The organism is Mariniflexile soesokkakense (assembly GCF_039650365.1).
Lineage (GTDB): Bacteria > Bacteroidota > Bacteroidia > Flavobacteriales > Flavobacteriaceae > Mariniflexile > Mariniflexile soesokkakense.
The window spans coordinates 57,672-115,342 of sequence record NZ_JAZHYP010000008.1; the positions used below are offsets into that span (position 1 = coordinate 57,672).

Genomic DNA, 57,671 nt, shown 5'->3' on the forward strand with positions numbered 1-57,671 from the left:
AACAAGAAGAAAGAGAAGTAATAAATATTAACAGAACAGAATTTCCAAAATTTATCGACCAAATTGATACACAAGAAATTGAAGAACTACCAGAATCTGACATTCTAACTGATAAAGCAACTTTAATCATAAAAACCATACACTTTGAGGGACACGCAAAATGGGCTTTTGTTTTTAGAGGTTATCCAATAAAAGCCTCAATAAAAGATGCCGACTTTTTTGAACGTCTCAAAAATGAAGCTTTTAGGAAAGGAGATGCTTTGAAAGTAACCCTATCTCGAAAACGAAATTATGACGAAGATTTACAGACATATATTATTGACCAAAACAGTTATGTGATTGAAAAAGTATATGAACACATATCAAAATCAGACAATCAAAATAGACTGAAATTTGAATAAAAGCCAGTGCCTAACAATGTATAACCGCAATTACGGCGGATTCGACTGCGTCCGAATCTACTCGGAACCGAAAATCATTAACTTTAATCCCGTACTAACGGTTATACGAGACCGTTGGTAGCAATTAAAAAAAACACGAGAAATGACATTAGTAATTGCCGAAAGAAAAAACAATAAAATCTCTTTTTGTTCCGACTCCAGAATATCTTTTGGCAATCAAGGACATATTGACTTTGGTATTAAAGTGTTTTCCATTCCAGTCAAAATTTATTCTCCAACTGACACTTCAACAAGAAGACAAACGTTAGATTATGATTATAAAATTGGATTGGCAGTAATAGGAAGTGCTATGAACGCATATCTAATTAAAGAATCTATTTATGAAATTCTTCAAAACTTGCAATATGCCCCGAATTGGTCAAATATTTCAATGGAGAAAATAGCTGATATAGTATTTAAAATTTATAAAAAAACAACTTCCGATTTGACACAAATTCTTTTAAAAAACGGTGTTTGCGAATTACTATTGGGAGGATATTGTCCAGAAAAAAATAAAATTAAAGTATTTCATTATAGTTTAGAAATTTTAGAAGACCGAACAATTCCTAAATTCGAAGAGATTTTAGAGAATGATAATTCTATTCTGTTTTATGGTTCAGGAAAAAAATCAGCTGAAATAGTTTACAATCAAAATAAAAACACAATTCCGTTAAAAATATTAAGAGAAATAGTAAAAGATGAAAATATAACAAGTGTAGGTGGTGGTTTGCAATATGGTGCTTTTGAAAATAGAAATTTTAACATATTTGGTATAGAAGATTATAGCCTAAACCGAAATGGCAGCTTTAAAGAGTATTTGTTGACTTTAAGAGGAATTACTCTTTACAAAGGCGAATTTGAAATTGATATGAACGATTTTCATATTTCATATAATTTTTTAAGACCTTTTGCTGATGAAATTAATCAAGCATTTGATATTAAACCTGAATAAAATAACTGCTACCGACACAGCACATAAGGCATGGCTGGGTTAGTCCTTACTTGGAAACTCCTGCGGATTTTCCAAAGCTAGTTTTATCAGGAAAGGTCTGTGCCGAGACACGCCACAGCTCATATACATAAACGTTTGCAATAATAAACCAAAAATGATAAAAATAGAAGAAATTGAAATATTAGACGAGAGTTTTATTAATAAAATAGAAAATTTTGCTAGTCCAGAAAGGTTTCAATTTTATTTCTTTTTTAATGCAGTTAATATGGTCAATTATGGACATACAAGTTTCTATGATTGCTTTATTTTAAAAAATGGTAAGACTACTAAAATAATTGGTTTATTTATAGATTTCAATTACTACTTGTATGGAAAAGATTGGACACAAGAAGAATTAAAAATTGTTAGAGATAGAATAGACTTTAAGTCGTTTCCAAATGAATTTCATTTTGTTGGAACATATGAATTAATAAATCAACTTTTTGAAAAAACTGATATTAAAACTAATGATTTTAAAAACCGCATTTTTTATAAAATTACCGACAAAATAAAACCTTCTAATACATTACTAATCCTATATCCAACTCTTACTGATTTGGATGAATTGGCGCAATTATGTATGGAAGCTCACAGAGAAGAATATAAAGAATTAAGCGTCAGACCTCTTGAAGATTTCATAAATACAGCTAGAAATCAAATTTCTAAATCAAGTATTGTAATTAATAAAAACGGGGCAGAAATAACTGGTTTCTGTACTGCAATGTATGTCGAATCAGATGAGCCTATGATTGGTACTCTATATGTTCGAGAAAAATATAGAAATAAAGGAATTGGAAAATCCCTTTTAAATTATCTAACTAGTGAATTAATGACAAAAGCTAAAGCATGTTATTTAATGACTGAAAGGGATAACAAATCTGCGAATAAAGTAATGGAATCTATTGGATTTAATAATATTTACGAACATCTTGACAAAACAATTACTGCTCCCAAAAACATGTAAAATTAATTGCCAGTTTCTCGTCTACATACGAAAAACCTTGGACAGTATTTTGGAAAAAAACACCAAGCCATCGCCTTGAGGGATACAGTCCAACAGGAATTACACTTTGGTAGATAGTTATCCATCACAAAGGATTATCACTCCAATACTGAAATAACATATTGCAAAGTTATATAAAATGAATTTATTTAGACATTAAAATTTATTTTACTGTCTTCTCAAAATCATCACATAACTGATTTACTATGTCTTCTGTTTCTTTGATAAAGAATTGACCTAATACATTCCTATTGCGTCTAATATATTTCCTGTAGAGTTTAGCAAAATCACTATATATTTCTTCTTCGTCAAATACAGAACCTTCATCTTTCATTTTAGCTATAAGATGCGTGCCATTTTCGGGTAATCGCACATATTCAAAAAAGGCTTCTATCTTATTTTGAAAATCTATTATCAAAGCTTCAATTTCCTCTTCTTCCTCATTGCGCTTTTCTATAACTGCCAAAATATCAAATTTATATTGCTTCCCTGGTTTTCCTGATGGCTCGTTATTATTTGGCTTCCCTTTAGGTTTTTCAACCTCTTCTGGTGGTGCAACTATACCTATTCTATTGTCAAAATACACATCTACATCATCAATTAACTCTGTTGTACCAGTTAAAGAATTATATAAAACACTATATCTATACCAAAACTCAGTAAAATGCTCCTCACTAAACTTATCATCTATCTCAATAACAAAAGCTATTAGATTTAAAATTTTGAAATATTTATTAATATTATTTTTAAGCTTCTTAGCATCCTCTGGCTGCTTCCTTACTAATTGTGTAACTGCACTTTCAAAATTTAAAATAGCCGTTATGTCTTTTTTATCGCTTAATTGATATGCTTTGAAAGGCTTAAAATGTGCCTTGAAAATATTCTCTAGTTGAAGGTTATCATAAATCTCTTGTAGCAACTGTTCTTGACCTAAAGGATCAAAATCACTAACAACAACATTACTAAAATGTTCAAAGGCTTGTTTTATGTTATTTACATTTACATTCTTATAAGATAAGTCTATAATTTTACAGTCCTTTTTATGCTTTCCTGCCGTTCTATTTACCCTTGAAATTGTTTGTATAGCATTTATCCCCCTTACCTCTTTATCTAAAAATAAGGTATGTAATTTAGGCTCGTCAAATCCTGTTTGAAGCTTATCTACAACTATCACTAATCCGTTCTTTTTAACGGCAAAATTCTGTAATACTTTAGATTCGGATAACCCACCGTTTAGTGTTGAAGCACTTTCATACTTCTGCCCATCTGAACTATAAACTATATAAATAGGTGCATCTTTAAAACGTTCGTACTTTTTCTCTGTAATTAGTTCGTTATAATATTGCTGAATATATTTACGATATTTAATAGCTGCTTTAATAGAAGAAGCTGCGAACATAGCCTTAGCAGTTCCCCTAATATTATGATATACTGCTGTTACCAATCTTTTAGCTACAAACTTTGAAATTGCTTCTATACGCTCTTCGTTTTCGTATATGTTTTTTTTACTAATCCTGTATTTTTTACCATTTGCATCCACGCCTGAATCTGGATTATCTGGCATTTCTCCATAACCAACATCCCCTTCAAACCCCTCTAAAGCATCTTCGGGTTTATCAAAATACATTTTAGCGGACACAGGAACTATGCCCTTAATAGGGTTTAAAATATAACCATCTTCAATAGCTTCTTTCATTGTGTAGCTATCAAATGGCACCCATATTTTTTCAGCTTCTGCATACTTGTTGTACTCTCCAAAACGTGCTAATGTTACATCACTTGGGGTTGCCGTAAAACCTATTATTAGGTTTTTCTTATTATAGGTCTTTTTATATTCTTTATTTGTATCAAAACTATTCTGTAACTCATCAAATAAAGACACCATTTCTTCGTGTTGCATCCCACTATTTGAACGATGTATTTCGTCTATTAAAAAAGCAATACGCATTGATGCCAATTTTAGTATTACTTCATCATCTAAAAATTCTTTTATAGAATTAAACTTTTGAAGGTTAACAACTACTATTCGTTTGTCTGTGTTTAATGCTTCCAAAAAAGATTTTTTATTATTGGCTTCTATGAACATACTATTTGCTATGTTCATATTGTACATTTTACTATCTAATTGGTCTCGTAACTGCACCCTATCAACAACCAACATTATCTTATCATATACAAACTCATTATTTTTACGTAAATCTTTAAGTTGCAAAGCAGTCCAACCTATAATATTACTTTTACCAAAACCTGCTGCATATTGTAAGAGTAGCGAATAAACGTTTTTATTGTTTTGATACTTCTGTCTTTTATTTATTAAATCTTCTATTTGTGAAGCTCCTAAGCCCTTTTCTGTTAGCTGCTGGCGTAGTTTGTTTATAAAGTAATCTGGTTCGTCCTCATGCTCTAAAAACTCGTCTATTTTGTTGATGATTTTATCTGCTCCAAATTTCTGTTTTGGACGTGGCGCAATTAACCTACCGTCATTATGCTTGTATTCCTTTTGTTTAACTTTATCTGCTTTAACTAATTCTCGCTCTATAAAGTTATAATAGAGAATTTCACGCTCTATCATTTTTTTACTGTACAAAGCCTTAAATACTTCTTCAAAGCGTTCCTGTTTATTAGCTGTGGCATTTAATAAAGGATAAGGTTTTAATGCGTTTTTAATGTTTGCTTTATACTTATCGAAATCAAAGGAATTATCTTCAACTTTAGATTTAATCTCTTCAAATTGGTTAGAAATGTCCCTTATTATAAAAGTATCTTGAACATCGGTAGTTGTTATATGTATAGCTTTCTCGAATATCTTTAAAAAATCCTTTCTTATGGTTTGAGACACATCGTTACCGTCTGCAATATCTAAATAGTTTGAAACCGCTTTTTGATAGTCGTTAGCTATTTTTATTTTACCGTCTTTATGTGCGCTTTGATTGTTGTAATTAGATTTTAACTCTGAATACCCTAAAAAAATACCGTTTAAGAAAAAAGTAATATCTGGACGGAAACTAAAATGGTTTTTACCTTCATAACTATAGATATAGGGTAATTCTTGAACTACTGAAAACACATTTTCTTCAAACAGTTTATCTCCATGTGTAATACTACCACTTGGATAAAACAAGTTGATTTTTATACCTTTAAACGTTACAGATTTGTTGTTATTAACAAACAAAGCCATATTCATGGATTCGCCTATACGTTTGTTTAAAAACTCTTGAAACTCCTGCAACAACTCCTTTTCATTATTATCAAAGATTTTTAATAGTTTTCGATATGCTGTTTTGTTAAGTGTAGTCTCACTAATAAAATATTTTAAATCTTCTACTACAAAATGTAATTTAGATACTGTATTTGCTTTAACTTCTTTGTACTGCAACCCATCTGCACGATTGGTAAAGAAATTTATTAGATATTTATCCTGTAGTATTAATTCATCCATAATTATGTACTTACTTTTACTTTACCCGTTACTACATCGTTAATTAATGTTTTACGTAATTCTTTTAGGGTTTTTATTTGAATCTGTATATTTTCAACAATTTTATTTATAGTACTGGTTCTTGCATCTAAATAATCTGATATTTGCTGTTGTTCTGATTTAGAACATGCGCAAATTTTAAAATATTTAACGTCTCCTTGATTAATACCGCCTTGAGCTCCACCTGTCATAAGTGTCCTAATTTTATCTCTAGCTGAGATAAGGAAATAGAAATAGTATCGATGAGAAACTTTTTTATGATTTGAATCTATCGAAACAATTGATTGATTGATAGTTGTATCAAAATTTAAGTAACCTATGTTGGAGCAAGTTGCTCCTGTTAAAGCTATCAATATAGAATCCTTTCTAGCCATTTTCGTTGAACTTTTTAATAATGCTTCTTCTGAAATGTAAGACTTAACAATGTCTTTATTTACTTCTCCATTTTGAACTGCTCCAGATGGAATCCACGGAATATCTCCAACCCAATAAGATGATTCCCCAGTTGAAGGAGTTCCTCCAGCCAGTGTGTTAAAAATATCTTTTATTCTCCTAATCTCCCAATGTTCTGGAATTTCCCCTATCCATTTAACACCGCTATCTTTTAACTTGACATTTTTATCTAAACCCTTGGTAACAACCTCATTTATTAAAGTTTTACGATAGGCTTTGAAATATTTAACTTTTTGTTGTAAAAGTTTTATTTTTTTGTCTATTGCTATAGTTTTAGAATCTAAATAATTGGCTATTTGGGATTGTTCTTTTAAAGGGGGTATTGTTAAAATAAAATTATTAATATCTTTCTGGAACAAGTGAGGAACACCCATCCCTTCTTTTTTCAATCCTATTATATTTTGAAGATAATTAGACTTTAAAAAATAAAAAAAATATTTATTATGCTGATTTTTTAACCTTAATACCCCAATAGAACTGTTTACAGTTCCTTTGCTCTTTAGGTCTTCTACAATATTTACAATCCCTAAGGTTGAACCATCTTTAACCAAAAGAATATCCCCATTATTCAACATAATTTCAGGAGATTCATAATATCTTTCTTTTGTGATATAGTTAACATTATTATAATCAATATCAACTTTTTTAATATTTGGAGTAGAAAGAAAAAAATATCCTGATTTAACATATTCTGAAGCTTTTAAAGCTTTCCAACCAACTCTTGCTTTTACACTTCCAATATTTTTTATTCTATCCAGCTTCCAATGTTCAGGTATTTTCCCCAACCATTGAATTTCAGAATCTTTAAAATTTTTATATAATTCCATTAAATTTCTAGATCATGTTCAAGGTTAAATAATTTGCTTTCTAACTCTTTTAAATCGGTAATAATATCTTGTAAAGAGCGTAACTGTTCTGGTTTATAGAATACCTTATTAAAATTTATTTCTACACCTATGGTATTTTCTATGTAACTAAACGGTTTTGTAATATACTTAGCCATAAAATCCCCAATATTTTTCTGGTTTTCGGTTTCTATTGGCGAATAAGGTATTATTTCATAGTCCTTTTCGTAATCTGGCGTTAACTCTACAGTAATAGTAATATTGGCATCTTTGGTTTTACTTGCCTTTTTAAATGTAGCTTTTATTACAATTTTACCGTTACCTAGTTCGGTTACATTTTGGTTTTTATCAGTTTTTATAATGGTTTCCTTATCCACGTCATAACTGTAACTATTTCCTTTTGTATCTAAAACCATAAAAGCAGGGTCTTTATAGTCAAACTCTGCAACAAAGCTTTTGTAGTATGTGTCGTAATAGTCTTTTAAACTTGTGTAGTCAGGTTCTGGAAAACTAATTATCTCCATAGTATTAATAGCCTTTAAACCGTCCTTTTTAAACGTATCTAAAACTGTTATGGTGTTTGCTTCCACTTTTATACTTTTCGCTCTTATCTCTTTTCCTACTGCGTTTTTTTTAACTGGCAATATGCTTTCTAAAGACTTACCATTATAATCAACATTGGTTAACATAATAGCTTGCTTATTAAAATAGAAATGCCACTTATCAAACACCTTTGCATAGTCAGTGTCTTCAAAATTGGTTAAAGCATCTAAAATAGTTTTACGGTTATGTAGAGCCATTTCTTTACGCTTTTTCCCTTTACTCTTTTTTAAAGGTTCGTAAAAATCACTTCCGTTAATTAATATAATTTTATCTCTTCTCTCTTCTGCTTTGTTCTTGTTAAACACCCATAAATAGGTATAAATGCCTGTGTTAAAAAACTCATCTGTAGGCATCTGTATTATTGCCTCAACCCAATCATTATCAAAAAAATACTTTCTAATGTTACTTTCTCCGCTACCTGCATCACCACTGAACAATGTAGAACCGTTATGAACCACTACAGACAAACCATTATCCTCTAATTGAGATAATATATGTTGTGTAAATAAAAACTGCCCATCTGAAATAGAAGGTAATGCGTGGAAGCGTTCGGTAGTATCGTTTTCAATATCTTTTTTATAGCCTTTCCAATCTACCCCGTATGGTGGATTAGCTACAATAATATCAAACTTCTTCTCTATGAAAGAAATATTAGTTAATGTGTTACCATACCTAATATCGGAATCTGTACGGAAACGACTTTCTATTTTTGCTAGGGCATACAAACTATCGCTCCAGTCCTCTCCGTAGGTTTTTGTAGGTCGGCTGTATTGGTCTTTTATTTTATCCTCTACCCCAAAAAGTAAGTTGCCACCGCCACAAGTCGGGTCATAAATGGTTAAAAACTCCCCATTATCTTCAATTTTAGATAGGATAATTTCAGAAATTAAAGCAATAATATCGTCGGGGGTATATTGCTCTCCAGCAGTTTCAGCAGATATGTCAGCCCATTTACGTTTTATATGCTCTTCTAAAGTGGTTATTTCGGAGTTATTAAAAGGCGTTAAATCTATTTCGCTCCATTTTTTAACTGTATCAAAAAGAATGTCCTTTTTACGTAACTGCCCACTAACTCCCGAAATATCTAAATACTTTTCTTCAGTGTTACCTCTATCAACCCCTAACAGTTCTTTAGTTTCTGGGTCAAATGATTTAAGGTAAGTATCAAAATCGTTATCGAATGTTTTATCATTTTTACAGATTTCCGCTAATGTTTTATGCTGCTTTATAACAACTTCGTTATAACCAATGTTATAGTCTTTAAACTCATCTAAAAAGTCGTTAACATCATCTATATCGTCAATAGAATCAGCTCCAAAATCTTTTAGAAGTTCTTTGTAATGTCTTACTAATCTACTTTCCAACATTATCATTGCAAAGTAGGGCATCATATATTTAGGGAAGTCCGATTGTTTTATTCCTGCCCCGATTAATAGGTCGGCAGTTGACCATACTTTAGATTCGTATTGTAGTATATTTTGGCTCATTTATAGACTTAGTTTCAAAAAGCATAAAAATATGTATTGGTTTGAGATTAGCCTAATCAAAAAGATGTTTATTTTCTTTCCAATGCTCCTTTAATTTTATTGCATACTCTTTGGGGGTTATTTTTATGTATTTTAAAAATTGGGATTCTGTTTTATGTCCTGTAATTTTCATAATAGTTAGTGTATCTATTTTACCATATAAATTAGATGCAAAACTCCTGCGACAAATATGGCTTGATATTAATTCAAATTTAGGGTATTTACCATCTATCTTCCTGTGTATTATTTTTTTCTTACCATCTTTTACAATCTCCTTAGGACACATCTTAGAACCTTCTACAAATTCAGTAAAGCCCACCTTTTCACAAACTATCTTAATATAATCGTTAAACTTCTGGTCGCTTATTTTACGTGGAAATTTTCCGTTCCTTTTCTTTAGAATTTCTCTAATATGTGGATGAATTGGAATAATAACTGGGAAACTTGTTTTTTTGGTAGTAAGAGTAATAAAGTCATCATCAATGTTTTTACTACTTAATTTAAGTAAGTCTGAAACTCTTAAACCTGTATATAAGCCTATTACAAACCAATCCTTTGCATTAGTTAAGCTTTCATTTTCTATGGATTTATTATAAATCTTCTTAATCTCTTCTGTAGTTAGGTAAATATCTTTAGTCTCGTAACTTGGAGAGTAAAATTCATTTAATTTATACTCATTTGAAACATTATAGCCCATTTTATCGGCAGTCCTGCAAAACAACCTTATATCGTCTATATAGCCCCCTATAGTACTATTCCGTAGATGTTGTGTATCTTTTAGATATTCAAGAAAACCAGAATGGAACTTCAAGTCAATGTCAGTTAGTTTATATCTTTTACTAACACTATTCTCGAAAGCTTGAATCTTGTTTTTAGTGGTTCTATAATGTTGTATAGTCCTTTTTAATACTAACTCCCCTTTCTTTGTTTTTCTTTTCTCGGAATCTTTTATAAAAGTTTCTATAAAATTTGTGATAAATATTTTATTATCTAGGTCTGTATTTTGAGTTTCCTTGTTAAGAAATATAGCTATCTGTTCTTTTAACCAATTGTTAGTAATAATAGCCCCATCAGCTTTAGAATCTTCATAAGCCTTTATAATAAAAGCCTTGAGTTCGTTTAGCTTAATATTAATCTTAACGCTATCAACTTCCTTAGTGCTTAAAACCTCCTGCTTTGGTTTGCTCCATCTATTTTTGGGAACACTAAAATCTGTTGCTACTTCGTAATCAAATTGACTGCCTTGCTTAAATCGTAGATAGATAGTATTCCAATCACTATTGGTTTTTAGACGATAATTTACTGAAGCCATAAAAAATATTTTTGCTAAAGATAATTATTTACCCCCATTTTTACCCCTAAATGTGATTAATTTATATTTTATTAAGTTTATTTACATTAATAAACTTGAGTAAACTTCTTTGTTAATAAGCATAAAACATAGAGTTTTTGTATAATTATAGATAAACAAAAAAATTAGGTGCGACTATTCTCGTGCGCACTTTTCTTCACTTTATATTTTAAATTTTATTTATTGAATTAATATCCTTAATTTTGTTTAACACAAAACAATTATTGATGAACAATATTAAAGTCAATTTTAGTATAAAAGATCTTGAAAATCTTACCGGTATAAAGGCGCATACTATAAGAATTTGGGAAAAACGTTATAATTTATTAAGTCCAGATAGATCGGAAACCAATATTAGAAATTATAGCTTAGCTAGTTTTCAAAAACTTCTGAACATTTCATATTTAAATAATAACGGTTTAAAAATTTCTAAAATAGCCAGTTTAAAAGAGGAAGAAATACCAATAAAAGTAAGGGAAATTGCCTCAAGAGGCAAAGTGGAAGATCATGCCATAAATGCTTTTAAATTAGCTATGGTTAATTTTGATCAGCTCCTATTCTATAATACTTACAACAATCTACTTGAAAACAAGACGTTTAAAGATATTTTTTACACTGTTTTTTTACCATTACTAAACGAAATTGGATTACTATGGCAAACAAATACCATAACTCCTGCGCATGAACATTTTATTTCAGTTCACATAAAACAAAAAATACTTCTAAACATAGAACGTCTACAAAGCTTAGAACCAAAACCTGAGACGGATACTTTTGTGCTATTTTTACCTGATAATGAAATACACGATATTGGTTTACTATTTATAAACTATGAGCTAAGATGCAAAGGCTATCATACTATTTTTTTAGGTGAAAGTGTGCCCATGAAAAGCTTAACAGATTTATTTGATTATTTTGAAAGCATCACCTTTATTTCATATTTCACAGTGTATCCTGAAGATGACGCCATAGAAAAATATATTGTAGATTTTAACAACTTATTACTTAAAAAAGAAAACAATAAATTACTATTGCTAGGTCAAAAAATCATAAATTTTAATAGCAAAACACTTCCTAAAAACATTAAAATATTTAAATCGATAGAAAGTTTAGTTAAAGAAATGTAGTTTATATTTTTTATTGTTTAACTTTTTATTATATTTGTTGAACAATATGACAAAATCAATTATAATTATAGGTTCGGGCTTTTCTTCCTTAGCAGCATCTTGTTATCTAGCCAAAGCAGGATACAATGTTACCGTAGTTGAGAAGAACAGTACTATTGGTGGTCGGGCAAGACAACTTAAAAAAGACGGTTTTGCTTTTGATATTGGTCCAACTTGGTATTGGATGCCCGATGTTTTCGAACGCTTTTTTTCAGATTTTAAAAAAAAACCATCTGATTATTATTCATTAGAAAAATTAAATCCTGCATATAGTGTTTACTATGGTAAAGAAGATTATATCACTATTGAAGACACATTAGAAAAGATAAAAATTGCCTTTGAAAAAGAAGAAATTGGTAGTTCTAAAAAGCTAAACAAGTTTATTGAAAAAGCAAAAAGCAATTATGATATCGCTATAAAAGATTTGGTATACAACCCTGGAGTTTCTCCTTTAGAATTGGTTACTCCGCAAACCATTAAAAAGCTAAATCAATTTTTTAGCACCATAAAAAGAGATGTTAGAAAAGAATTTAAAAACGATAGATTAGTAAAAATTCTGGAGTTTCCCGTTTTGTTTTTAGGAGCTAAACCAAGTGATACGCCTTCGTTTTATAGCTTTATGAATTATGCCGATTTTGGTCTTGGCACCTTTCATCCAAAAAAAGGCATGTACCAAGTTATACTAGCTATTGAAGCTCTGGCAAAAGAACTGGGAGTTACCATAAAAACGGAAATGCCTGTCGATAAAATTATAGTAGATAATGGAGAAACTCTTGGTGTTATTTCTAACGGAAAAACCTATAGAAGTGATATCGTTTTAAGCGGTGCCGATTATCATCACACTGAATCCTTATTAGCTAAACCATACAGACAATACTCTGAAACATATTGGAACAAAAAAACGTTTGCACCTTCTTCTTTACTTTTTTATGTTGGCTTCAACAAAAAATTAATCAATGTAAATCATCACACATTATTTTTTGATGTTGATTTTGATATTCATGCCGAAGCTATCTACGACAACCCAAAATGGCCAGAAAACCCGTTGTTTTATGCTAGCTTCCCTAGCAAAACAGATGATAATTCTGCTCCAAAAGGCAATGAAGCAGGTATATTTTTAATTCCACTAGCCCCGGGATTAAAAGACACTCCAGAATTACGGAAAATCTATTTCAATAAAATTTTAGATCGTTTTGAAAACTTAACATCTCAAAATGTGAGAAATCATATTCTTTTTAAAAAAAGCTTTTGCATCAACGATTTTATAAAAGATTACAATTCATACAAAGGAAACGCCTATGGAATGGCAAACACCTTGATGCAAACCGCATTTTTAAGGCCCAAATTAAAAAGTAAAAAAGTAAAAGGCCTATTTTTCACCGGGCAACTAACAGTTCCTGGTCCTGGTGTGCCTCCTGCTTTAATTTCCGGAAAACTAGTAGCTGATTTAATATTAAAACATCACACAACATGAAAGCATTATTCGACACTGTGTCTTACAATTGTAGTAAAATTGCAACAAAAACTTATAGTACATCGTTTTCATTAGCTACTAAAATGCTATATAAATCGATAAGAAATGATATTTATAATATTTATGGATTTGTAAGATTTGCAGATGAAATTGTCGATTCTTTTCATGACTACAACAAAGAAGATTTATTCAATAGATTTTCTGAAGATTTAGAACATGCTTTAAAAGATAAAATAAGCTTAAATCCTATTTTGAATTCATTTCAATACACCTATCATAAATACAACATTGATAAAAGTTTAGTTGATGCCTTTATGAAAAGCATGCAATTGGATTTACATAAGACCACTTATTTAACTGATGAAGAATACAAAAATTACATTTACGGGTCTGCAGATGTGGTTGGACTTATGTGCCTTAAAGTATTTGTTAAGGGTGATACTGATAAATACAACGAACTAACAGAAACTGCTATGGCATTAGGTTCAGCATTTCAAAAAGTGAACTTTTTAAGAGATTTAAAGGCAGATTTTGATGAATTGAACAGAAGCTATTTCCCAAATGTGGATTTGAGTAACTTAAACGAGGATTCAAAACAAAAAATCATAAACGATATTGAACAAGATTTTAAAAGAGGTTTAAGCGGTATTAAAAAGCTCCCTATTGAAGCAAAATTTGGTGTTTTCATGGCTTATAGGTATTACAGACAACTCTTAAAAAAACTTAAAAAAACACCTGCATTACAAATTAGAAATGCCAGAATACGTGTTTCAAATCCTAAAAAAGTTGAACTGTTAATGCGTAGTTATGTCAAGTATCAATTAAATATAATGTAAATTTATAACATGCAAACGGTACTTTTTATACTTATTTTTCTAGCAACATATTGCTTTATGGAATTTATGGCGTGGTTTACCCATAAATATGTGATGCATGGTTTTTTGTGGAGTTTGCATAAAGACCACCATAAAAAAGACCATGATAGTTGGTTTGAACGCAACGATGCGTTTTTTATTTTTTACGCAGTAGTTAGCATTGGTTGCTTTTTACCTTGGAAATATGATATTTTTTGGGCCGGTTTACCCATTGGTATTGGCATTTTTACTTACGGACTATCTTATTTTTTGGTTCACGATATTTTTATACACCAACGCTTTAAACTTTTTAGAAATGCCAATAATTGGTACGCTAAAGGTGTTAGGCGTGCACACAAAATGCACCATAAACATATAGGAAAAGAAGATGGTGAATGTTTTGGGATGCTATTTGTTCCATTCAAATACTTTAGAAGCAGCAAATGACCTATTTGTACCTTCTTTTAAATTTAGGCTCATTATCTGTTCCTTTTATTTTTAGTTTTTACCCAAAACTAAAATTCTATAAATACTGGAAATCGTTAGGAATTGGCATCCTTATCAGCATGCTTATTTTTATTCCTTGGGACATATTTTTTACCATACATGGTATTTGGGGTTTTAATTCAGATTACTTTTTAGGAACAAAACTATTTAACTTACCCATTGAAGAATGGCTCTTTTTTATCTGTATTCCATACGCTTGCGTGTTCACACATTATGCGCTATTGTATTATTTTCCGAATTTAAAATTATCAAGTGGCACAACAAAACTAATTGGCTACGTCTTGTTTCTTGTTTTTTTTATCATTTCTATGTACAATTATAATAAATGGTACACCTTTATAAACTTTTCGGTGGCCACCATTTTAACCTTATTAGTCGTTACAAAAAAACCAGAAATACTTCAATCTTATCTACTAACTTTTTTGGTGATGCTTGTTCCTTTCTTTATTGTGAATGGTATATTAACAGGAAGTTTTATTGAAAATGAAGTGGTTTGGTACAATAATTCAGAAAACTTAAATATTAGATTATTCACCATTCCAATTGAAGATTCAGTTTATGCCTTTACATTGATTCTTTTGAATCTTTTTATAATAAAATCTATTAAAAAAACTTAATTCAATTAAGAGTTTACTACGTTTTTAGGGTTTTCATCCAAATAAGCTTTTAAATTATCTTCAACAATATCCATTAAACGGATTCTCGATTCTTTTGGTGCCCAAGCAATATGTGGTGTAATGATACAGTTTTTTGCTTTTAATAATGGATTGTTTTCTTTTATGGGCTCCGATGAGACTACATCAACCGCTGCACCTGCTACTTTCCCGGAATTAAGCGCTTCTTTTAAATCTTCTTCAACAATTAAACCACCTCTTGATGTATTAATTATCATAACACCGTCTTTCATTTTGTTAATATTCTCTTTATTGATGATGCCTTCGGTACTTTCAAATAACGGACAATGCAAACTTATAATATCAGATTTTTCAAACAACTCTTCCAACTCAACATAACGGCAAGTATCACTTTCTAACGCATAATCTTTACTTCTATTATTAGCCAAAATATTCAAACCAAAAGCCTGCGCTATTTTTGCGGTAGCTTGCCCAATTCTGCCAAAACCTATAATTCCTAAATTTTTCCCAGCCAGTTCAATCAGAGGTGTATTCCAAAAACAAAAATCCAATGATTTTGTCCATTCACCATCATGGACTGCTTTGTTATGATCGCCAATATGATGGCACATTTCCAACAACAAACCCATTGTAAACTGTGCTACGGCTGCTGTTCCATAATTTGGAACGTTTGCAACCAAAATATTTAATTTATTGGCAGTTTCAACATCAACAACATTATAACCCGTAGCCAAAACACCTATATATTTAAGATTAGGTACTTGTTCGAGCACTTCTTGGGGAAGTGGAACTTTATTCGTAAACACCACTTCGGCATCACCAATAGTTTCTATTACCGTTTTGGGATTAAAACCGGTACGATAGTGAACTTTTAAATCGCCATATTGTTTAAGGCCTTCCCATGTTAAATCGCCAGGGTTTAAAGTATACCCGTCTAAAACTACCATTTTCATTGCATCATTTTTTTAATGTGATTAAAATTAATGAAAAATGAATTCAGACAGAAATACAATGTGTATTAGATCACTTCAATAAATCATCTATGGTGCGTCTTATTTTGTTGCTATTCCAATTAGTAGCTCCACTTTCATCAATAACAACATTCCCTTCTTTATCAATTAAAAATGTTCTTGGAATAGTTGATATATTGAAGAATTCTGGATAGTCGCTTGCTGGCCTATACACTTTAAAAGTATAGTTGTTTTTGGTTAAAAACGGATTGATCTCGCTATACCAATCGTTTGTTACAAAAAGGAATACCACCTTATCTTTATAATCATCATATAGTGCTTGCATACTGGGCATTTCGGCTATACAAGGAGGACACCATGTAGCCCAAAAATTGAGAAGTACAACCTTTCCTTTGCTGGTTTGAAAATTAATAACCGTATTTCTTTTATCTGTTAACTTCCAATTGTAGTTGGTTATTTTAGTTAGTTTTTCTTCGTTAACGCTTACGGGTTTCACAAATGCAATGGCCTTATGCAATAACACCTGAATGGGTTTTCTGGTTTGCGGAATAATTAAAACCACAATAAGAAGTAAAAAAATAATATTTTTTAATTTTGGTTTGGAAATATTCATATTATTGAATTAAAAAAGGCACAATTTCTATGTCGAAATTATGCCTTATATATAACAAAAACTAAAGAATTATTTATTCTTCCTCATCTTTTACGGTTTCTTTTTTAGATTTAGAATCTTCTTCTAAATCTAACATATTGTGCTCTAATAATAGGTTATACCATTGTATTACCTTTTTAATATCGCTAACATAAACACGGTCTTCATCGTAATCTGGCAGAACTTCAAAGAAATATTCTTCTAATCTATCTTTACTATCTTTAGCTTTTACCGAAGTTGCCCCTCCATTTTCCTTTTTCTTAATGCTTTTAAACACTTCTTTTAAAGGTACTTCTTCTGTTAAAGTATAAATAGCTATTTCACTTAAAACACTTACATTTTGTTGCACATTCACCGATAAACGTTTTTTATCAATTAATGATTCCGCTACAAAACCACCACGAGTTTGTGCAACTAATTTATACAATCCTGGTTTTCCTGTAATAGCTATAACTTTCTCTAAACTCATAAATTATTTTTTTTTAGAAGGGCAAATATCAACTGTTTAATACTGTCTTGCAAATATTATCGTTTCTTTTTTTGGTCTGGAAAACGCATACGGTAATCCACATCTATCTTTCCTTTTGATATGTTGGCTAGCCTTCCTTTTATTAACCGCTTTTTTAAACTTGAAAGCTTATCTGTAAACAACACCCCTTCAATATGGTCGTATTCATGCTGAATTACCCTGGCAATTAAGCCATCAAAAACTTCGGTATGTAACTCAAAATTTTCGTCTAGGTATTCAATGGTTATTTTTGGCTTTCTAAAAACATCTTCACGTACATCTGGAATGCTTAAACACCCTTCGTTAAACGCCCACTCATCGCCTTCTTCTTTTAAAATGGTTGCATTTATAAAAACACGTTTAAAACCATTTAAAGCTTTTTGTTCTTCATCGGTTAAATCTTCATCGTCCGAAAACGGTGTGGTATCTACTATAAATAAGCGAATGGCCAAACCTATTTGGGGCGCTGCTAAACCAACACCACTAGCATTGTACATGGTTTCGAACATGTTTACTAATAAATCGTCTAATTTTGGATACTCTTTATTTATATCGACTCCTAATTTTTTTAAAACAGGATCGCCATAGGCTACAATGGGTAAAATCATGGTTGTAATTTCTGTTATTGTTTGCAAAAATACAATACTTATAATTTATTGATTGTATTAATAAGCAATAAATTCTTTTGAAAATTCTAATTACTTAGAATACAAATAGCTTTGCAAAATAAGAGTGGCGCTAATCTCATCTACCAATGCTTTATTTTTTCGTTGGTTTTTTTTTAGCCCACTATCAATCATGGTTTGAAATGCCATTTTAGAAGTAAAGCGTTCATCAACGCGTTGAATGGGTATATTTGGAAACTGTTCTTCCAACTTCTTTAAAAACGGTGTAATTAGCACTTCACTTTCAGATGCCGTATTATCCATTTGCTTTGGTTCGCCTACAATAAACAATTCTACAGCTTCTTTACTTGTATAATCTTTTAAAAAAGGAAGCAACTCGTTGGTGTTAACCGTTGTAAGCCCTGATGCTATAATCTGCAATGCATCGGTTACCGCTAAACCTGTGCGTTTCATACCATAATCAATTGCTAAAATGCGAGCCATATCAGTTCTTTTTAGCAAAAATAAAGTAATAAAACAAAAAAGGCTCTCTTTTTAAAGAAAGCCTTTTAAATAATTTAACCTTATATAATATTTGAATATGAACTCGTGTTTTAATTAAGCTTTAATAGCTTTATTGATTTTAGGAAATAACAAGTTTAAGTTATCTACATTTCTTAAACGGTTAAAGTAAAGTTTAATATCGCTATTACTACGAGCAATAGATTCTTTAACTTCAGAAGCATCTATTAAAATTACTTCATTTTCAACAGTAGAAACAGAAACAGTATTAGTAATCTCATCATTTACAGTTTCGGTAGTGCTTTGTGCGTTACCAAATGAGAAAGCTAGTAAGAAGATTATTAATATGTAGAAATTTGTTTTCATCTGTTTGTTATTGTTTGATGAGACAAATATATACCCACACAAAGCCTCACACACAATATATTAGTTATATGCGTCGGTATTTTCGATTAGTAGTGGAGCGACATTTTTTTACCGATAAACAGATGAAAAGCATGTTTTAAAAGACTAAAAACACCAAAAATGTATTTCATCCGATTATTTTTTTCTTTGAAAGAAGAAATGCCCGAATGGTTTTCGAAAAGATGCCGATTAACGACATATATTAGGTTGTTTTAAAAGTTCATATTATAAGGGTTTCATTCCTGTTTTTTAACAGATACCTCTTATATTTGCCAAAAATTAAAATACAAAATGACCGAATTAAGACAAACCATAGAACAAGCTTGGGACAATAGAGAGCTTTTAAAAGACAAAAAAACAACTTCTGCCATCAGACAGGTTGTAGATTTATTAGATAAAGGTGAATTAAGAGTAGCTGAACCTATTGAAGGTGGATGGCAAGTGAACGAATGGGTAAAAAAAGCCGTTGTTTTATATTTTCCAATTCAGAAAATGGAAACTATTGAATGTGGTCCATTAGAATTTCATGATAAAATTCCATTAAAGAAAGGATATGCTGAAAAAGGCATTCGTGTAGTACCTCATGCTGTTGCAAGACATGGTGCTTACATTTCTGCTGGCACTATTTTAATGCCTAGTTATGTAAATATTGGTGCTTATGTAGATGAGGGTACTATGGTTGACACTTGGGCTACCGTTGGAAGTTGTGCACAAATTGGTAAAAATGTACATTTATCTGGTGGTGTTGGTATTGGTGGCGTTTTAGAACCGTTACAAGCTGCTCCAGTAATTATAGAAGACAACGTTTTTGTTGGCTCTAGATGCATTGTTGTGGAAGGTGTTCGTGTTGAAACCGAAGCTGTTTTAGGCGCTAACGTGGTATTAACGATGAGTACCAAAATAATTGATGTTACAGGTGATACACCTATTGAAATGAAAGGCATTGTACCAGCACGTTCGGTAGTAATTCCTGGTAGCTATACTAAAAAATTTGCAGCTGGTGAGTACCAAGTACCTTGTGCATTAATTATTGGAAAACGTAAAGAAAGTACCGATAAGAAAACCTCATTAAACAATGCGCTTCGTGATAACGATGTAGCTGTTTAAAAAACTATAATTTTAAACGTAATTAGCTATCTATACAACTTTGTTTAGATAGCTAATTGTTTTTTTACTAAACTTGTAATCATTATACTTTCTGAAAATTAAATATCCAATCAAATGCGTATTTGTATAACTCGTTCTGAAAAACATGCTTATTCTGAAACTTTCATTCGTGATCAAATTTCAGGATTTTCTGAACTTGCAGAAGTTTATACAATACATAGTGGTAGATTTCCTGAAAGACAAGAAAATGGAACTCTTTTAAGCCCAAAACCTTTTTGGTTACTTCATAAAATAATTAAAACCGTTGCTGGTAGAAATAACTTTTTTAGTAATTATGGTGTAAAAAAGTATCTGAAAAACAATAAAATAGATGTTGTTTTATCTAATTACGGTATATCAGCCTCTCATATGATGCCTGTTTGCAAAGCGCTAAACATTCCTTTAGTTGTTATTTTTCATGGGCATGATGCAACAAACAAGAAAACTCTAATTAAATACAAGAAAAAATATCAAAATTTATTTGAATACGCTTCTTTTATCATTGTTGTTTCTGAAGAAATGAAAAAAGGTTTGATAAAAAATGGCGCCAATTCTGAAAAAATAAGAGTTGTACCTTGTGGCGTTGATACCAATAAATTTAAACCGCAAACCTCAACAACTACCAATAAAAACTTTCTTGCTGTTGGCAGATTTACTTCCAAAAAAGGGCCACTTTTTACTATTAATGCATTTTACAAAGTTTTACAAAAATTTCCAGATGCAACACTTACTATGGTTGGTAAAAAAAATGGACTTTTTGAAGATTGTGAAAAGTTGGTTAACGAGCTTAAAATACAAAACTCCGTTATTTTTACTGGAATTTTAGAACAAAATGCTATTGCTAATTTAATGCAGAGTTCGATTGCATTTGTACAACATTCGGTAACTGCTTCAAACGGCGATATGGAAGGTACACCTGTAAGTATTATGGAAGCAAGCTCTTGTGGTTTACCTATAATAAGCACACTACATGGAGGCATAAAAGATGCAGTAATACATGGAAAAACAGGTTTTCTAGTTGCAGAAACCAATGTGGATGGTATGGCAAATTTTATGATAAAACTTTGTAAAAACCCAGAAAGAGCAAAAGAATTTGGTTTAAATGGGCGAAATCATATCGAAACAAATTATCATCAAAAAAAGCAAATAACCAAACTATATAATTTGGCTAACGATTCAATCTTGAATAAAAAATAATTATTTCTTTAATATCCCAAAGTCGGTCCATTTAGCTTTACTATTTTTTGTATTAGCTCTAATAGCTAAGTTTTTACTTATAGATTCTGGTGTTTTATAACCGCGTTTATGGTCTAAATGCACACAAATGGCACTGTATCGTATTTGTTTTGATTTTATACCATAGTTGGTTAATCGTTCACCCAGTTCACGGTCTTGCCCTCCATATTGCATGCGTTCATCAAAACCGTTTATAGCAACAATATCGGTTTTCCAACCAGAAGCATTATGCCCATTCCAACTTGGGTTTGTAGGTGTTAAACTATTTAATAATTTAGAAATAATACCTTTTGCTGTAAGCTTATTATTTTTAAAAGAACCTTTTAATCCATTGGTTTTCAACCATTTTAAACTGAAACAATTACCTAAAAGAATATCATTTTTAGTTATTTTTTGAGAAATATCCATAGGAAGCATAAAATAACCGCCTGATAAAAAATAGCCTTTTTCTTTATTGTTTTGGTGAACTTCTAAAAAATCGGTACGTGGAATACAATCGCCATCGCTCATTACAATATAGTCTGCCTTACAAGCTACAATGGCCTTATTTAAGATTCTTGATTTTTGAAAACCATCGTCTTCCTGCCAAACATGATTTATTTTTAAACTAGTAGCTTTTACAAACTCATCTATTAATGCTTTAGTTTTTGGCCCAGAACCATCATCGGCAATTACAATTTCAAAATCTTTAAAAGTCTGACTGCTATAACCCCAAAGCACGTTTTCCAACCAAGCTTCAGCATTGTATGTACTTATAATTACTGATATTTCAGGCATATTAATCTTCTTGAAATCTAATTTTTAAAAATATAGCAAATTAAGAAAAAGTACGTGTAATACTAAAATAAATGGCCTTAAAGTATTTGATATATTTATATTTGCATCTTATACCTTTATAAATGATTAAACTTTCAGCAGTTATTATAACATATAATGAAGAAGAGCACTTAGAAAAATGTTTAAGTTCTTTAGTTGAAATTGCTGATGAAATTATTGTAGTAGATTCATTTTCAACTGATAAAACCCTCGAAATTTGCAAAGCTTTCAATGTTACGTTTATTCAACATGCTTTTGAAGGTTACATTGAACAAAAAAATTATGCTGTCTCTCTTGCCAATTACGACTATATTTTATCATTAGATGGAGACGAGGCGCTTTCAGAAACTTTAAAAACCAGTGTTTTAAACACGAAAGCTAACTGGAAGTTTGATGGCTATTATTGCAATAGGTTGAATAACTATTGTGGCCAATGGATAAAACATTCCGACTGGTACCCCGATAAAAAGCTACGATTATTTAAAAAGAAAAGTGGTGAGTGGAAAGGGATTAATCCGCATGATTCCTATAAATTAAAAAAAGGACTTAAAGCAGGCAAATTAAAAGGTGATTTATTGCATTGGGTTTACCGCGATTATACAGACCACAACTTAAAAGTAGAGAGCTTTTCAACTATAGCTGCTGGTGCTTATTATAAATTAGGCAAAAAATCGTCTATCTGGAAAATAATTTACAGACCAGCTTGGGCATTTTTTAAATCGTATTTTTTAAGATTAGGTTTCTTAGATGGTTTAAACGGATTAATTATTTGTGTTCAAACCTACAATGTGACGTTTTTAAAATACGTGAAGTTATATAGACTTTGGAAAATAAATTCTTAGCTATTTCTTGATTTTTAATTTCTTTTTCAGTCTTTTTTTTCTGTGGAATTTCTCCTGAAAAACCTCAGTTTCATACCACATTAAATTGAATATTTTCTTGTAATCTTCACCCGTACATTTTGCATATTCATCGCTCATCACCTCCACCATCGATTTATGAATGGTTAAACGTGCAAAGTTTTTAATTCTGGTTTCTAAATCTAAAGGTCCAAAATTCATTCTGTTCAAATCAACCAAATAAAAATCATAATGATCACCATTCTTTTTAATTAAAGTGTTTCCTGGGGAATGGTCTAAAAAATGGATGCCTTTTTCGTGCAAGGCATAAGTAAACCTAGTAAAAGCTCTCAGTATATTATCGTAATTAGGAATAGTGAAATCTTTAGTTAGTTCTCGATACGTCATGTCGCAATCCAATTGTTCACTAACATAAAAACTTTTTTTAAAGCTAAATAGTGATTTACATTCAAAATACGCCATAGGTTTTGGGGTTCCAACACCTAACTCTAAAAGTTTTTTTGCATATTCAAACGAACGTTGCGCCTTACTTTTTCTAAAAAAATTATAAACTATTTTGTTTATCGCGTTCGGAATTTTAAAGGCTTTTATATTTAATTTAAGGCTGTCTAATTCAATAATTTTAATAACATTTCGGTCACCTACACCACCATCATATATATCAAAATCATGAATTATTTTAGTTAATTTTGTTTTAAAATCATCTTCTAAACTTTCACTAAACACCTTAATTTCTTTCATTTACTTAAAATAACCTTACTATAATTTTTACAGTGCAATCTATTCAATTTAAAACAAAACATTATAATTTTCTGTTGTAAATTTGCACCGTAGCAAATATAAGATTCATAAAATGATTGGAGAAATAAATAAAGCATTACAAACTTTAAAAGAAGGCGGACTCATTCTCTACCCAACAGACACTGTTTGGGGCATTGGTTGCGATGCTACTAACCCCGAAGCAGTAAAAAAAGTGTACGCTCTAAAACAACGCGTATATGGTAAAGTTCTAATATGTTTAGTTGCCGATGACAGAATGTTGAAAAAGTATGTAAAACAAATACCCGAAATGGCTTTAAATATTATTGATGTGACCGATAAACCAACCACCATTATTTATGATGATGCTCAAAATTTAGCTTCAAATTTAGTAGCTGAAGATGGTACCATTGCCATAAGAATTCCTGATGATGACTTTTGTTTTCAACTTTGTAGAAGGCTTAATGGTGCCATTGTTTCAACCTCGGCAAACATTAGTGGTTTTCCAACGCCAAATTCATTTAAAGAAATACAACCAGCCATTTTAAAAGGTGTAGACTATGTTGTAAATTTGCACCACGAAAAAATTTGTAGCAAGCCATCATCTATTATTAAGTTAAGTAACAATGGTGTTGTAAAGATTATTCGTGAATAAAAACACAAATTTCAAGCACCAAATTCCAAGAAATATGTTTTTGGAATTTGGAATTTGATTATTGAAATTTCATCAATGAATTACAAAGAAGCATTACACCACAAAATATTTAAAACCATTTCACAGTCTGCCAAAGAATTAAATCTAGACAGTTACGTTATTGGTGGTTTTGTGCGGGATTTTATTTTAAAACGTGGTACTGCTAAAGATATTGATGTGGTAGCCATTGGCGATGGTATAAAACTTGCCAAACAAGTTGCTAAAAACCTACCAAACAAACCAAAAGTCCAAGTTTTTAAAACCTACGGAACCGCCATGCTACTTTACAATGATATTGAAGTAGAATTTGTTGGCTCACGTAAAGAATCGTATACCGAAGATAGTAGAAACCCAGCTGTAGAAAATGGCAGTTTAGAAGACGACCAAAACCGTCGCGATTTTACAATAAATGCTTTAGCTTTAGATTTAAGCGAAGCTAATTTCGGTAATTTACTGGATCCCTTTAATGGTATTCAAGATTTAGAAAACAAAACCATTCGCACCCCATTAAATCCAGATATTACTTATAGCGACGACCCTTTACGAATGATGCGTGCTATTAGGTTTGCAACCCAATTAAATTTCACCATAAAGCAAAATTCTTTAGATGCTATTTCTAGAAATTCAGAAAGAATAAAAATAATTACCAACGAACGTATTGTAGTTGAACTTAATAAAATTTTAGAGAGCAAAACACCTTCAATTGGTTATTTACTTTTAGAAAAAACAGGACTTTTAAAACACATCCTACCCGAACTTATAGCCTTGAAAGGTATTGATGAAGTGGAAGGCCAGCGCCATAAAGACAATTTTTATCATACCCTAGAAGTAGTTGATAACATTGCCAAAAATACTGATGACCTTTGGTTACGATGGGCTGCATTATTGCACGATATAGGAAAAGCCCCAACAAAAAAGTTCAATAAAAAAGTGGGCTGGACCTTTCATGGGCATGAGTTCGAAGGCTCTAAAATGGTATACCGTTTATTCAAAAGGTTGAAAATGCCCTTGAATGAGAAAATGAAATTTGTGCAGAAAATGGTATTTATGAGTTCGCGCCCCATTGTGTTGGCAAATGATGAAGTTACAGATTCCGCAGTTCGTAGATTGGTTTTTGATGCAGGCGAATTTGTAGACGATTTAATGACGCTTTGCGAAGCAGACATTACCACAAAAAACCCTAAAAAATTCAATAAATACCATAACAACTTTAAAATTGTTCGTGAAAAAATTATTGAAGTTGAAGAGCGCGACCATGTGCGTAATTTTCAACCACCAATTTCTGGTGAAGAAATCATGGAAACATTTGGCTTAAAACCTTCAAAAGAAATTGGCATCATCAAAGAAACCATTAAAGAAGCTATTTTGGAAGGAGACATTCCTAATGAACATGAAGCAGCTTATCAATTAATGTTGAAGGAAGGTGAACGGTTGGGTTTAGAAGTCTCAAAGATTCAAAGATTCAAAGACACAAAGTTTCAAAGTGACAAAGAGTCAAAGTAATATGGAAAGCAATAATACGTTTAGAAAATTACTTATTTGGCAAAAGTCTATGATTTTAGTTACCGAAATTTATAAAGAAGTTAAAGTATTTCCATCGGAAGAATTATATGCTTTAACTTCACAAATAAAAAGATCCGCTACATCTATACCTAGTAATATAGCTGAAGGCTATGGAAGAGAAGGTCTAAAAGATTATTTAAGGTTTTTAAATATTGCTTTAAGTTCTTTATTCGAATTACAAACACAAATTGAAATAGCGTATAATTTAAAGTTTTTGAAAAAAGAAAATTTTAATAGACTTTACGAAAAACACAAGAGAAATTGAACGAATGTTAACCAGTTTCATTAAAAAAATCAAAGCATAAAACTTTGAAACTTTGAAACTTTGAAACTTTGAAACTTTGAAAAAGGACAACAAACACGTAATCTATTGGTTATTAACAGGCTGCCTACTCATATTCATTATGGTAATTGTTGGCGGCATTACCCGGTTAACCGATTCTGGTTTATCAATCTCCAATTATAAATTGATTTCTGGTACCATGCCGCCAATTGGCGAAAAAGAATGGCAAGAAGCGTTCGATTTATACAAACAGTACCCAGAATATCAAAAACTCAACAACCACTTTGAATTAGACGATTTTAAAAGCATCTATTTCTGGGAGTGGTTCCATCGTGTTATTGGCAGGATAATAGGTTTGGTTTTTATCATTCCTTTTGTTTATTTTTTAATAAGAAAACAACTTACCAAAAAAACCATTTTAAAATGTATGGTATTGTTAGGGCTTGGTGCATTCCAAGGTTTTTTAGGTTGGTATATGGTAAAAAGTGGTTTGGTAGATATGCCCGATGTAAGCCATTTTAGGCTCGCTGCCCATTTAACAACAGCATTCCTAACATTTGCCGCCACACTTTGGGTTGCTTTAGATTTAATTTTTCCGAACAAAAAACCAGTAAACAAACCCTTTAGAAATCTAATTGTTGTTAGCTATGGCGTTTTGGTTTTTCAAATTATTTACGGAGCATTTGTAGCAGGTTTAAAAGCAGGTTTATTACATAACCACTGGCCTTTAATGAATGAAGGGCAGTTTATCCACTTTACAGCTTACGTTTTAGAACCTTTCTACAAAAACCTTATAGAAAATCCAAGTGGCATCCAATTTATACACCGTACAACGGCTTATTTGGTTGTGTTTTTTATTGTTTTAATTTGGGTAAAATCTAGAAAACTCTCGTTAACACCCCATCAACAAAAAGGAATTAATGCTTTAGTTATTCTGGTATTAGCACAATTTATTTTGGGGGTATTTACAATTATTTTACAAGTACCGTTGTGGTTAGGTGTTGCACATCAAATAGGTGCATTTTTCTTGTTAAGTGCCATGACTTTTACCTTACATCGTTTCACTAAATAGCATAAAAAAGTATACATTTGCAAAATATTTTTTAGTTATGATTTACAGATTTAGAGTTATACTTGATAACGATGTTGATGACGATGTGTTTCGCGATTTAGAAATTCGAGAAACAGATACACTTGAAGATTTACACAATATCATCACCCAATCTTTTGGGTTTGATGGTACCGAAATGGCATCCTTTTATTTAAGCAACAATCAATGGGATCAAGGAGAAGAAATCTCATTGTTCGATTTAAGTGAAGATGCTTCGGCCCGCTTAATGAATGAAACAACCATTAACGATGTGGTTCATGAACTTCAACCCAGACTTATTTATGTGTACGACTTTTTAAGCATGTGGACATTTTTTGTTGAATTGGCTGAAATTGTTGAAGAATCCCAAGGTGTAGATTATCCAAACCTCATGTTTGTTCATGGACAAATACCAGACGAAGCTCCAGAAAAATTATTTGATGCCGATGATGACTACGACGATTTCGATGAATTTGAAGACGATTTAGATATAGAAGATTACGACAATCTAGATTTTGACGAAAACTGGAATTAATCCTGCTATTTAAAATTTACGGGATTAATATTCTCATAATTTTGGGTTAAAAACTCTAAAGATTTTTTTAGTATCTGCCCCATAGATGTGCATTTCATAAACTCAGCATCCAACGTATAATCGTAAATTTTAGATTTTAATAAATCTATATTTTCAGTTTTAGAAATCACATCATCCACCATACAATCTACAAGTTCGTCAATCCGTCCATGAAAACTTTTTAAACGCTTCACCAAAATGGAACGTTCTTCAATTTTATATTGGTCTATAGATAACTTTTGAAAGGTTTCTGATACCAATTCCACCATTTTTAGGTTTTCCTTAAAAAACTGGGGCCTGTAAACATTAAACTTCCCTTCGTACGATTGTTGGTCAAAATCAATTGCCCTAATTTTATAAACCACATGGTCAAAATCGTGGGTAGGCACAATCACATAATTATACGAACGCATATCTCCCAAAAGCCGAATCATACAACGCTCGTTAAACTTTACAAACTCTTTCGCAATTTGAGATTTTTCCGATTTATCGCACTTTGGCAAAAACTTCTTAATAAACTCATCTCCCGGAATTCCTGCAATATGTTCCTCAATTAGCGTATCCTTATAAACCAAAAAATTTAAATTATATGGAGACAGCATATGCTCCAATTCCAAACCATAAACCCGCGACGCATCGGCCGTTTTAATATAAAAATAGGTGTAATTGTCATTCAAAATGTTTCGAATTTTTATTCTAAAAGGTTTCGAATTTCCAAACGTGCAATAATCAATCGCATCTACACTTAAAAACGGAATGGTATTTTCATTTCCATCCGAATGTAAAATAGTATACACTTTCTTCAACGACAATTCAATTTCCTGTCTCTCAAACTCATTATAATACACACGAATCCATAGCGTATCATTATCCTCCTTATCATAAACCACAATCGAGCCTTGAAAACGCAATAAATCATCATAAAAGATAGGGATTTTTATATTCCTATTATACTCAGATAAATACTCGTGTAACTTTGGTTTTATAGGGAAAGATGGTTTTTTCTTAGAAATTATTAAATCGTCCATAGTGCATAAAGTTATCCAAAAGTAACATTTTTTTGGGCGTTACCACAAGGGTCGGGCTATACACTACAATCTTTTTGTTCGTGCCTCACAAAATGGATTTTCGTTTCTATCCCTAACGCACCCAAAATATACTTATTTTTTTTAACATGTAACAAATCGAACAAAGTATCGTCATATTTTTATAACTAACCAAAGCAGTAATTCTTTGCTGCTAAAAAACAGAACATTTTGGAGCCCATCCTTACAATCAATAACCTCACTAAAAAATTTGGCCATCTAACAGCCGTAAAAGAGTTATCGTTTACCATAAACAAAGGCAATGTGTACGGTATTTTAGGACCCAATGGCAGCGGAAAATCAACCACTTTGGGCATTGTCTTAAACGTTGTAAACAAAACCGAAGGCGATTTTAAATGGTTTGATGGCAACACCACCACACACGATGCTCTAAAAAAAGTAGGTGCCATTATTGAGCGTCCCAACTTTTACCCTTACATGACGGCTGTTCAAAATTTAAAATTAGTTTGTAAAATCAAAGCTGTCGATTATAACAAAATAGACGAAAAACTTCAAGTTGTTGGACTTTTAGAACGCAAAAACAGCAAATTTAGCACCTATTCCTTAGGAATGAAACAACGTTTAGCCATTGCCTCTGCCCTACTTAACGACCCCGAAATTTTAATTTTGGACGAACCCACCAATGGTTTAGACCCACAAGGCATTCACCAAATACGAGAAGTTATAAAGCAAATTGCCGCTAAAGGCACAACCATTTTATTAGCATCGCATTTGTTGGACGAAGTTGAAAAAATATGCTCGCATGTAGTAGTGCTTCGCAAAGGAGAAAAACTATATTCTGGAAAAGTAGACGAAATGATTTCAAGCCACGGTTTTTTCGAACTGAAATGCAACAACCAAAAAGCATTAATAAAACTATTGGAAAGTATTCCTGTTTTCGGAAAAATAAAAGTACAAGACACCTTAGTAACCGCATTTTTAAACGAACCCATAAAATCAGACGAATTCAATAAACTCCTGTTCGAAAAAGGCATCATTCTCACCCATTTAGTAAAACGTAAAGAAAGTTTAGAAGAACAATTTTTACAATTAACCGATAAGCAATAATACCAACCACATGCTACGACTTTTAAATTTAGAATTACAAAAACTTTTGCTTAACAGGACAAGTAAAACACTCATATTCATTTCATTCATTTTACCCTTTTTTGTTATTCTACTATCCTCTTTTAAGATTAATGTTTTTGGTTTTTTTACTCTAGAATTGGGTGAATTAGGCATCTTTAATTTCCCCATGATTTGGCACATCACAACCTTTTTCGCCTCGCAATTCAAATTCTTTTTTGCAATAGTAGTGGTAAGCATGATTGGAAATGAGTACAGCAATAAAACCTTAAAGCAAAACCTTATTGATGGGTTAAGCAAAAAAGAGTTTATACTCTCAAAATTTTATACCATAATATTTTTCTCGTTAGTTTCTACAGTGCTAATTACTATTATTTCATTTTGTATTGGCATGTATTACTCCAGCTATAATGAAGCCTTTATTGTTCTTAGCGAAACTAAATTTTTGGTAGCCTACTTTATTAAACTCGTCGGCTTTTTTAGTTTATGTTTATTCTTTGGAATGCTTGTAAAACGTTCCGCCTTTGCCTTAGCTTTTATATTTATTCTTTTTATTTTAGAATGGCTGTTTTTTGGACTCATGGCATGGAAATTAAATGCAGAAATTGCAGAGAAAACCCAAAACTTTTTCCCTTTAAAATCCATGTATAAACTTATAGACCAACCCTTCCAACGTGTTGTTATGACTAAGTTTCCAGATAAAGCAAATTTAACCTACGACTATGCGGTACATTGGCACGAAATCACCATTGTATTGGGTTGGACAGCCTTATTTATATTTTTATCGTATTTATTATTAAAAACGAGAGATTTATAATATCTTTAATAGGCATTTGCTTTTTAAAGATGAAACATTTCACGTCACTTATATGTTGCTTTTTAAGTTTATCTGGATTTGCTCAAAGCGAAGCATCAAATTGGTATTTTGGCTATGGAGCTGGTATTAAATTCAATCTATTTAACCAAACAGTAAGTTCTTTAAACGATGGACAACTTTTCACCCATGAAGGTTGCACTACAATGTCTGACGATTCAGGAAATTTATTATTCTATACAGATGGCACATTTATATGGAACAAAAACCACCAATATATGCCAAACGGAGTAGGTTTACTGGGTGATAACTCAAGTACGCATTCTGCTATTATAGTTCCAAAACCAAATGATTCTAATATTTTTTATGTTTTTACGGTGGGTTCAAGGCAAAGTAATACTGGCTTGCATTATTCCATTGTTAATATGTCTCAGGATAATGGCTTAGGAGCTATTACCACTTCAAATGTTAGGCTTTTAAATCTTACCACAGAAAAAGTAACCGCCGTTTTAAAAGACTGTATTTCTAAATCTATGTGGGTTGTAACTTTTGCATCAGAGGATGGAAACCGTGCTGTTTTCAATACATTTTATGCTTACGAAGTGAGTAACAATGGTGTTAACCCCATTCCTGTAAAGTCAACCTTTCCTTTAAGAATTTCAGATGCGAGAGGTGCTTTAAAATTATCCCCAGATGGAACTAAACTTGCTTGTGCAAATTCAACCGTAGATGATGATAATTCCACTACTAATGATGAATTGTTTTTATATGATTTTGATACATCAACAGGAATTGTATCAAATCCAGTTGAATTAAGGGTCTATGGAGATAATCATAACCCATATGGTTTAGAATTCTCTCCTAATAGTCAATTGCTTTATGTTCATTCATATAACAATTATCGCTCGGATGAAAATAATCAAAACAACAATGAAGTCCCTGAAAATCATCGCTCTACATTAACTCAGTTCAATGTTGCTGGCACTAATATTCAAAACTCCCAGATTGTAATAGAAGAAAGACAACTTTATCGGGGTGGATTGCAGTTAGGTCCAGATGGACGAATATATAGGGCCCTATCCGCTGCTTATGGTGAAGGGCTACCTTATTTGGGTGTTATCAAAAATCCTAATAATATTGGTTTAGCTTGTAATTATGAACATAATGCTATAAACCTTTCGCCCAATGAATCTGGCCAAGGACTTCCTCCATTCATTCAATCTTTATTTAAAAAGCAAATAGATATTATACAAAATGGTGAAAGCGATATTAATTTAACCTTATGTCAAGGAGATACCTATAGACTGATTTCAGAAAATATTGCCGGAGCAAATTTTACTTGGACAAAAAATAATATCAAACTCCCCAACAACACTTACAGCTTACTAGTTACAGATAGCGGCCATTATGAAGTGGAAATAAATCCAAATAATGGAGAATGTACAAAAGAAGGTCAAGCATACGTTTTTTTTAATAATAACCCGCTCTCTAAAAATGTATCGTTAATACAATGCGATGAGGATGGTATTAAAGACGGAATAACTACATTTAATTTAAATGAGGCCTATAAGAATTCATTACCCGAAGAAGGTTTAACATATAAATTTTATATAAACTCAACTAGAACAACAGAAATAAATGGGAGTTCTTATAGAAATACAGTGAACCCACAAACTATTTATGTTACAACAACTAGCACCAACACAAGTTGTTTTTCTTTTTCTGAGTTAACCTTATCTGTAAGTCTTACTGATGTAAATGATACTGTTTTACCCTCTGTTTGCGATGATGATGGTACAGAAGATGGATTACATATTTTTAATTTAAAAGAAGCCGAAACTGAAATATTGAAGGGAATCCCCAATAGCAATTTAGGAATTGCTTTTTATTTAACTTATGAAGATGCTCTTTTAGAAACAAACAGATTACCACTCTATTTCACCAATACACAACCATATAACCAAACTATTTTTGCAAGAGCCGAAAATGCCAACGCTTGTTACGGCATAAGTAAAGTTGATTTAGTTGTACAAAAATTACCAAATGTGGAAGCATATGGTCGTGATTATTATTGCTTAAATAAATTCCCAGAATATAAAATCCTTGATGCAGGTTTGATTGATGACAACCCAAACAAGTACACTTATTTGTGGAACGATGGAGATACAACCCATCAAATACCAATTAATAAAATTGGCATATACACTGTAACCATAACTAGCAAGGAAACTGGATGTAGTAAAGAAAGAAGCATTGTTGTAGAAACTTCAAATACTGCTACATTCAAAGAAATAAATGTTGAAGACGTTACGCAAAACAATGTAATTACAGTTATAGTTACTGGTGAAGGTGTTTATAATTACGCCTTGTATGATACTAAAAATAATTTGTACAAACCCTATCAAGAAAGCAATACCTTTGATAATGTATATCCTGGTTTATACCATGTTTATGTAAAAGATATTGAAAACAATTGTGGTTTTGTCTGGGAACAAGTTTCAGTTATTGGTTACCCCAAATTTTTCACTCCTAATAACGATGGTGTTAACGACACTTGGAATGTTATTGGCATTTCAGAAATGTTTCAACCCAACACAAAAATCCTTATTTTTAATAGATTTGGTAAATTAATTAAAGAATTAGACCCTTTAGGTGATGGATGGAATGGGCTTTTAAATGGACAAAAGCTCCCCTCTGATGATTATTGGTTTTCTGTTAATTTACAAGATGGTCGAAATTTCAAAAATCATTTTACGCTTAAATATTGAACATTTTTTAACCATCAAATCTAATTATAATGCACTTAGTCATAATTATTTTAACTAAATCAAAAATATCACTACTTTCACTTTTATATTAGTTAAATCAACTATATTGTTTTACCCGAATAATACAATATAAATAATCGCCCAAAATCATACTACTTTTTATTTTACATAATGTTTAAAAGCATGATTTATAACATCTTTGATAGTTTAGCTATCCATAAATGAAAAAGACCTTATTAATATTAGCTTTTTTTATTAGTGCTATTTGTTTCGCACAAAATGAAGCATCTAATTGGTACTTTGGCTATGGAGCTGGAATTAAATTTAACCCATTAGATAATTCTGTTTCATCGGTAAATGATGGCCAGCTATCTACAATTGAAGGTTGTACTTCGATATCAGATAGTTCTGGAAATCTATTATTTTATACAGATGGCATATTAGTTTGGAATAAAAACCATCAAATAATGTTAAACGGCACAGGGTTAATTGGAGACCCTTCAAGTACACAATCTGCTATAATTATTCCAAAACCAAACGACCCAAACATTTATTATATTTTTACTGTTGATGATATTAAAAGCAATAACGCCCCTATAAATTTAGGCTTAAACTATTCTGAAGTTGATATGAGTCTTGATGGAGGTTTAGGTGCCCTAACCACCAAAAACATCAACCTTGTTCAAGAATCTTCAGAAAAAGTAACAGCTGTAGTTAAAGATTGTACAACAAAGTCTATTTGGGTGGTAACTTTTGCTTCTAAAAATCAAATATCAGATGTTTTTGATACTTTTTATGCCTTTGAAGTTAACAGTACTGGTGTAAATCCCACACCTGTTACATCTACATTTAGCACACTTGCCATTGAAGATGGAAGAGGCTATTTAAAGTTATCTCCCGATGGCACTAAAATGGCCTGCGCAAATACAGGAAATGGATTATATTTATATGACTTTGATACAGATACAGGTATTGTAAGCAACCAACAATCAATAAGAAAAGTTGGAAACAGTATGTATCCCTACGGTATAGAGTTTTCTCCTAACAGCAATCTACTTTATGTCAACTTTTCAAATGATTTTTTTGGTAATGGGAGTAATAACCCTTCAAATCATTCGTCCTCTTTAATTCAATACAACCTTTCGGCAGCAAACATTGAAAGTTCTGCTATAACAATTGATGACAGAACACTTTATAGAGGCGGTTTACAATTAGGTCCTAATGGGAAAATTTATAGAGCTTTAAGTGTTACCTATAACCAAGGCTCACAGTACTTAGGGCTTATTAATAATCCTAATAATTTGGGAACTGCATGTAACTACCAACATAATGCTATCAGTTTAGCTCCTAGATATTCTTCACAAGGCTTACCTCCTTTTATAACCTCATTTTTTGCAGAAAAAATTGACATTATAGGAAATATAAAATATTCTTCTATTGATTTACCTTTATGTGATGGAACGACCTACACCTTAAAGGGACCAAATATCCCTACCGCAAAGTATACGTGGATGCTAAATGATTTACCTCTATCTGAAAATGATTTTGATTTAGTAATTACACAACCAGGTGTTTATCGAGTTTTGATAGACCCAAAAACAGGAGACTGCGAATCATTATTAGAAGGCGTTGCAGTAGTTACATTCACCCCAAATCCAATAGCATATAACGCCACACTTACTCAATGCGACGAAGATGGTATTGCAGGCGGTTATACAAGATTTAATTTAAATGAAGCAAACAAAGCTTTAACTGGTGGAATTAGTGGCTTATCTACTAAATTTTATTCAGATAGTGATAGAACAATAGAATTGGATGCTACTAATTTTAACCATAATACAGACAACCCACAACCTGTATATGTAAAAGTTATTAATGATACTACAGAATGTTTTGATACTTCCGAATTAACTCTTAATGTAAGTTACACACAAATTGATGATTTTGTTTTTTCAGCGTGCGATGAAACTGGTTCTGAAGACGGTATTAATTCATTTAATATGAACACTATTTCATCTGAAATTCAATTGCTAAATAATATCACAGACCCCATAAGATATTATAAAACATTTGAAGATGCTTTATTGGAACAAAACAATTTGGGTACAACATTTACAAATACGCTTCCATATTCGCAAACTATTTATGCCAGAGTTGAAAGCAATAATAATTGTTTTGGAATTAGTAAAGTATTTTTAAAAATAAACAAATTGCCATCGATTGAATTAAATGAAAACGCTTTGTATTGTTTAAATAAGTTCCCAGAAACCATCACCCTTAATGCTGGAATTATTAACGATTTTCCCAACAATTATACATACAGTTGGTCTACTGGTGAAAACACAAATGAAATACAAGTTAATAATACTGGAACTTACACCGTAACTGTTACTAATACAAATGGGTGCAGTAAAAACCGTGTTATTATAGTTAACCCTTCCAATATTGCAATTATTGACGGTTTTGAAATTAAAGATGCAGGTCAAAATAACACTGTTACAATTTTAGTATCTGGTGAAGGTAATTATGAATATGCGCTATTTGATGAAAACAATACACTTGTAGCATCTTATCAAACAAACAACACATTCAAAAACGTGCATCCAGGTTTTTATACCGTAGCTGTAAAAGACGTTAAAAATGATTGTGGTTTTAAATACGACAAAATTTCGGTAATTGGTTTCCCAAAAGTATTTACTCCAAACGGAGATGGATTTAACGATACATGGCAAGTGTATGGGGTTTCCAATATGTTTCAACCCAATACTAAAATCTATATTTTTGATAGATTTGGTAAATTAATTAAAGAAATATCACCTTTAGGTGAAGGCTGGAACGGTTTATTTAATGGAGACGAATTACCCGTAGACGACTATTGGTTTTCTGTAAAGCTTCAAGATGGTAGAATCTTTAAGAATCATTTTACCTTAAAACGATAAACTTTTACTTAAAAACAATTAAAAATGCATTTCGTCCTATTTTTTTTGCGTTTCATCTAAAATTTATCTATTTTTCGCATCTATTTAATCTAGCACTAGCATGTTTTTTTACCCAAATAAAGCAAAGTGAAAAGAAACCTACATAACTACCTTATTTTACTTCTACTTTTTTGTGGCAGTAACCTCATATTTTCCCAACAAATAACAGTTGATGGAACTGTTGGTTTACAACAACTTATAGAAGACAACTTAGTTAAAAATAGTTGTGTTGATATTACAAACATCACATCATCGGTTAACGGAAGTACCAGTGGTTTTTCAAGTTATGCCTATTTTGAAAGAGGCAGTTCTAACTTCCCGTTTCAAAATGGTATCATGCTTTCTACAGGAAATGCCACATCTGGAGGAAACGGTGTTATAACTCCCACCTTAAGTGAAGGATCTTCAAATTGGGGAACTGACCCCGATTTAGAAACTGCATTAGGTATTACCAACACCTTAAATGCTACCTCTATAGAATTTGATATTGTTTCCATTTCCAATCAGCTTCAATTCAATTATTTATTAGCTTCGGAAGAATATTTTGGCATCAATCCATGCCAATTTTCCGATGGTTTTGTATTTCTTATAAAAGAAGCTAACACAACTAACCCGTATGAAAATATAGCCATAGTACCAGGTACGGTAAATACACCTGTAAACACCAATACAATTCATGATGAAATTTATGGAAGTAGCGGCCCTATTTGTCCAGCTCAAAATCCACAATACTTCGATGGCTATAATATGGGTGATACAAACTATAATGGAAGAACAACGATACTAACTGCTTCGGCAACCATAACGCCATATGTACAATATCATATCAAATTGATTATTGCAGACCAAAATGACATTCAGTCAGATTCTGCCGTTTTTATTGAGGGTGATAGTTTTAAAATTCTAGATTTAGGCGAGGACATTACAACCTGTGCCAGCTTAGTGACTTTAAATGCAGATATACAAAATCCTTCTGCCTTTTACCAATGGTATTTAAATAACAATTTAATTGTTGGTGCGGTAAATCCAACTTTAGATGTCATTCAAAATGGCACTTATAAAGTAGAAGTAACTGTGTCTCTAAACGGTAATACTTGCGTAGAAGAAGATGAGATTGTTGTAGTACTTAATACAGAAGAGCCTATTGCTCCTATAACCAATTATCAACTGTGCGATGATACTAGTGGTGATAGCACTGAAGTGTTTGACCTTTCAACAAAAAGCGTTGAACTTGCTAACAATATTCCTTTTTCCAATTACACATTCAGTTACCATTATTCGGATTTAGAAGCCAGAAGCAATATTAACCCAATTACGACACCTATTCCAAATACCTCAAATCCACAAACTATTTATGTGAGAATTGATGATTTAGACAGTAACTGTTTTTCATATACTACTTTTGACCTAGTTGTAAATCAAACTCCAAATATTGTTAATCCAACACCTTTAGAAGTTTGTGATAGTGATGATTTCCCTGATGGCTACGCCATTGTATATCTAAATGAAAAAGATGATGAAATTACAAACGGGCAAAGTAATTTAGCCGTAACCTATCACTCTTCTTCTACCGATGCCGATACTGGCAGCAACCCATTAGGAACACCATATATTGGTAATACTCCTTATAGTTTTACTGTATATCCACGTGTAACTAACACACAAACTGGTTGTATAAACACCACGTCTTTAACCGTTAACATTACTGTAAGCCCCATAGTAGATAGAGATACTAGGTATCTAGATGCTTGTGATCCCGACCATGATGGATTTGCTGATTTTGATTTAACACAAATAATTGCAGATATTGAAGGTGGTCTAACCAATGTTACAACTACCTTTCATGAAAGTTATGATGATGCACAAACTGGCACAAACCCAATTGCAGACACTACTAATTACCAAAACATAAACCCCGAAGAACAAACCATTTATGCAAGGGTTGAAGATAATAGTACAGGGTGTGCATCTATTGTACCATTAGAGATTCATACTAATTTATTATTAACAGCTACAGATACAGGCGATTATGCATTATGCGACACCAATGAAGATGGAAATGATGCTGCCGATTTTTATCTTACTTCTGTTGAAGCTCAAATAGCAAATGATTTACCTTTTCCTATTCAGGTTACCTTTTATGAATCTGAATCTGATAGGGACGCTAACACCAACCCTATTGATAAAAATACGCCATACAACGCTGTAAGTCCAAAAGTGCTGTATATTAGAATTGTTAACACCGATACAGGCTGTAATGATGTTTCTGATATAACGCTTTTAGTTAACCCAATATTATTTTTTGACCCTGCCAGCCCATTACCCTATTGTGACACAGATGATGATGGATTTGTGGATATAGATTTACATTCCTTAGATGACACTGTTACCAACGGCAATTCAGATTTTGTAGTCTCATATTTTTTATCATTTCAAGACGCCGATGACAATAATAATGAACTCACTTCGTTTTCTAGTACACAACCCATAGAAACATTATATGCACGCATTGAAAATATAAATTCAGGATGCTTTACCATAAATTATTTTCAGATTGAAATATTGCTAGCACCTTCTACAACACAACCCATAGACATAATAGAATGTGATGATTCCGACGGTAATCCAGATGGATTCTACATTATTAATCTTAATAATAAAATTGACGAAGCAGTAACCGATAGAACAGGTTTAAATATTAGCGTCCACACCTCTTTAAACGATGCCAATACGGATGTAAACCCAATTCCAGATTCCGATTTAACAACCTATAATTCAAATACACAAACACTTTACATAAGGGTTCAAGACGCCCTATCATCAACAGGTTGTTATGCTATTGAACCTTTTGAAGTCATTATTAATACCTTACCTAACTTTCCTGTAATAAGTAATTATCAAGTTTGTGAAGATGATGGCGATCGTTTTGCAGATTTTTTATTATCTGAAAAAGACACCGAAATACTAAACGGCCAAACAGGAAAAGAGGTGTTTTATTTTGAAGATGCCGCTTTAACAATTCGTATAGATAAAAGCACGATCTATCAAAATAAAACAAGCCCACAAACCATTTATGTAAAGGTTGAAAACATAACCGATATTAACTGTTTTGGTACTTCGTCGTTTATATTACAAGTATCACCAGATCCCATTTACAATGTGAATTTTGAAGATTATTTGGTTTGTGATGATGCCAGTAACGATGGTAAAAATATTTTCAATTTAAATGACAAAAGAAATGAAATAGCACAAGGTTCTACAGATAATTTAAATATCTCATTCCACTTAACACGTCAGCAAGCTGAAGCTAATACAAATGCTTTACCAAATCAATACACCAATGCTACAAACCCACAAACACTTTTTGTACGGATTGAAAGTAGCGATTCATTATGTTTTATTATTGAAGAATTGGGTATAAACATTATTGCAGCACCAGACATTTCCAACGTATCAGCACCTTTAATAGAATGTGATGCTAATTACGATGGTATAACTCCTTTCAATTTAGAAACTGCCGATTTTGAAATTAACGACCGAGTTCAAAGCAATCTTATTACAAATTATTTTGAAAATTTAAGCGATATTAACCCAAATGATGGCTTGGATAATTCAAATGAAATCCCAAACCCTTCAAATTATAATTCAAATTCTAAAACCGTTTATATAAAAGTTGCAAACACCTTAACTGGTTGCTACAGTGTAATTCCTTTAGAACTTATTGTAAACTTACCTGCACCAACCAACACTATTGGAACTATTCAAATATGTGATAATGATACGGATACTTATGATTTATCATTGGTAAACGACATGATTGTTAATGATACAAATGGTGTTACAATCTCATATCATAACACTCAAAATGATGCAGATACCAATATAAATCCTTTACCAAACACTTACAATTATACAGCAAGCAATCATACCATTTATGTGAGGGTTTCAGATAATACAACGGGCTGTTTTATTGTACAAGCATTTAATTTACAAATAAACCCAAATCCAATTGCCAATACAACATCTGGTTTAATTTCTTGCGATGATGATTTTGATGGCTTTTTCGAATTTAATTTATCAGCAACTGCAAGCGCCATATTAGGAACACAAAATGCAAATGCACATACAGTTACTTATTATAATGATTCAGCAAATGCCGAAGCTAGAACTAATGCTCTAGGTAATTTGCATTCAGCTTTTAATGGTGAAATTATATATGCAAGAATAGAAAACAATGCAACAGGTTGTTACGATGTTACTCAATTTTCAACCATTGTAAACCCGCTTCCAATTATACCTGTTAATGATATAGTACCATTGTGTTTAAACAATTTACCATTGGTTATTGATGCCTATACTGGAAACCCAAATGACACATACTTATGGTCTACAGGAGCAACAACCCCACAAATTATATTAAATGATGCGTCCCAAATAGGTGATTATTGGGTAACTGCTACAACTCCGCATGTTATTTCAAATGATTGTTCATATACCCATTTTTTTAAAGTTATAGAATCAGAAGCTGCTAACATTAACTTTACAACAACAGTAGATTTTGCAGACCCAAACAGTATTACCGTTGATATTAGTGGTATAGGCGATTATGTTTTCATTTTAGATGATGGCGAACCCCAAACATCAAATGTATTCGAAAATGTAACATTTGGTGTTCATATAGTAACTATAAGAGATTTAAACGGTTGTGAAGACGTTTATACTGAAGTTGTTGTAATAGACATCCCTAAATTTTTCACACCAAATAACGATAGTTATTTTGATACTTGGCATATTGTAGGCATCAACCAGCTACCGGGAACCATTGTTTATATTTATAATAGGTATGGTAAATTACTTAAAACCTTGCCTCATACATCAATTGGGTGGGATGGTACTTTTAATGGACAAAATATGCCATCAGATGATTATTGGTTTGTTGCAAAAGTTATTCAAAACGGAAATGCTTTTGATGTAAAAGGACACTTTGCTTTAAAGCGGTAACACATTTATTTTGTGTAATTTTGCAAAATGAAGTTTAAAATTGAATCAGAATTTCGTCCAACTGGAGATCAACCGGAAGCCATAAAACAACTGGTTGCAGGTATTAATTCCAAAGAAAAATACCAAACATTACTTGGTGTAACAGGTTCTGGAAAAACTTTTACGGTTGCCAATGTAATTCAGGAAGTTCAAAAACCAACTCTAGTTTTAGCGCATAACAAAACGTTAGCAGCTCAATTATACTCAGAATTCAAACAATTTTTCCCAAATAATGCGGTAGAGTATTTCGTATCCTATTACGATTATTACCAACCAGAAGCTTACATTCCCGTATCGGGTGTTTTTATAGAAAAAGATTTATCTATAAACGAAGAAATTGAGAAGATGCGTTTAAGTGCCACCTCTTCCCTACTTTCTGGCAGACGAGATGTATTGGTAGTAGCATCGGTTTCGTGTATCTACGGTATTGGAAACCCTATTGAGTTTCAAAAAAACGTGATTACTTTAGAAAGAGACCAAGTTATTTCTAGAACTAAACTATTGCATCAATTGGTACAAAGTTTGTATTCGCGTACCGAAGGGGAATTCAATCATGGAAATTTCAGAATTAAAGGAGATACGGTAGATGTTTTTCCAAGTTACGCCGATGATGCCTTTAGAATTCACTTTTTTGGTGATGAAATTGAAGATATGGAATCCTTTAACATTCAAACCAATCAAGTTATTGAAAAATACGATTTGCTGACTATTTATCCGGCAAATATGTTTGTTACTTCGCCAGATATTTTGCAAGGTGCCATCAAAGAAATTCAGGATGATTTGGTAAAACAACACGATTATTTTAAAGAAATTGGCAAACATTTAGAAGCAAAACGAATAAAAGAACGCACCGAGTTCGATTTAGAAATGATTCGTGAATTAGGCTATTGTTCTGGTATAGAAAACTATTCCCGTTATTTAGATGGGCGTTTACCCGGAACACGCCCCTTTTGTTTACTCGATTATTTTCCAGACGATTATTTAATGGTGGTTGATGAAAGCCACGTCACCATTTCACAAGTGCACGCCATGTATGGTGGCGACCGAAGCAGAAAGGAAAACTTAGTAGAATATGGTTTTAGATTACCCGCTGCTATGGATAACAGGCCTTTAAAGTTTGAAGAATTTGAAGCCATCCAAAACCAAGTTATTTATGTAAGTGCAACACCTGCTGATTATGAACTTAAAAAATCGGACGGTATTTATGTAGAACAAGTAATTCGTCCTACAGGTTTACTAGACCCCGTTATTGAAATCCGACCCAGTTTAAACCAGATTGATGATTTAATTGAAGAAATTCAACAACGTGTGGAAAAAGATGAACGCACCTTGGTAACCACACTAACCAAACGCATGGCAGAAGAATTGACTAAGTATCTTGACAGAATTCAAATTCGTTGTCGCTACATACATAGTGATGTGGATACTTTAGAGCGGGTAGAAATCATGCAAGATTTACGAAAAGGTTTATTTGATGTTTTGGTTGGTGTAAACTTATTGCGTGAAGGTTTAGATTTACCCGAAGTATCTTTGGTTGCTATTTTAGATGCCGATAAAGAAGGTTTTTTACGTTCGGCACGTTCACTTACACAAACCGTTGGTAGAGCCGCTAGAAACCTAAATGGCAAAGCCATCATGTATGCCGACAAAATTACAAACAGCATGCAAAAAACAATTGATGAAACCAATTACAGACGCGAAAAACAAATAGCCTACAATACAAAATACAACCTCACCCCAAAAGCACTAAACAAAAGTTTGGATAATGCTTTATCCAAAAATTCGATAAGTACCTATAGTTACGAATTAGAAGCCGCAAAAGCAGCCGAACCAGAAAGCGCCTATTTAACCAAACCAGAATTAGAAAAGAAAATTCGTGATAAACGTAAACTTATGGAAGAAGCAGCAAAAGCTTTAGACTTTATTGTAGCTGCAAAATTACGTGATGAGATTAAAGCGTATCAAACAAAAATGGAAAAGCTAAGCGTTTAAAACGTTTAGCTTTTCTATAACCTAAGTAGGTCAAATTATTAAAACACGTTAGAAATTAAAACTTAGCAGGTACTATTTAATTATATTGTGTTTTAAAAATATCTATTAATACGTCTGGTGGAACTATTTTATTAGGAAAACTTTCCATTAAATATAACACTTTGGTTATCGATTCGTGGCTTAACCCCATACGCAATCCAAAGTTATATAATTTGATGGCGTTTTTAGAATTGTTATCACCATTATCTCCATCAATGTTCATTAATAACACCAATCTGTGAAATTGAACAATACGCTCGCTATGCGATTTTAAATGAATATAGTTAATTGGGTGCTCGATCAGATAATCAAAATCTTCACGCGAAATTTCAAGCTGTTTAGCAACGCCTAACAAAAAGTTATATTCTATATGCTTTATGTCTTTATCGTACTTAGCGAAAGCTATCATTTCGGATAGAAGACTTAGTTTTTCTACTCTATTAATCATGTCTTGAGGGATTAATTAATTACTTTATAAAGATACGCACAACAGTAATTTAATAATCGTGGATAATATGTAACTTATCGAAAACCCAAACGTAGTTGGTCGTAAATTTTATTTATTTCATCAATAAAAAAAATTATCACACTAAAAATTCGATGCTTTTTTAATAACAATTTTTTGATATTAACTTAAAAAATTACGAACTAAACATCTGATTATCAATAATTTAATTTCATATAAATAATATTAAATTAAGTGAATCAAAATAAATAATTAGGGTATCTTTACAAAAAATTACAAAAACGCTAGAAAAGTAACTTCTTAAATGCATTATCGATAAACGGTAACCCGTATATAAATTAAAAAATTATAGATATGACAAACAACGATACATTAAAAAAACTACGTGTTGCCTTAAAGCTTCGGGATGATGATATTGTAAAGATTTTAGAGCTCGTAGATTTTAGAATTTCTAAAAGTGAATTGGGTGCTTTTTTTAGAAATGAAGACCATCCGAAGTATATGGAGTGTGGCGACCAAATTCTAAGAAACTTTTTAAATGGCTTGGTTATTCATTTAAGAGGGCCGATGCCAGATAAAAATACCAATAAAGAAAAAGGTTCGAACACCAAGTCCGAAACTGAACAAGGCGAAGCTTCCGCGAAAGTACCACAGAAAAAATTTAAAAAGAAGAAAAGTTTATTACATTCTAAAACAAACAAAAAGAGCAACGATTAACGTTGCTCTTTTGTATTAAGATTCCCACTTTCGCAGAAGTTATTAAGCTAATACTAGCTGTACTTTATCTGCCGCTTCTTGAAATTCAGTTGCACTTAATACAGCTAAACCAGAATTATCGATTAATTCTTTAGCAATATCAGCATTCGTTCCTTGTAAGCGTACAATAATTGGTACATTAATAGTTCCCATGTTTTTGTAAGCATCAATAACACCTTGTGCCACTCGGTCGCAACGTACAATACCACCAAAAATATTGATTAAAATAGCTTTTACAGCTGGATCTTTTAATATGATTTTAAATGCCGCTTCAACACGAGCCGCATCTGCAGTACCACCAACATCTAAAAAGTTTGCTGGCTCACCACCTGCTTGTTTAATTAAATCCATGGTTGCCATTGCTAAACCAGCACCGTTAACCATACATCCAACATTACCATCTAAATCTACATAGTTTAAGCCTTTTTCGCCAGCTTCAACTTCAATTGCACTTTCTTCACGTATATCACGTAAATCTACATAATCTTTATGTCTGTAAAGTGCATTATCATCAATAGTAACTTTAGCATCTACAGCTAAAATTTTGTTATCGCTTGTTTTTAAAACTGGATTGATTTCAAATAAAGAAGCGTCAGATTTCACATAAGCGGTATAAAGATTGGTAACAAACTTTGTCATTTCTTTGAAAGCTGTACCAGATAATCCTAAATTAAAAGCAACACGTCTTGCTTGAAAAGGTAAAATACCAACTGAAGGATCTATTTCTTCAGTAAAAATTAAATGAGGTGTTTCTTCTGCAACAGTTTCAATATCCATACCACCTTCAGTAGAATACATAATCATATTACGACCTGTGCCTCTGTTTAATAATACAGAAACATAAAACTCACTTGTTTCACTTTCACCTGGATAATAAACATCTTCAGCAACCAACACTTGGTGCACTCTTTTACCTGCAGCAGACGTTTGAGGTGTAACAAGATCCATTCCAATAATGTTTCCTGCAATTTCTTCTACTTCTTTAAGGTTTTTAGCAAGTTTAACACCGCCACCTTTACCACGGCCACCTGCATGAACTTGTGCTTTAATAACATACCAGCTTGTACCTGTTTCGGCAGTTAATTGTTTTGCAGCGGCTACTGCTTCTTGTGCATTTTGAGCAACAATACCTTGTTGGATACGTACTCCAAAGCTGCTTAATATTTCTTTACCTTGATATTCGTGTAAATTCATAATTTGCTAAATAGTTTAAGAAGGGCAAATGTAAATAATCATGTTTACTTACCCTAATAATTAATTACTAAAACGCTTATTTTGAATTAAAGTTTTTTAAATTGTTAGATAATTAACTTTTTGTTTAATTTGTTTAATTTTTTATTTATTTCTTTTTTATTGATATTAAAGAAATATCTTTGGCAAAAATTTTGAAAATTATGTTGGAAAATCAATTGCTTAAAATAGCACAAGATTTTGGGAGTCCGGTTTATGTTTATAATGCCGAAAAGATTGAAAGTCAATACAAAAGACTTACGAATGCTTTTAAAGCTGTAAAAAGTCTTAAAATAAATTATGCTGTTAAAGCATTATCTAATATATCTATATTAAAACTTTTTAACTCATTAGGCTCTGGAATAGATACCGTTTCTATACAAGAAGTGCAATTAGGATTGGCTGCTGGTTTTTTACCAGATCAAATTATTTTCACGCCTAATGGTGTTTCTTTAAATGAAATTGAAGAAGCAGCAAAACTTGGTGTTAAAATTAATATTGACAACCTTTCTATATTAGAACAATTTGGAACAAAACACCCAAAAACCCCTGTTTGTATTCGTATAAATCCGCACGTTATGGCTGGAGGAAACGCGAATATTTCGGTAGGACATATCGATTCTAAATTTGGCATCTCTATTCATCAAATACCTCATATTTTGCGTATTGTTGAAAATACTAAAATGACTATTAACGGTATTCATATGCACACGGGTAGTGACATTTTAGATATTGAAGTGTTTTTATATGCTAGCGAAATATTATTTGAAACCGCAAAACAATTTAAAAATTTAGATTTTATTGATTTTGGTTCTGGTTTCAAAGTACCTTACAAACCAGGTGATATTGAAACTAATATTGAAGAATTAGGTGAAAAATTATCTAAAAAATTTAATGATTTCTGTAAAGAATACGGCAAAGATTTAACATTGGCTTTCGAACCAGGTAAGTTTTTGGTGAGTGAATCCGGAAGCTTTTTAACTAAAGTAAACGCTATTAAACAAACAACCTCAACAGTTTTTGCACAAGTTGACTCTGGTTTCAACCATTTAATACGCCCTATGTTTTACGGTTCTCACCACGAAATAATAAATATTTCAAACCCAAAAGGACGTGAACGTTTTTACACGGTTGTTGGATATATTTGTGAAACTGATACTTTTGGAAATAACCGTCGTATCAATGAAATTAATGAAGGTGATGTATTATGTTTTAAAAATGCGGGTGCTTATTGCTTTTCAATGGCTAGTAACTATAACTCTAGATTTCGTCCTGCAGAAGTATTATGGTACAAAGAGAAAGCACACCTTATTAGAAAAAGAGAGACCTTTGAAGATATTATGAACAATCAAATTGAAGTAGATTTTACTTCTAAAAAAGAAAAGGAATTGATTAAATAAATTCCATATTAAATCTTAGTTATTAAAAAATGCTTAACAGTTGTTAAGCATTTTTTTTGCTTTCATAACATGTTTTATGAATATAGTTTAAAATATTTGCTAATATTCAATATTTTCTTTAATATTATAAGAGATTTCCCCTAAGTCTTTTTTAACTATCTAAATTATAAAGAAGACTTCATGAAAAATTCACCTTTTAGATTTTTCAAATTTTTAAAACAAAATAAAACCCTATTTACTTATAGTCATCTCACATTTTGTACAACCCAAAGTATGTGCATCATGATTATTATCTTTTATTCACTGTTTAAAATAACCCTTAAAAACCAATCAAAATGAAAAATTCAGTAACACTATTTCTTATAATTATTGGACTTAGCATGGTATCTTGTAATAATACAAAAATTGAAAAAAACATAAAAATGTATTCCGATACTTGGAACCATATTGTTAACGATGGCAACTTAGACCTCATTAACAATACAAATTTCACCGAGGACATAACTATGATAGCTAGTCCAGAAAATGTTGTAGGCATTGAGAATTTCAAGGCCTATTACCAAAACTTCATAACTGGATTTTCTGATATTGAATTTACAGTTGTTGATATTTTTGGTCAAGGTGATAATATTGTGAAACATTGGAAATTCAAGGGAAAACACACAGGTGATTTCTTTGGTATTCCAGCAACAGAAAAATCGGTAGATATTGAGGGCGTTACAATAGCTAAAATGAAAGATGGCAAAATTGCCCAAGAACAAGATTTTATGGATAACACCCTATTTATGCAGCAATTGGGTCTTTCCCCTAATCCTGAAAACGCAACTATTATTAACCAACTCTATACAAATTTTGGAGAAGGTAATATAGAAGCCGTTTTAGGAATGATGGATCCTAATATCCAATGGAATGAATCAAGCTGTAGTTCCTATTCAGATGGCAACCCTTACTCTAGTCCTGAAGCTATTTTGAATGGTGTTTTTGGAAGAATTGGACAGGATAACGAGTATTTTAAACTGGAAAACATAGAACTTGCAGGACTTGGCGATAACAAAGTATTGGCATCACTCAATTACGATGGTAAATCTAAAAAAACAGAGCAAACCTATAAAACTACCGTTGTTCACCTTTGGACATTAAATAATGGAAAAATAACTGCTTTTCAACAATACATTGGCATAGGAAAACAATAATAAAGAACATGAAAAAGGCAATGGTTTTACGTTAATATATTGACAATATACAACTTAACGATACTGTAAAGTAGCAAAAACGCATATGGCACTAAAAACCAATAGAATAGAATCTATCGATATTTTAAGGGGCGTTGTTATGGTTATCATGGCATTAGACCATGTTAGAGATTATTTTCATTACGGGGCTTTTTTTAGCGACCCCACTAATTTAGAAACCACAACACCTATTTTGTTTTTTACACGGTTTATAACACATTATTGTGCGCCCGTATTTGTATTTTTAGCAGGAACCTCGGCCTTTCTATATGGCAGTAAAAAAACAAAGACAGAGCTATTTAAATTCTTATTAACACGGGGTCTTTGGTTAATACTGTTAGAAATTGTCGTGAACAATCTTATCTGGAAATTCGACCTAAGCTATAGCAGAGTTATTCTTCAAGTAATTTGGGCCATTGGGTTTAGTATGGTAGTTCTATCTTTTCTAATTTATTTACCGAAAAAAGTGTTGTTAGCTATTGGATTGATTATTGTTTTTGGACATAATGCTTTAGATGGCATTGTTAGAAATGGTAATAGTTTAATAGATAATGTTTGGTATATCCTACATCAGCCCAATTTCATACCTTTTGGAAATAATAATGATATTGGTGTGTTTTATCCTGTATTACCCTGGATTGGACTTATGGCTTTAGGTTATTGTTTAGGGCAACTTTACACCAAAGACTTTAATATTGATATTAGAAAAAAATGGCTAATAATTTTAGGTACCGGGTCTATTACCTTGTTTTTCATTTTAAGAGGCATTAATGTTTATGGTGACTTAGTGCCTTGGACAGTTCAAAAAGACACTACTTATACCGTTTTATCATTCTTCAACCTTACTAAATATCCACCTTCATTAACATATATCTTAATCACTATTGGTCCTGCCCTACTATTCTTATACAATATAGAAACCGTAAAAAACAAATTAACCGATTTCTTTTTGGTCTTTGGGCGTGTACCACTATTCTATTATTTTTTACATGTTTTGGTTATTCATGTTTTGGCTATCATTGGCATATTAATATTTGGTGGAAATTGGCAAGATATGATTTTAACCAAAGAAGTATTTGCCAATGCAAAACTATTAAATTACGGCTATTCGCTTTTTATAGTGTATCTTGTTTGGACAGGTGTTATATTTCTACTTTATCCTTTCTGTAAAAAATATATGATTTATAAAGCTGAAAATAAAAGCAAATGGTGGTTAAGTTACCTATAAACCATAAAAACTAATATGACACAAAAAGAAGAAGGCTTTAAAAGCGTTTTTCCAATACTTTATATAATCGCTATCCTGCATTTTCAATCAAATTTAGCAATTAATGAAATCATTGCTACAGTAATAATTATAAGTACTTTATCATTAATATTTGTTGTTATTAAATATTTTAAGAAAAGACATCATGCTTAATTTTTTCAGAAACATCCACCATAAAAGCATTTAAAAGTAAGAAAAACAATTAATGTTACTCACTAACTTTCCCGCTAAAAACATTCACTTTAGAGTTAAAAGGATTTCCAGAAGCACGCCGCAATAAAACCACTTGTCCGCAATGCCACAACGCATCTGAAATGGGTCCGTTAACAATATTCCAAAATGGTACTTCGGTATTTTCTAGTTGAAAAGAAGTTTCAGTATTTCTCAAAACATCCGATACCGCTTTAAAGTTCATCAATGTTTGTTTGCGTTTTTCTTCAAAAGAAAGTTCTGTCTTATTTGTGTCTTTATTATCTCTTAAAATACTGTTACGAATAAACTTAGATAAACCGTAAATATGTTCGATAGTTTCTATAGTTTCTCGCCCAGATGCACTGGGTTTATAATTTAAATCTTCATTACGCAGACCTTCGGTAGCCCAATAATATCTAAAGCCCAAACCATCAATCATTCTAGCAGTTACTGAATTTGCTGTGTACGCTTCATCGTATTCAGGAATTTCATAATAAGGTAATGTGTCTTTTGTTTGAGCCATTGTAATCACAGAATATACTAAAATAAAGATATATATGAATGGTTTCATTTAATGGGTTTTAGGTATTTAGTATTTCAATATTAATTATTTCACACCATATTTATCAAACAAATATACCAAGGCTGTCATAGTCGCTGCACCTAATTCTAATTCGCGTTTATTAATAGCATCAAAGGTATCGTTACCCGCATGATGGTAATCGAAATAGCGCTGCGAATCTGGAAATAAACCAACTAAAACATTGGTATTATTTTTAAGATAATCAATATCTGCTCCACTTCCACCCTTTTCAAAGTAATGAACCATATAAGGTTCAAATAAAGGTTTCCATTGTGTTATTTTATTAAATTGAGCATCACTACAATCAAAAGAAAAACCTCTTGGTGTAAACCCTCCCGAATCACTTTCTAAAGCAAACACATGGTTTTCTTTTTTTGTTTTGGCATCTTCGGCATATTTTATTCCACCACGTTTACCATTTTCTTCATTCATAAATAACACAACTCTTATACTGCGTTTTGGTTTTATACCTATTTCTTTAAGTAAGCGTAACACATCCATAGATTGTACTACCCCTGCCCCATCATCGTGCGAACCATCTCCTAAATCCCAAGAATCTAAATGTCCGCCAACAACCATGTATTCATCTGGAAACTGGCTCCCTGTTATTTCTCCAATAACATTATAAGATTGCACATCTGCTAATTGCTTACAGTTTTGTTTGAAATAGAGTTTTATATTTTTATCAAGCTGCAACATGGTGCTTAATACTTCAGCATCATTAGTGCTTATGGCTGCTGCTGGAATACGCTTTTCTAATGGTAAATCGCCGTAACTCATGTTACCTGTATGAGGTAAATCATCTAAGCGTAAATTCAAAGACCTAACAATAACAGCTACAGCACCATATTTTGAAGCTTCTTCCGCACCTTTTTTACGCTGATTATTAGCTTCTGAATAAGCATCATGAGTGTTCATTACATCTGGCTGCATGGGGCGGTTGTAGAAAACTATTTTTCCTTCTATATTGGCTTTTCCTAAGGCTTCTAATTCTTCAAAGTTTTTAACTTCAACAATATTTGCTTTTATTCCAAGTGCTGGAGTTGCTACCGAACCTCCTAATGCACAAATATTTATTGTATTGGTTTTACCCGGTGTTGTTTCTATATAGGCATATTCTTTAGCGCCACGCACCCATCTTGGAACCATAACAGGCTGCAACCAAACCTTGTCTAAACCTAATTTTTCAAGTTCTTCTTTTGTGTATGCCACGGCTCTTTCAGCTCCTAAAGAACCCGATAGACGGCTACCTATTTGGTTCGATAAATGGTTTAACCATTCGTAGCTTTTACCGTTAGTTAAAGAGGTGTTGTATATGTTTTTTAAAATTGCTTCATCGGTTTGGGCGTTTAACCCTATTGAAATAAAAAGACAGTATAATACTGTAAAAATTTTTATCATAACATTATTCAATTTTAGGCTAAAAATAGTATTTATAAAAGGGGAGACCTCTAAAAGAAATCATAAAAAACACTTAATAAAGCTATAAAACTCATTCACTTTCTAATTCTTGCCTATACGAAGACATATTTGCTTTTATTTTATCGTCCAACTCAGGTTCTTGTATATCGTCATATTTTTTCAGGGTATCGTACATAATTTTAGCCACCATGTAGCGCGCAGAATCTTTATCATCTGCAGGGATGGTGTACCACGGTGCATGCGACTTTGATGTTCTGTTAATGGCATCTTCATAACAAGCCTGGTAGTTATCCCATAGTTTGCGTTCTTTCAAATCGCCTGGAGAGAACTTCCAGTTTTTTTCTTGCTTATCTAAACGACGGAGTAACCTTTGTTTTTGTTCTTCTTTTGAAAGATTTAAAAAGAACTTGAAAATAATCGTACCATTTTCGGCTACATGTTTTTCAAAATTATTTATTTGTTGAAAACGGGTATCCCAGAAAGCATCATCAATATCTTCAACGGTGTTTACTGTTGGAATGTTTTCACCTAAAATATATTCGGGGTGTACTCGGGTTACCAACACATTTTCATAGTGTGTTCTATTAAATACACCAAATTTTCCACGTTCAGGAAGTACTATATAATGTCTCCATAAATAATCATGTTTCAACTCTAGTTCTGTAGGCACTTTAAAACTATGTACCACCACACCCCTTGCATTAAACTCTTTAAACACCTCACGTATTAAACTATCTTTACCAGCTGTATCCATACCTTGTAAACAAACCAATACCGCATATTTTCCATGGGCATACATGGTATCTTGAAGTTTTCCTAGTTTTTTTCTAAGGTCTTTTAATTGGTCATCTGCTTTATCAATTACTAGTTTTGTTTGGCTGTTTTTTAGAGCTATTTTTGAGGTTATTTTAAAATCTTGAGGTGAAAAATTTTTCATAAATCTTTAGAGTTAGTAATAATTTTTATAAATATACTAAAACAATAAATTCTTTAAGAAGGTTATCTATTTGGAAAATTTTATTACTTTCGTTCAACCTACTTATTAACTTAACCAAACTACCATGAAAAAAATTTACTTATTTTTTCTCCTTTTTATTGTGTATTCAGAGTTTCAAGGACAAAATTCTGCGTGTGCCGATGCTGATTCAAATCTTATTTATGCCTATTCAAACGTTAAAGATGCCTACGAATCTAATAATATCCAACATTTAAAATATTATTCAGATAAGTCTTTAAAATCTTTTAGAGACGCAAAAATCAATTTAAAAAAATGCGGTTGCAATACGGCATTTGAACTGGCTTACAATGCTATGGAACTTATTGAAAAAGTTGAAAAAACAACTACCTATGAAGACGGTCGTTACTTTGTAAAAAAAGCTAAAGAAATTACTCAAAATTCAATTACTGAATTAAATAAGTACACAATTCCTAAAAATACCGAATCAGAAAAAGTTGTAACTACTACCGAAAAAGCAGGCAATGATCTAGAGGCGCTACAACAAGAAAAAGACAAATTAGAACAACAAAGGTTAGCTCTTAAGATTAAAGAAGAAGAAATACTAAAAAAGCTTGATGCTCAAAAAAGCAAAGAACTTCAATTACAAAAAGAAATACTCATAAAAGACCATAAGGCTACACTAAACCTTAATATTACAACCTGTAATAAAGTTTTAAAAACGTATGGTAGCACTTCTGAATTACCTGTTTACGATAAAAATGATACCGCTTTACTTTCAGAAAATGTTGCAGGCATTAAATCATACTATTTAAATATCACAAAAGATATAAACACGGCTTATTTAGAAAAACTAAATCTTTGTAAAATAAACTAGCTTAAAAAAACGAGTTCTTTAAAGAACTCGTTTTTTTTTTACCCTAGCATTTGAGTTTTATAATTTCGATGCAAATAATTTTACATCCGTTTCGCTTACTTCGGTTCCTCCAAGAATAATTAAGCGTTCTACTACATTACGAAGTTCACGAATATTCCCTGTCCAATCGTAATCTTGAAGTAATTTTACAGCTTTATCTGAAAATATTTTTTTAACAGTACCTTGTTCTCCTGCTATTTTTTCAGCAAAATGATTCACTAATAATGGTATATCGTCACGTCTATCATTTAAAGCGGGAACTTGTATTAAAATAACTGCTAATCGGTGATATAAATCTTCACGAAATCTGCCTTCCGCTATTTCCTTTTTTAAATCTTTGTTGGTGGCTGCAACCACACGCACATTCACTTTTATATCCTTATCACTTCCCACGCGCTGTATACGGCTTTCTTGTAACGCTCTTAAAACTTTGGCCTGAGCAGATAAGCTCATATCTCCTATTTCATCTAAAAAAATAGTACCGCTGTTGGCTGCTTCAAATTTACCAGCCCTATCTTTTACAGCACTTGTAAAAGCCCCTTTTACATGACCGAATAACTCACTCTCAATAAGTTCACTAGGTATCGCAGCACAATTTACCTCAATCATAGGACCATTGGCACGTTCACTTTTTTGGTGTAACCAATGGGCTACCAATTCTTTTCCTGTTCCGTTAGGGCCCGTAATAAGCACACGGGCATCCGTTTGTGCTACTTTTTCAATAATATCTTTAATATGAGAAATGGCAGCGCTTTCACCAATCATTTCAAAATTTTTACTGACTTTCTTTTTAAGCAGTTTATTTTCAACAACCAGTTCTTTTCTATCTAAAGCGTTACGAACGGTGTTTAAAAGTCGGTTTAAATCGGGTGGTTTCGATATATAATCAAATGCACCTATCCGCATGGTATTTACCGCCGTATCTAAATCACCATGACCAGAAATCATTACAATAGGTATTTCTGGTTTAATTTTTTTTGTACCTTCTAAAACCTCGACCCCATCCATTTTTGGCATTTTGATATCGCAAAGAATTAAATCATAATCCTCATTTTTAATTTTCTCTAAACCTGCCAATCCATCTTCGGCTTCTTCAACTTGGTACGATTCATTTTCTTCTGAAAGAATTTTAACAAGCACACGTCTTATGGCAGCTTCATCTTCAATTATTAATATTTTTGGCATATTACTTTAAATTTTTACGAGTATAAATGAAGACATCCATTCGTGTCTTTTTTAATAATGATATTAATCTTTACTTAAATTGGTATTAAACTCAGATTGTTCCAACCTTAAACTCACACTTTGATCTGGTTTTTGAATAATATGAATATCGCGTTGCGGGAAAGGTATACTAATATTGTTTTCTCTAAATAGTCGATCTATCTCAAACCTTACTTCACTTCTTATTGCGTTGGCATTGAAACTGTCTGCAATAGTAAAAACAACTTTAAAATCTAAAGAGCTATCACCAAAATTGGTAAAACGTACAGCAATATCGTCTTTATCTAGCACACTTGAAATTGAAGATGCGGCTTCTATAAGTAACTTTTTTACCAATTGTACATCGCTGCCGTAAGCTACACCAACATCAACACTTTCCCTTGTGTCTGCGCCATTTTGTGTCCAATTGTATAAACTGTTTTCTAAATATAAATGATTAGGAATTATCAACACTTTATTATCTATAGTTACAGCTCTTGTTGTTCTTAACTTTATTTCTTCAACACGTCCTACTTTACCATCTATTTCAATAATATCTCCTACGTGAACTGTTTGATCTACTAATATAAACACGCCAGAAATAATATCTTGAAACAGTGTTTGAAGCGCCAAACCAATACCTATCATTAACGCCGCAGATGCCGCAAAAACTGCTGTAACATCTACACCAACAGCATGTAAAGTCATTAGTAAAATAAGTAAATATATAAGCCATCTAAAATAGCCAAATACTACATTAAACTTCCCTTTATCATCTTCAGGAAGTTTTCTAGTAATTACTTTTAATACAAATCTTAAAACTAAGGTTGTAACAAAAATAACGGTGATAATAATCAATACATCTTTTACTGAAATACTGATTTTATCACTAAAATCATAATGCTGATTAAGGAAGGCTTTTATCTCATTCCAAAAGGAGCTCTTTTCTACAGCTTTTTCTATCTTTTCCAATTCTTGATTCATTTTAATATTTAATCCATTTTACCAACTCTTTATAACTCGGTTTTTTACCGTACATTAAAATCCCTACCCTATAAATTTTTGCTGCGAACCACACAGTAAATATAAAGGTAGCAATTAATATCAATAACGATACCAATTGTTGCCACAAAGGCACTCCAAACGGAATACGCATAAGCATAACTACTGGTGATGTTAATGGTATAAAAGAAAACACAACCGAAATTGTTCCGTGCGGGTCTTCTACAACTGTAAAAATGCCTATGTAAACTGCTAAAATTAACGGCATAATTATGGGCAACATAAACTGTTGCGTATCGGTTTCGTTATCAACTGCAGCGCCAATAGCGGCATAAAATGAACTATACAACAAATAACCTCCAATAAAAAATAGCACAAATGCTATTATTAAATTAGCCAAAGGAAGGTTATAAAATGCATTAATTACATCTTGAACTTGCATATTCAATTCTGGGTTAGTCATAGCTTGCTCCACCATATCTTGCTGGGGTGTTTGTAAATTTACACCAAAGAAAAAGGATACAATACTTAACAAAACTCCGCCAATAATAAGCCAAATAACAAACTGAGTGATACCCGCTAGTGAGGTTCCTATAATTTTACCAAGCATCAATTGTATTGGTTTTACAGATGAAATAATAACCTCAATAATTCTACTGGTTTTTTCTTCAATCACACTGCGCATTATCATATTGCCATAAATAATAATGAACATAAATAACAAATACCCAGCTGCACCACCAAAAGCGAGTTTCATCACGCTGTCTATTTTAGATGTTTTTTCACCAGCAAAACTTTCTTGTGCAATGCTAATGTTTATTTTTGAAGCATTAATCATAGCTACATCCACCCCGTTTTCTTGAAGTTTTATGTCGGTAAGTTGATACTCTAATTTGTTTTCTAAATCTGAAATTAAAGAAAGAGACGGCGATTCTTCCGAATAAAACTTAATATGGTTTGAAACATCATCAATCGAACTGGGCTTATCTACATATAACAAACCAACCGACCCCGTTTCTTCAGTCAACTTTTTAGCATCTTTAAGCGACATATTTTCTAGAACATGATACGTTGTGTGCTCGGTGTTTTCAAAGATATCTTTAACAAACCCCGATTCGTCCAACACAGTAATAACACGAACTTTATCGTTATTTAATTGCGATAAATAAGCCACTACCAATATAAGTACAATCATTATAAGCGGACTTAAAATAGTCATCACTACAAACGATTTG

General features: G+C 31.9%; 48 protein-coding genes (2 of these 48 cut by a window edge). 27 read left to right on the forward strand and 21 right to left on the reverse strand.

Annotated elements, in window-relative coordinates:
* The 3 genes from VP395_RS13865 to VP395_RS13875 all read left to right on the forward strand — a co-directional run.
* Positions 1-401, forward strand: the final stretch of a protein-coding gene (locus VP395_RS13865; RefSeq protein ID WP_346242617.1) for an LAPAL motif-containing putative phage structural protein. It extends 457 nt beyond the left edge of the window; only the last 401 of its 858 coding nucleotides appear in the window; its start codon lies beyond the left edge, outside the window; its stop codon occupies positions 399-401.
* A 142-nt stretch (positions 402-543) separates the two neighbouring features.
* The gene (locus VP395_RS13870) at positions 544-1,392 is read left to right on the forward strand and encodes a hypothetical protein (RefSeq protein ID WP_346242618.1); all 849 of its coding nucleotides are present in this window, start codon (positions 544-546) and stop codon (positions 1,390-1,392) included.
* 154 nt (positions 1,393-1,546) lie between these two features.
* Positions 1,547-2,395 carry a GNAT family N-acetyltransferase gene (locus tag VP395_RS13875; RefSeq protein ID WP_346242619.1) on the forward strand — a complete coding sequence of 283 codons (849 nt, stop codon included), beginning with the start codon at positions 1,547-1,549 and terminating at the stop codon, positions 2,393-2,395.
* 202 nt (positions 2,396-2,597) lie between these two features.
* Here VP395_RS13875 and VP395_RS13880 read toward each other — a convergent pair whose 3' ends face one another.
* The 4 genes from VP395_RS13880 to VP395_RS13895 are packed head-to-tail and all read right to left on the reverse strand — an operon-like array spanning position 2,598 to position 10,651.
* Positions 2,598-5,873, reverse strand: a complete 3,276-nt coding sequence (locus VP395_RS13880) for a DEAD/DEAH box helicase family protein (RefSeq protein ID WP_346242620.1) — start codon at positions 5,871-5,873, stop codon at positions 2,598-2,600.
* A 2-nt stretch (positions 5,874-5,875) separates the two neighbouring features.
* Positions 5,876-7,192 carry a restriction endonuclease subunit S gene (locus tag VP395_RS13885; protein WP_346242621.1) on the reverse strand — a complete coding sequence of 439 codons (1,317 nt, stop codon included), beginning with the start codon at positions 7,190-7,192 and terminating at the stop codon, positions 5,876-5,878.
* Complete coding sequence (locus tag VP395_RS13890) at positions 7,192-9,300, reverse strand: HsdM family class I SAM-dependent methyltransferase (RefSeq protein WP_346242622.1); 2,109 nt, start codon at positions 9,298-9,300, stop codon at positions 7,192-7,194. Before VP395_RS13890 ends, VP395_RS13885 begins: the two co-directional genes overlap by 1 nt.
* Positions 9,301-9,352: 52 nt before the next feature.
* On the reverse strand, positions 9,353-10,651 hold the full coding sequence (locus VP395_RS13895; protein ID WP_346242623.1) for a tyrosine-type recombinase/integrase: 1,299 nt from the start codon (positions 10,649-10,651) through the stop codon (positions 9,353-9,355).
* A 266-nt stretch (positions 10,652-10,917) separates the two neighbouring features.
* Between VP395_RS13895 and VP395_RS13900 the strand changes: the two genes are divergently transcribed.
* Genes VP395_RS13900 through VP395_RS13920 form a run of 5 tightly spaced genes read left to right on the forward strand, consistent with a single transcriptional unit; the run spans position 10,918 to position 15,308 of the window.
* Complete coding sequence (locus tag VP395_RS13900) at positions 10,918-11,817, forward strand: MerR family transcriptional regulator (protein WP_346242624.1); 900 nt, start codon at positions 10,918-10,920, stop codon at positions 11,815-11,817.
* 46 nt (positions 11,818-11,863) lie between these two features.
* The gene (locus tag VP395_RS13905) at positions 11,864-13,330 is read left to right on the forward strand and encodes a phytoene desaturase family protein (protein WP_346242625.1); all 1,467 of its coding nucleotides are present in this window, start codon (positions 11,864-11,866) and stop codon (positions 13,328-13,330) included.
* Positions 13,327-14,166, forward strand: coding sequence for a phytoene/squalene synthase family protein (locus VP395_RS13910; protein WP_346242626.1), 840 nt, complete (start codon positions 13,327-13,329; stop codon positions 14,164-14,166). The genes VP395_RS13905 and VP395_RS13910 overlap by 4 nt, the downstream gene beginning before the upstream one ends.
* Positions 14,167-14,175: 9 nt before the next feature.
* The gene (locus VP395_RS13915; protein WP_346242627.1) at positions 14,176-14,631 is read left to right on the forward strand and encodes a sterol desaturase family protein; all 456 of its coding nucleotides are present in this window, start codon (positions 14,176-14,178) and stop codon (positions 14,629-14,631) included.
* On the forward strand, positions 14,628-15,308 hold the full coding sequence (locus VP395_RS13920) for a lycopene cyclase domain-containing protein (RefSeq protein ID WP_346242628.1): 681 nt from the start codon (positions 14,628-14,630) through the stop codon (positions 15,306-15,308). The genes VP395_RS13915 and VP395_RS13920 overlap by 4 nt, the downstream gene beginning before the upstream one ends.
* Positions 15,309-15,313: 5 nt before the next feature.
* Here VP395_RS13920 and VP395_RS13925 read toward each other — a convergent pair whose 3' ends face one another.
* The 6 genes from VP395_RS13925 to VP395_RS13950 all read right to left on the reverse strand — a co-directional run bounded on the left by VP395_RS13925 (position 15,314) and on the right by VP395_RS13950 (position 18,950).
* Positions 15,314-16,279, reverse strand: a complete 966-nt coding sequence (locus tag VP395_RS13925) for a D-2-hydroxyacid dehydrogenase (RefSeq protein WP_346242629.1) — start codon at positions 16,277-16,279, stop codon at positions 15,314-15,316.
* 70 nt (positions 16,280-16,349) lie between these two features.
* Entirely contained in the window at positions 16,350-16,910 is a 561-nt protein-coding gene (locus VP395_RS13930; RefSeq protein ID WP_346242630.1) for a TlpA family protein disulfide reductase, read from the reverse strand.
* A 73-nt stretch (positions 16,911-16,983) separates the two neighbouring features.
* Positions 16,984-17,418: a DUF5606 family protein gene (locus VP395_RS13935; RefSeq protein ID WP_346242631.1), complete on the reverse strand. Its 435-nt coding sequence runs from the start codon at positions 17,416-17,418 to the stop codon at positions 16,984-16,986.
* A 56-nt stretch (positions 17,419-17,474) separates the two neighbouring features.
* Positions 17,475-18,065 (reverse strand): peptide deformylase, encoded by a 591-nt coding sequence (def, locus tag VP395_RS13940; RefSeq protein WP_346242694.1) that lies wholly within the window; start codon positions 18,063-18,065, stop codon positions 17,475-17,477.
* A 90-nt stretch (positions 18,066-18,155) separates the two neighbouring features.
* Positions 18,156-18,566 carry a Holliday junction resolvase RuvX gene (gene ruvX / locus VP395_RS13945; protein WP_346242632.1) on the reverse strand — a complete coding sequence of 137 codons (411 nt, stop codon included), beginning with the start codon at positions 18,564-18,566 and terminating at the stop codon, positions 18,156-18,158.
* Positions 18,567-18,680: 114 nt separating this feature from the next.
* Positions 18,681-18,950: a hypothetical protein gene (locus VP395_RS13950; RefSeq protein WP_346242633.1), complete on the reverse strand. Its 270-nt coding sequence runs from the start codon at positions 18,948-18,950 to the stop codon at positions 18,681-18,683.
* A gap of 330 nt (positions 18,951-19,280) precedes the next feature.
* Here VP395_RS13950 and VP395_RS13955 point away from each other — a divergent pair, with 330 nt between their 5' ends.
* Together VP395_RS13955 and VP395_RS13960 are read left to right on the forward strand one after the other, a co-directional pair.
* The gene (locus VP395_RS13955; RefSeq protein ID WP_346242634.1) at positions 19,281-20,096 is read left to right on the forward strand and encodes a 2,3,4,5-tetrahydropyridine-2,6-dicarboxylate N-succinyltransferase; all 816 of its coding nucleotides are present in this window, start codon (positions 19,281-19,283) and stop codon (positions 20,094-20,096) included.
* A gap of 114 nt (positions 20,097-20,210) precedes the next feature.
* Entirely contained in the window at positions 20,211-21,332 is a 1,122-nt protein-coding gene (locus VP395_RS13960; protein WP_346242635.1) for a glycosyltransferase family 4 protein, read from the forward strand.
* On the opposite strand, the gene VP395_RS13965 is transcribed toward VP395_RS13960, so the two are convergent.
* A complete protein-coding gene (locus VP395_RS13965; RefSeq protein ID WP_346242636.1) occupies positions 21,333-22,148 on the reverse strand; it encodes a glycosyltransferase family 2 protein in 816 nt (271 codons plus the stop codon).
* A 122-nt stretch (positions 22,149-22,270) separates the two neighbouring features.
* On the opposite strand from VP395_RS13965, the gene VP395_RS13970 reads away from it, so the two are divergent.
* The gene (locus VP395_RS13970; protein ID WP_346242637.1) at positions 22,271-23,029 is read left to right on the forward strand and encodes a glycosyltransferase family 2 protein; all 759 of its coding nucleotides are present in this window, start codon (positions 22,271-22,273) and stop codon (positions 23,027-23,029) included.
* Here the strand turns inward: VP395_RS13970 and VP395_RS13975 are convergent, their stop codons facing one another.
* Positions 23,030-23,788: a lipopolysaccharide kinase InaA family protein gene (locus VP395_RS13975; RefSeq protein WP_346242638.1), complete on the reverse strand. Its 759-nt coding sequence runs from the start codon at positions 23,786-23,788 to the stop codon at positions 23,030-23,032. It abuts the gene before it with no gap.
* A 112-nt stretch (positions 23,789-23,900) separates the two neighbouring features.
* Between VP395_RS13975 and VP395_RS13980 the strand changes: the two genes are divergently transcribed.
* From VP395_RS13980 to VP395_RS14000, 5 genes are all read left to right on the forward strand, one after another.
* Positions 23,901-24,461 carry an L-threonylcarbamoyladenylate synthase gene (locus VP395_RS13980; RefSeq protein ID WP_346242639.1) on the forward strand — a complete coding sequence of 187 codons (561 nt, stop codon included), beginning with the start codon at positions 23,901-23,903 and terminating at the stop codon, positions 24,459-24,461.
* Positions 24,462-24,536: 75 nt separating this feature from the next.
* On the forward strand, positions 24,537-26,003 hold the full coding sequence (locus VP395_RS13985; protein WP_346242640.1) for a CCA tRNA nucleotidyltransferase: 1,467 nt from the start codon (positions 24,537-24,539) through the stop codon (positions 26,001-26,003).
* 1 nt (position 26,004) lies between these two features.
* Complete coding sequence (locus VP395_RS13990) at positions 26,005-26,328, forward strand: four helix bundle protein (RefSeq protein WP_346242641.1); 324 nt, start codon at positions 26,005-26,007, stop codon at positions 26,326-26,328.
* A gap of 76 nt (positions 26,329-26,404) precedes the next feature.
* Positions 26,405-27,418: a COX15/CtaA family protein gene (locus VP395_RS13995; RefSeq protein WP_346242642.1), complete on the forward strand. Its 1,014-nt coding sequence runs from the start codon at positions 26,405-26,407 to the stop codon at positions 27,416-27,418.
* A gap of 37 nt (positions 27,419-27,455) precedes the next feature.
* Positions 27,456-27,971: an IS1096 element passenger TnpR family protein gene (locus VP395_RS14000; protein ID WP_346242643.1), complete on the forward strand. Its 516-nt coding sequence runs from the start codon at positions 27,456-27,458 to the stop codon at positions 27,969-27,971.
* A gap of 5 nt (positions 27,972-27,976) precedes the next feature.
* Here the strand turns inward: VP395_RS14000 and VP395_RS14005 are convergent, their stop codons facing one another.
* Positions 27,977-29,038: a hypothetical protein gene (locus VP395_RS14005; RefSeq protein WP_346242644.1), complete on the reverse strand. Its 1,062-nt coding sequence runs from the start codon at positions 29,036-29,038 to the stop codon at positions 27,977-27,979.
* A 228-nt stretch (positions 29,039-29,266) separates the two neighbouring features.
* Here VP395_RS14005 and VP395_RS14010 point away from each other — a divergent pair, with 228 nt between their 5' ends.
* The 6 genes from VP395_RS14010 (at position 29,267) to uvrB (ending at position 43,773) form a co-directional block, all read left to right on the forward strand.
* Positions 29,267-30,163: an ABC transporter ATP-binding protein gene (locus tag VP395_RS14010; RefSeq protein ID WP_346242645.1), complete on the forward strand. Its 897-nt coding sequence runs from the start codon at positions 29,267-29,269 to the stop codon at positions 30,161-30,163.
* Positions 30,164-30,173: 10 nt separating this feature from the next.
* Positions 30,174-30,998 (forward strand): ABC transporter permease, encoded by an 825-nt coding sequence (locus VP395_RS14015; RefSeq protein ID WP_346242646.1) that lies wholly within the window; start codon positions 30,174-30,176, stop codon positions 30,996-30,998.
* A gap of 29 nt (positions 30,999-31,027) precedes the next feature.
* Positions 31,028-33,763, forward strand: coding sequence for a T9SS type B sorting domain-containing protein (locus VP395_RS14020; RefSeq protein ID WP_346242647.1), 2,736 nt, complete (start codon positions 31,028-31,030; stop codon positions 33,761-33,763).
* A gap of 221 nt (positions 33,764-33,984) precedes the next feature.
* The gene (locus VP395_RS14025) at positions 33,985-36,702 is read left to right on the forward strand and encodes a T9SS type B sorting domain-containing protein (protein ID WP_346242648.1); all 2,718 of its coding nucleotides are present in this window, start codon (positions 33,985-33,987) and stop codon (positions 36,700-36,702) included.
* 126 nt (positions 36,703-36,828) lie between these two features.
* On the forward strand, positions 36,829-41,742 hold the full coding sequence (locus VP395_RS14030) for a T9SS type B sorting domain-containing protein (RefSeq protein ID WP_346242649.1): 4,914 nt from the start codon (positions 36,829-36,831) through the stop codon (positions 41,740-41,742).
* Positions 41,743-41,769: 27 nt separating this feature from the next.
* Positions 41,770-43,773: an excinuclease ABC subunit UvrB gene (gene uvrB, locus VP395_RS14035; RefSeq protein ID WP_346242650.1), complete on the forward strand. Its 2,004-nt coding sequence runs from the start codon at positions 41,770-41,772 to the stop codon at positions 43,771-43,773.
* Positions 43,774-43,849: 76 nt separating this feature from the next.
* Here uvrB and VP395_RS14040 read toward each other — a convergent pair whose 3' ends face one another.
* On the reverse strand, positions 43,850-44,260 hold the full coding sequence (locus VP395_RS14040; protein WP_346242651.1) for a TerB family tellurite resistance protein: 411 nt from the start codon (positions 44,258-44,260) through the stop codon (positions 43,850-43,852).
* Between the two features lie 372 nt (positions 44,261-44,632).
* Between VP395_RS14040 and VP395_RS14045 the strand changes: the two genes are divergently transcribed.
* Positions 44,633-44,995, forward strand: a complete 363-nt coding sequence (locus VP395_RS14045; RefSeq protein WP_346242652.1) for a DUF1456 family protein — start codon at positions 44,633-44,635, stop codon at positions 44,993-44,995.
* A gap of 42 nt (positions 44,996-45,037) precedes the next feature.
* Here VP395_RS14045 and sucC read toward each other — a convergent pair whose 3' ends face one another.
* Positions 45,038-46,228, reverse strand: a complete 1,191-nt coding sequence (gene sucC / locus VP395_RS14050) for an ADP-forming succinate--CoA ligase subunit beta (RefSeq protein ID WP_346242653.1) — start codon at positions 46,226-46,228, stop codon at positions 45,038-45,040.
* A 200-nt stretch (positions 46,229-46,428) separates the two neighbouring features.
* Here sucC and lysA point away from each other — a divergent pair, with 200 nt between their 5' ends.
* The 3 genes from lysA (at position 46,429) to VP395_RS14065 (ending at position 50,124) form a co-directional block, all read left to right on the forward strand.
* The gene (lysA, locus tag VP395_RS14055) at positions 46,429-47,664 is read left to right on the forward strand and encodes a diaminopimelate decarboxylase (protein ID WP_346242695.1); all 1,236 of its coding nucleotides are present in this window, start codon (positions 46,429-46,431) and stop codon (positions 47,662-47,664) included.
* Positions 47,665-47,999: 335 nt separating this feature from the next.
* Entirely contained in the window at positions 48,000-48,857 is an 858-nt protein-coding gene (locus tag VP395_RS14060; RefSeq protein WP_346242654.1) for an ester cyclase, read from the forward strand.
* Positions 48,858-48,942: 85 nt separating this feature from the next.
* A complete protein-coding gene (locus tag VP395_RS14065; protein ID WP_346242655.1) occupies positions 48,943-50,124 on the forward strand; it encodes an acetyltransferase domain-containing protein in 1,182 nt (393 codons plus the stop codon).
* Between the two features lie 247 nt (positions 50,125-50,371).
* Here the strand turns inward: VP395_RS14065 and VP395_RS14070 are convergent, their stop codons facing one another.
* From VP395_RS14070 to VP395_RS14080, 3 genes are all read right to left on the reverse strand, one after another.
* Entirely contained in the window at positions 50,372-50,926 is a 555-nt protein-coding gene (locus VP395_RS14070; protein WP_346242656.1) for a hypothetical protein, read from the reverse strand.
* Positions 50,927-50,962: 36 nt separating this feature from the next.
* Positions 50,963-52,339: a M20/M25/M40 family metallo-hydrolase gene (locus VP395_RS14075; RefSeq protein ID WP_346242657.1), complete on the reverse strand. Its 1,377-nt coding sequence runs from the start codon at positions 52,337-52,339 to the stop codon at positions 50,963-50,965.
* A gap of 91 nt (positions 52,340-52,430) precedes the next feature.
* Positions 52,431-53,297: a PPK2 family polyphosphate kinase gene (locus tag VP395_RS14080; RefSeq protein ID WP_346242658.1), complete on the reverse strand. Its 867-nt coding sequence runs from the start codon at positions 53,295-53,297 to the stop codon at positions 52,431-52,433.
* A gap of 124 nt (positions 53,298-53,421) precedes the next feature.
* Between VP395_RS14080 and VP395_RS14085 the strand changes: the two genes are divergently transcribed.
* Positions 53,422-54,192, forward strand: coding sequence for a hypothetical protein (locus VP395_RS14085; RefSeq protein ID WP_346242659.1), 771 nt, complete (start codon positions 53,422-53,424; stop codon positions 54,190-54,192).
* 57 nt (positions 54,193-54,249) lie between these two features.
* Here the strand turns inward: VP395_RS14085 and VP395_RS14090 are convergent, their stop codons facing one another.
* The 3 genes from VP395_RS14090 to VP395_RS14100 all read right to left on the reverse strand — a co-directional run.
* Positions 54,250-55,416 carry a sigma-54-dependent transcriptional regulator gene (locus VP395_RS14090; RefSeq protein ID WP_346242660.1) on the reverse strand — a complete coding sequence of 389 codons (1,167 nt, stop codon included), beginning with the start codon at positions 55,414-55,416 and terminating at the stop codon, positions 54,250-54,252.
* Between the two features lie 63 nt (positions 55,417-55,479).
* A complete protein-coding gene (locus VP395_RS14095; protein ID WP_346242661.1) occupies positions 55,480-56,418 on the reverse strand; it encodes a mechanosensitive ion channel family protein in 939 nt (312 codons plus the stop codon).
* A gap of 1 nt (position 56,419) precedes the next feature.
* On the reverse strand, positions 56,420-57,671 hold the 3' portion of the coding sequence (locus tag VP395_RS14100) for an ABC transporter permease (protein WP_346242662.1). Its footprint extends 53 nt past the window's final position; the window shows 1,252 of its 1,305 coding nt (coding positions 54-1,305); its start codon lies beyond the right edge, outside the window; its stop codon occupies positions 56,420-56,422.

What these genes read in the sequence shown, in the direction of transcription:
- VP395_RS13870 (WP_346242618.1), top strand. Translation starts at nt 544, where the DNA reads ATGACATTAGTAATTGCCGAAAGAAAAAACAATAAAATCTCTTTTTGT.
- VP395_RS13875 (WP_346242619.1), top strand. Translation starts at nt 1,547, where the DNA reads ATGATAAAAATAGAAGAAATTGAAATATTAGACGAGAGTTTTATTAAT.
- VP395_RS13880 (WP_346242620.1), bottom strand. Translation starts at nt 5,873, where the DNA reads ATGGATGAATTAATACTACAGGATAAATATCTAATAAATTTCTTTACC.
- VP395_RS13885 (WP_346242621.1), bottom strand. Translation starts at nt 7,192, where the DNA reads ATGGAATTATATAAAAATTTTAAAGATTCTGAAATTCAATGGTTGGGG.
- VP395_RS13890 (WP_346242622.1), bottom strand. Translation starts at nt 9,300, where the DNA reads ATGAGCCAAAATATACTACAATACGAATCTAAAGTATGGTCAACTGCC.
- VP395_RS13895 (WP_346242623.1), bottom strand. Translation starts at nt 10,651, where the DNA reads ATGGCTTCAGTAAATTATCGTCTAAAAACCAATAGTGATTGGAATACT.
- VP395_RS13900 (WP_346242624.1), top strand. Translation starts at nt 10,918, where the DNA reads ATGAACAATATTAAAGTCAATTTTAGTATAAAAGATCTTGAAAATCTT.
- VP395_RS13905 (WP_346242625.1), top strand. Translation starts at nt 11,864, where the DNA reads ATGACAAAATCAATTATAATTATAGGTTCGGGCTTTTCTTCCTTAGCA.
- VP395_RS13910 (WP_346242626.1), top strand. Translation starts at nt 13,327, where the DNA reads ATGAAAGCATTATTCGACACTGTGTCTTACAATTGTAGTAAAATTGCA.
- VP395_RS13915 (WP_346242627.1), top strand. Translation starts at nt 14,176, where the DNA reads ATGCAAACGGTACTTTTTATACTTATTTTTCTAGCAACATATTGCTTT.
- VP395_RS13920 (WP_346242628.1), top strand. Translation starts at nt 14,628, where the DNA reads ATGACCTATTTGTACCTTCTTTTAAATTTAGGCTCATTATCTGTTCCT.
- VP395_RS13925 (WP_346242629.1), bottom strand. Translation starts at nt 16,279, where the DNA reads ATGAAAATGGTAGTTTTAGACGGGTATACTTTAAACCCTGGCGATTTA.
- VP395_RS13930 (WP_346242630.1), bottom strand. Translation starts at nt 16,910, where the DNA reads ATGAATATTTCCAAACCAAAATTAAAAAATATTATTTTTTTACTTCTT.
- VP395_RS13935 (WP_346242631.1), bottom strand. Translation starts at nt 17,418, where the DNA reads ATGAGTTTAGAGAAAGTTATAGCTATTACAGGAAAACCAGGATTGTAT.
- def (WP_346242694.1), bottom strand. Translation starts at nt 18,065, where the DNA reads ATGATTTTACCCATTGTAGCCTATGGCGATCCTGTTTTAAAAAAATTA.
- ruvX (WP_346242632.1), bottom strand. Translation starts at nt 18,566, where the DNA reads ATGGCTCGCATTTTAGCAATTGATTATGGTATGAAACGCACAGGTTTA.
- VP395_RS13950 (WP_346242633.1), bottom strand. Translation starts at nt 18,950, where the DNA reads ATGAAAACAAATTTCTACATATTAATAATCTTCTTACTAGCTTTCTCA.
- VP395_RS13955 (WP_346242634.1), top strand. Translation starts at nt 19,281, where the DNA reads ATGACCGAATTAAGACAAACCATAGAACAAGCTTGGGACAATAGAGAG.
- VP395_RS13960 (WP_346242635.1), top strand. Translation starts at nt 20,211, where the DNA reads ATGCGTATTTGTATAACTCGTTCTGAAAAACATGCTTATTCTGAAACT.
- VP395_RS13965 (WP_346242636.1), bottom strand. Translation starts at nt 22,148, where the DNA reads ATGCCTGAAATATCAGTAATTATAAGTACATACAATGCTGAAGCTTGG.
- VP395_RS13970 (WP_346242637.1), top strand. Translation starts at nt 22,271, where the DNA reads ATGATTAAACTTTCAGCAGTTATTATAACATATAATGAAGAAGAGCAC.
- VP395_RS13975 (WP_346242638.1), bottom strand. Translation starts at nt 23,788, where the DNA reads ATGAAAGAAATTAAGGTGTTTAGTGAAAGTTTAGAAGATGATTTTAAA.
- VP395_RS13980 (WP_346242639.1), top strand. Translation starts at nt 23,901, where the DNA reads ATGATTGGAGAAATAAATAAAGCATTACAAACTTTAAAAGAAGGCGGA.
- VP395_RS13985 (WP_346242640.1), top strand. Translation starts at nt 24,537, where the DNA reads ATGAATTACAAAGAAGCATTACACCACAAAATATTTAAAACCATTTCA.
- VP395_RS13990 (WP_346242641.1), top strand. Translation starts at nt 26,005, where the DNA reads ATGGAAAGCAATAATACGTTTAGAAAATTACTTATTTGGCAAAAGTCT.
- VP395_RS14000 (WP_346242643.1), top strand. Translation starts at nt 27,456, where the DNA reads ATGATTTACAGATTTAGAGTTATACTTGATAACGATGTTGATGACGAT.
- VP395_RS14005 (WP_346242644.1), bottom strand. Translation starts at nt 29,038, where the DNA reads ATGGACGATTTAATAATTTCTAAGAAAAAACCATCTTTCCCTATAAAA.
- VP395_RS14015 (WP_346242646.1), top strand. Translation starts at nt 30,174, where the DNA reads ATGCTACGACTTTTAAATTTAGAATTACAAAAACTTTTGCTTAACAGG.
- VP395_RS14020 (WP_346242647.1), top strand. Translation starts at nt 31,028, where the DNA reads ATGAAACATTTCACGTCACTTATATGTTGCTTTTTAAGTTTATCTGGA.
- VP395_RS14025 (WP_346242648.1), top strand. Translation starts at nt 33,985, where the DNA reads ATGAAAAAGACCTTATTAATATTAGCTTTTTTTATTAGTGCTATTTGT.
- uvrB (WP_346242650.1), top strand. Translation starts at nt 41,770, where the DNA reads ATGAAGTTTAAAATTGAATCAGAATTTCGTCCAACTGGAGATCAACCG.
- VP395_RS14040 (WP_346242651.1), bottom strand. Translation starts at nt 44,260, where the DNA reads ATGATTAATAGAGTAGAAAAACTAAGTCTTCTATCCGAAATGATAGCT.
- VP395_RS14045 (WP_346242652.1), top strand. Translation starts at nt 44,633, where the DNA reads ATGACAAACAACGATACATTAAAAAAACTACGTGTTGCCTTAAAGCTT.
- sucC (WP_346242653.1), bottom strand. Translation starts at nt 46,228, where the DNA reads ATGAATTTACACGAATATCAAGGTAAAGAAATATTAAGCAGCTTTGGA.
- lysA (WP_346242695.1), top strand. Translation starts at nt 46,429, where the DNA reads ATGTTGGAAAATCAATTGCTTAAAATAGCACAAGATTTTGGGAGTCCG.
- VP395_RS14060 (WP_346242654.1), top strand. Translation starts at nt 48,000, where the DNA reads ATGAAAAATTCAGTAACACTATTTCTTATAATTATTGGACTTAGCATG.
- VP395_RS14065 (WP_346242655.1), top strand. Translation starts at nt 48,943, where the DNA reads ATGGCACTAAAAACCAATAGAATAGAATCTATCGATATTTTAAGGGGC.
- VP395_RS14070 (WP_346242656.1), bottom strand. Translation starts at nt 50,926, where the DNA reads ATGAAACCATTCATATATATCTTTATTTTAGTATATTCTGTGATTACA.
- VP395_RS14075 (WP_346242657.1), bottom strand. Translation starts at nt 52,339, where the DNA reads ATGATAAAAATTTTTACAGTATTATACTGTCTTTTTATTTCAATAGGG.
- VP395_RS14080 (WP_346242658.1), bottom strand. Translation starts at nt 53,297, where the DNA reads ATGAAAAATTTTTCACCTCAAGATTTTAAAATAACCTCAAAAATAGCT.
- VP395_RS14085 (WP_346242659.1), top strand. Translation starts at nt 53,422, where the DNA reads ATGAAAAAAATTTACTTATTTTTTCTCCTTTTTATTGTGTATTCAGAG.
- VP395_RS14090 (WP_346242660.1), bottom strand. Translation starts at nt 55,416, where the DNA reads ATGCCAAAAATATTAATAATTGAAGATGAAGCTGCCATAAGACGTGTG.
- VP395_RS14095 (WP_346242661.1), bottom strand. Translation starts at nt 56,418, where the DNA reads ATGAATCAAGAATTGGAAAAGATAGAAAAAGCTGTAGAAAAGAGCTCC.